The following is a 52,827-nucleotide window of genomic DNA, read 5'->3' on the forward strand; positions in this document are numbered from 1 at the left end:
CCCCCCAACACAAGACAACTGCGACACCATCGGCGTCATTGGCCCCATGCTGGGCATCGCAGGCAGCATGATGGCTCTGGAGGCCCTGAAAATCCTGACTGGACTGGGGACACCCTTGGTCGGGAAGCTCTGGACGTTTGATGCTCTGGAGGGGACGGCACGGGTTATTAAATTGCCTTGAGGCCGAGAGCCGAGAGCCGAGAGCCGAGAGCCGAGAGCCGAGAGCCGAGAGCCGAGAGCCGAGAGCATCTTGCAATACGTATAAAAACGAGTCAAGGGGATTTGTTTTTCCGAAAAGCTTTAGCCAAAGCTTTTTTGCCCTCGGCGGGGCAAAGCCCCTTCCGTTAAAATACCCCGAGATGGAATACGTATACGCTGTCCCCACTGTCCTGTTGCCCGCCCCTTCCAGCCAACTCCAGCCGGTCACCCCAGAGCTGTATACCCTGCTGTCCACCCGTGGGGTCTTTCTGCCCAGAGAGGAGGCTGAGCAGGACGAAACCCACCGTCAGGTGATTCCTTATGTGATCACAGAGCATGACGGTCAAATGCTGGTGATGCACCGCACCAAAGCAGGAGGAGACCAGAGGCTTCACCTGAAGTCCACCCTCGGGGTGGGAGGGCACATCAACCCCATTGATGGGGCCGAAGATCCCATTCAGGCAGGCTTGCAAAGGGAGCTTGAAGAGGAAATTGAGGCCAACATCACCCATCTGGAGTTGCTGGGCATGATCCTGATGGACGACACCCCGGTCTCTCGGGTGCACGTGGGTTTGTTGTACCGCGCCCAATCCGAAAATGCCCCTCTGGTGCGCGAAACCGAGAAGCTGCATGGAGAAATGCGTTCCAGACAGCAGATTCGCGATTTATTCGATGCACTCGAAAGTTGGAGCCAGTTGGCTTTTGAGGCGATGTAACGAAAAACGTCGTTTTTGCACCCGCCCGAGGCTCCGAAATTGATGTACCCAACGGCAAAAATGTGCTATATTCCAATGTGAGCCAACCACAAAGCTCAAAAATTCAGTTTCTTAGGAGTCGACATGGCAGAAAAAATTGCTAAGACCCAGCTCGTTGATTTGGTGGCTTCCAAAACCAACCTCAACAAGAAACAAGCAGGGGAAGCAATCAGCGCCCTGCTGGACAGTGTTGTTGAAGCCCTCAGAACCGGCAAAAGCGTCGGCCTCCCCGGCTTGGGCACCTTCAGTGTGACCCAGACCGCCGAGCGTCAGGGCGTGCGTCCCGGCACCAACGAGCGCATCACCATTCCCGCAGGGAAAAAAGTGCGCTTCAAAGTCGCCAGCACCCTCAAAACCGACCTCTAAGCCCGGGCGATTCACAATGAGAGAACCACAGCACATGCTGTGGTTCTCATTTTTTTGGTTTCTTGGATGGGTTTGCTGAGATTCTCTGTTTCCTTAAACGAACACCCCATCCCGCTGAAACACTTCCCCATCCAGCAGAATTTCTCCGCCAGAGCGCAAATCACAAATCATGTCCCAGTGGATGCTGCTCTGGTTGAGGCCACCCGTCTCGGGGTAACTGCTGCCCACCGCAAGGTGCACCGTTCCGCCGATTTTTTCATCGAAAAGGATGTTTTTGCTGGGGGTCTGGATGCCGTAATTGGTGCCAATCCCAATCTCCCCGAGGTAACGTGACCCTGCATCCACCTCAAGGGCGGCCTGCAGCACGTCGTTGCCCACATCGGCTCTGGCCTCCACCACTTTGCCATTTTCGAAGGTCAGGTGAATGCCTTGCACTTCCCTGCCCTGATACAGGGTGGGCAAGTCGTAATAGATGTGTCCATTGGCACTGGTTTCCAGAGGCCCGGTGAACACTTCGCCGCTGGGCATGTTGCGTTTCCCATCGCTGTTGGCCCAGACGCGGTCTTTGACGTTCAGGGTCAGGTCGGTGTTGGCATTCACAATGCGGATTTCTGAAGCCACTTTCAGACGTTCAATCAGTTGCGCCTGTCTTTCGCGCACCTCTGCCCACTTCTGCACGGGATCCTCATGGTCCAGAAACATGGCTTGCAGCACGAAACGCTGGTAATCATCGAAAGACATTCCTGCGGATTCTGCGGCATATTCTGTGGGAAACAAGGAAATGCACCATTTTTTCTGTCTGCGCAGTTCAGCCAGAGGGTTGAGGGTCTGGCTCCAGCGCTGCATCCGCTCTGGACGTCCGGATTTTCTGGGGGGCAACGGAGCGTCAATCCGCACAGATCCAGCAATGCCTTGCATCTCTTCCATGGCGCCCGGAGCCAGACTGGCCAGCACAGCATCGCTGGCATGTTCTGCAAATTCTGCAATCTGGTAAGGGAATTCCAGCTTCAGAACAGGTCGGGCACCCCTTTTCAGGATTTCACGGTGAAGGGCCTCCAGCACTGGCAAAGCATGGGTGTTTCCCTGAATCAGGATGGCTTCGTTTTCCTGCGCATTCATGCAGTATTCGGCCAGCAAACGGGCCTGTTTTTGAGCGAGTTCAAGGAGCATGGTCCAGAATCTAACATTTTTGCCTCGGGTCGGGCAAACCGATCAAGAGTTCACAGTTTGCAGTTCACAGTCAACAGCAAGAGGGTTGCAGATGATGCAACCCCTTCTGCTGCCCTCAACCTCACTGCGCGTTGCCAAACCGTCCCAGAAAGTTCTGAATGGGCTTGACCAGATCCGCCGAGATGGTGTTCAGCAGGTCTGCATCTGGCTGAATTTTCCAGACCCCTTGCACTTTCTTGAGGTTCATTTTTCCGGTGTAATCGAAACGCTCCAGTTTGGTGTCCTTGCTGGCATCGTTGATGATGTCCTGCAACACCTGCTCTGGGGTGGTTTGTCCAGAGAGCACTGCAGGCAAATTGCGGGTCACTGCAGAGGTCCACTTCTGGGCCAACCCCTTGGCAAGGTGCACATTGGACAGTTTGAGGTTCACCACAGCGGTGTCCCCCTGCACTTGCGTGCTGCCCACTGTGAAGGCCAGTTTGCCGTATAAGGCTTCTGAAAGGCTGTTGTTGTCCAGCAAGGCACTGTAAATGGCATTCTGTGCCGTGTTCCATTCGCTCATGCGGTCCACGGCCTGAGACAGGTTGCCTGACTGGAGGGACTTCAGGAACTCACCAGAGACTTTCGCAGGACCAGAGAGCTTGCTCACATCGGTGCTCTGGGGCACAGGGTTGAGGGGTTGGTTTGCGTTGGGTTGGGTTGCGTTGTTGCTCTGGTTTTCTTCGGCACGCTTGCACGCCACCAGGGTGGACACACACAACAGGACCAGACATAAGTTTTTCATGTTCATGGTTTCAGGGTAGAGGGTTTCTGGATGGGTTCGATGAATTTGCAGTGGGGGATACAAAGGGTCGGGCAGTTGTAGAGTGCAATGCGTGCCTCGCCCGAGAGCCGAGCGGCCCAGCGCGAAACTGGCCGTCCAGTGAGCGCGTAGTGGGGCCAAGACAGAGCCGAGAGCCGAGAGCCGAGAGCCGAGAGCCGAGAGCCGAGAGCATCATGCTGTACGTCCAGAAAATCGTCAAGGGGAACTGTAGGGGCGAGGCATGCCTCGCCCCTCTATGCATCAGCCAAAGCTTTTTTAGCCCTCGGCCCTTACCCCCCCATTGGTCTGGAGAGCGCCTGAATGTCTCCCAGAATCGCTGCTGCTGCCTGCTCTCCGCTTTCCATGGCCCCCTGAATGCTGCTCAGGCGGGTGGCCTCTGAAGCAATCCAGACCCTTTCCAGAGGGGATTTCATGGGGGTCAAGTGGTCCATGAAGCCGACATCCTGTGCAAACTGGCCGTAAGCAATGTGCTGGATTTTGACCACGTTCAGTTCTCCGGTCTGAACCCCATACCAGTGCTCCAGTTCTTGCAGGACGCTGGAGAGCATCAGGTTGTCGTTGTCAAAGTTGGCCCTGAGCACCGACACACTCAGCAAATGTTTGCCATTGGGAGCGTAAGGTCCCACATTGGACAGCCAGAGGGCATTGTTGATGACCCCCTCATCAGAAGCGAGGATCAGTTTGCGGCTCTGGTCCAGCAAGGTCTCGCTGGAGAAATACACGTAAGAACTGCCCACATGCCCTTGAGGGGTTTTTGCACCCACGAGCCTGCGAAGCTCTGGTGGATCGGTGGCCACCACCACCTGATCGGCTTCCAGCGTTCCTTCAGGGGTGTAGACCTTCACACTGTGGCCGGAAGATTCCAGAGCCGTGACGGTGGTGTTCAGTTTGACGTTCAGTCCTCTGGCAAGTTGTTCGGGGATGGCCTGCATGCCTTCTCTGGGAATCGCCACCTGTCCAGAGAGCATCATGCGGTAGTAGTACTTGAAAAGCCTGCTGGATGTGGCCAGGTCACGCTTCAGGAAAATGCCCCCAAAGAAAGGCTTGAAGAAAGCTTCAATTGCACTTTCGCTGAAACCAAAATCCTGCAGGAAAGTCAGGGTGGAGGTTTCCGGTTCACGGAAAAAGCGGTGCACCTCTCCCTGTCCGATGTCCAGACTGAGTTTGAGCACCAGTGTTTTGTCTTTGAGGTTCAGGTGGGGGCTCTGGAGGCTTTTGAGGGCATCTGCTGGAAGCCGGAGGGGATCTCCAACCACACTCACCTGAGACTGTGAACGGATGACCGCTCCGGGTTCCAGATACCGCAAATCCAGCGCTTCCAGATTGAGGTTGCGTTTCACGGCAGGATATCCAGTGAACAGCACCTGAAATCCGTGGTCGATGGTGAAACCCTGTTCGACAGAAGTGCGAACCCGACCTCCAATTGCGCTGGATTTTTCCAGCACCGTGACCTGCTTTCCTGCCCTTTTCAGAATGCGTGCAGCAGTGAGTCCTGCCAGTCCTGCACCGATGACAATGACGTTCATGTGGCCTCCAAGATGGAACCATCATATGCAGTTTGGGGGGTGGATGGGGAGTGTTGGGGGTTACAGGGGAGGGTGTCGAAGGCAGAAAGCGGAAGGTAGAAGGTCAAAAAAGCCTTTGCTGCTGACCCAATCCTTCTCCTCTACTTCTGTCTGTCAACTGTCGACGGGAACCTGTGAACGGTCCAGAGTGGCTTCTCCAGTTTCCACGTCATGCTCGGGGTAACTGACCCAGTCAGAGTACGATCCAGCATACAGACGGTGAGGAATCCCAAGTTCATGGAACACCAATGCATTGTGGGCTGCAGAGACCCCAGAGCCGCAGTACAGGATTTTTTCCTCTGGTCCTGTCAGGTCCTGATACTGTTCCTTTAAGGCTTCAAGGCTTTTGAATTTGCCGTTGTCGAGGTTTTTTCCAAAGGGACGGTTGATGGCTCCGGGGATGTGGCCAGGAATGCGGTCGATGGGTTCGATGTCGCCACGGTAGCGCTCAGGGGCTCTGGCATCAATCAGGAGGACATCCGAACGGTCTTTGACGGTACGGACCTCCTCCACACTGGCCAGCAATTCTGAACGGGGGGTGCCTGTCAGCTTGCCTTTGGCAAAACTGGGAACCTTGGTTTCCAGAGAAAACCCGGCTTCCAGCCACGCCTGAATGCCTCCATCCAGCAGTTGCACATTTTCATGGCCGATGTACTTGAGCAGCCACCAGACACGGGCTGCAAACATGCCTCCAGCATCGTCATAGGCAACCACACGGGTTCCGTCACTGACCCCAATGTGCTCAAACACCTGTTTGATGTGCTGCACACTCGGGTAAGGATGGCGGCCCCCATGCTTGCTTTTGGGGCCCGAGAGATCGTGTTCCAGATCAAGGCGCACCGCGTTGGGCAGGTGCCCCTCTGCATATTTGGTGGCCCCGTAATGGTGGTCCATCAGGTTGGACCGCACATCAATGATGCGCAGTTTTGGCTCGAACACCTTGGCGAACAGCTCTTTGGCGGACACCCAGTTCTTTGGCATAGGGTCATTGTACTTGGCTGAAGGCAGAAGGCTGAAGGCGGTTTGAGGGCTTGACCAGCATTGCCCAGTTGCCGAGGGCCGAGGGCCCAGAGCCGAGAGCATCGTGATCTTCCGTAAAAAAAAGTGGTCAAGGGGAATTGTAGGGGCGAGCGTGCAGAGGGACCAAATTGCGCTCCCTCATTTTGCAAAAGAAGGCATGCCTCGCACTGCAATGCTTTTGCCGAAGTTCTTTTGCCCTCGGCCCTCGGCTCTGGGCCCTCGGCATCTACCCTTCTGCCTTCTGCCTTCTGCCTTCTGCCTTCTGCCTTGGCCATTGTTTGCCCTCGGCATCAGACCCTCGGCTTATACAACCCTTGCGAAAAACCTCTCAGGTCAGGTAACCTTGAAGCCAAGATGTTAAGCCATACTGCGAAAGCCAACTGGTGGTGGACTCCCTGAACTCGGGAGGACGTCAGGCTTTTGCTCTTACCCCCGAGGAAACAGACCTCGGGGGTTTCGTTTGAAGGTGTTCTGGGAGGAAGAAGATGCAAGTGTATTACCGGGAAATCCATGCCGATCTTGAAACACCCGTCAGTGCTTACCTGAAAGTGGCCTCGGGCAGCACCCACAGCTTCCTTCTGGAAAGCGTTGAAGGCGGCGAACGCAGCGCCCGTTATTCCTTTCTGGGTGTGGGTGCACAGGGAAAATTCATTGCCCGTGGGCACAACGTCACCTTGGAGGGGGCTTTTGGGAATGAAACCCTGTTTGTGCAGGACCCTCTGGCCTTGCTCTATGAAAAAACCATCCACCCTGAGATTCAGGTTCCAAATGGCCTGCCTGCTTTCGTGGGCGGAGCGGTGGGTTACGCTTCCTACGATGTGATCCGCCTGTACGAAAAACTCCCAGAGACCAATCCCGACGAACTGAACCTGCCCGATGTGGAGTTCATGGTGCCGGATGCCGTGGTGGTGTTTGACCACGTCAAGCACCGGCTTTTTGTGGTGACGGTGCGGGAAAACGAAGAAGAAGCGCAGGGCGTGCTGGATGATCTGGTCAAGAAACTCCGCGCGCCCTTGTCTTTTGTGCCCGGCAGTGAACCCGCTCCAGAGCATGCCGTGTGGGAAAGCAATTTCACCAAAGAAGATTACATGAAAGCCGTGGAGAAGTGCGTCGAGTACATCCACGCCGGAGACGCTTTTCAGGTGGTGCCTTCTCAGCGGTTCTCTGCAAAACTGACCACCCATCCTTTTGCCATTTACCGTGCCCTGCGGTCTGTGAATCCCAGCCCTTACCTCGGATTCATTCAGTTCCCCAATGTAACCCTGGTGGCCTCCAGTCCAGAGAGCCTCTGCAAGAGTGATGGGGTCTCCATCGCCACCATGCCCATTGCAGGAACCCGCAAACGCGGCGTCACCCCAGAGGAAGACCTCGCTCTGGAACAGGAACTGCTGGCCGATGAGAAAGAACGCGCCGAGCACCTGATGCTGGTGGACCTCGGGCGCAACGATCTGGGACGGGTCGCCAGATACGGCTCGGTGAAAGTGAAAGACGCCTTCCGCGTGGAGCGTTACAGCCATGTGATGCACATCGTTTCCACTGTCGAAGCCGAACTGGCTGAAGGCAAAACCCCACTGCATGCTCTGGCCTCCACCCTGCCCATGGGAACGCTCTCTGGAGCACCCAAAATCCGGGCCATGGAGATCATTGAAGAGGTGGAACCTGTGCGCAGAGGCCCTTATGGGGGTTCTTTCGGATACATTGCCCTGAACGGCAGCATGGACATGGCCCTCACCCTCAGGACCGCAGTGATTGCCAACGGCAAAGTGCACATTCAAGCTGGAGGTGGCGTGGTGGCAGACTCCGACCCCGAGTTTGAGTATCTCGAAACCATGAACAAATCTGCAGCCCTCAAACGCGCCGTGGAAATGGCAGAAAAAGGGCTCTGATGGCCAACATCAAGATCTATGGACACCAAGCTTTTCTGATGGCCAACAAAGAGGTCCTCTCTGAAGCCATCCATAAAGCCGTGGTGAAAGCCCTGCAATATCCTCTGGACAAGAAATTCCAGCGTTTCTTTCCCCTCGAAGAAGGCTTTTTCATCCATCCCGAGGACAGAAGCGAGAAATACCTTGATCTTGAAATCCACATGTTTGAGGGGCGCAGCGAAAGCACCAAACGCCTGCTCATCGAACAGCTTTTCATCGAACTGGAAGAGGTCGGGGTCACACGGCAAGATGTGGAAGTGATCCTGATTGAAACGCCCAGAGTCAACTGGGGCATCCGGGGCAAAAACGGCGCAGACCTGATGCTCAACTACAAGGTAGAGGTGTAAACCATGAAAGTGCTGGTCATCGACAATTACGACAGTTTCACCTACAACATCGTGCAATACCTCGGGGAATTTGGCATTGAAGCAGACGTCTGGAGAAACGACCAGTTCGAGCTTTCCGACATCGAAAAACTGGCACCCGACCGCATCATCATCTCCCCCGGTCCCTGCACCCCCAGCGAAGCCGGACTCAGCATCCCGGTCATTGAGACCTACGCTTCCAGAATCCCGATCCTCGGGGTATGCCTCGGACACCAGAGCATGGGACAGGCCTTTGGTGGGCGTGTGGTGCGCGCCAAACACATCATGCACGGCAAAATGTCACGCATCGAGCACAACCAGAAGGGTCTTTTTGACGGCATCCCGGACAACATTCAGGTGACCCGCTACCACTCTCTGGTCGTCGAAGACCTCCCCGAGGTCCTTGAAGCCACCGCATGGACCACCGAGGTGGACGGCAGCAAAACCCTGATGGCCCTGCGCCACAAAACCTACCCCATGCATGGGGTGCAGTTTCACCCGGAGTCCATTGCCAGTGAGCATGGGCACCAGATGCTGAAGAATTTTCTGGATGATCCGTATTGAGGGGAGTAGGGGCGAGGCATGCCTCGCCCCTTGCCGAGGGCCCAGAGCCGAGGGCATCGTGCTGTGCGTCCAGAAAATGGTCAAGGGAATTCAATGTATGGGCGCAGCGTGCTGCGCCCGAAAAGCCAGAGCAAAGGCTTTATGTTTGCCCTCGGCTCTCGGCTTTCCTTTTTGCGCAGCCCCAAACCCACCATCTAGCCCTCACCTTCCCACCCCCCACCCCGAGCCCTAAAATCAATTGAGGTCTTTCATGCTTCAGAAACTGTTGTCCGGTCAGGTCCTGACTTTCGATGAAGCCGCACAGTTCATGCGGCAGGTGATGAGCGATCAGGTGAGCCCGGTGCGCCTGTCCGCCGCTCTGGCAGCGCTCAGGGTGCGCGGCGAGGCCCCCGAGGAAATCGCAGGTTTTGCCTCCACCATGCGCGAACTCGCCATCCCCGTGAAGGTGAAAGCCCCGCTGGTGATGGACATTGTGGGCACTGGTGGAGACAGCGAAAACCCCTTCAACATTTCCACCACCACCATTTTTGTGGTCTCCACAGCAGGGGTCACCGTGGCAAAGCACGGGAACCGCGCAGCTTCCAGCAAATCTGGCAGTGCCGATCTGCTTGAGGCGTGCGGCGTGAACCTGAACGCTTCCCCGGAGACCATTGAGAAAGCCATCAACACGGTGGGTGTGGGTTTCCTGTTCGCCCGAAGTTACCATCCAGCCATGCGTTTTGCTGCCCCTGTGCGTGCAGAACTGGGGGTCAGGACGGTATTCAATTTGCTGGGTCCCCTCACCAACCCGGCCCGGCCCACCCATCAGGTGGTCGGGGTGTCCAGCCCTCATCTGGTGCCAGTGTTTGCTCAGGTCTTGCAAAAACTCGGGCTCAAACGGGGCATCGTGGTGTATGGGGATGGCCTCGATGAGTTCACCACCTGCGGTCCCAACCTTGTGGCCGAACTCAAAGACGGTGAAATCCACGAATACACCCTCGAACCCGAGAGTGTGGGCCTGCGTTGCGCAGGCAAAACCGAAATTCAGGGCGGAGACGCCCAGCACAATGCAGAAATCACCAGAGCTGTGCTCGGAGGTCAGGGCACACAGGCGCAGCGGGACATTGTGGCTTTAAACGCCGGAATTGCCCTTTATGTCTCTGGTCAGCAGGACTCCATTCAGGCTGGTATTCAGAAAGCTTTTGAAGTGCTGGACTCTGGTGAGGCCCTGCAAAAACTGCAGGCTTACGCAGCTTTGACCCAGCAGTAACCTTTACCCCCTGCTTCTCGCAAGCTCGAAGCTGTCCCCCTGATCAAGGGGGACAGTTGCAAGTGAAACGCGCAACAGGGGGATTAAACCACTCGGGTCAGGTAAAACATGGTCACTGCGTGGCTCGCCGTTCCACCCAGCACGAACAGGTGCCAGATTTCGTGGAAACCAAAGACTCCGGGAATGGGATTCAGGCGCTTGGTGGCGTAAATCACCGCTCCAATCGAGTAAAACACCCCACCAATGGCCAGCCAGACCAGAGGGGGCCAGGAAAACTGGGCCAGCAACTGGGGCATCAGGAACACGCTCATCCAGCCCATGGCCAGATACAGCACCGTGGACACCCAGCGGGGCAGTTTCATGGTGATCAGCTTGAGGGTCACTCCGGCCAGAGCCACCCCCCACACAATGACCATGGTCCAGAGCCTCCAGGGGCCATCCAGAGCCAGCATCGCAATGGGGGTATAACTGCCTGCAATCAGCACAAAAATGGCACTGTGGTCCAGTTTCCTGAGCCAGAGCAGCACTTTTTCTTTGACATGAAAGGTGTGGTACGAAGCGCTGGCCAGATACAGCAAGAACATGCTGAGCCCGAAAATCAGGAACGGCCACCAGTGAACCCCTCCCTTGTAGGCAAAGATGCACAACAGGACCGTCAGGATGACAGCTTTACCCGCCCCCACCCAGTGGGTGATGGCATTGATGGGTTCACGAAGGTACTTCAACATACATTCATGATAACCTTAAACCCGGTTTAAATTGTGTGTCAGACATGTGGATGGGTAGACCACTTGCATGATGGGTAAACCATTTTGACAGAAGATTTTAGAGGGCGTGCCTTGCCTTTTGCCGAGAGCATATTGCAATACGTACCAGAGAGGGTCAAGGAAAAATGTAGCGGCGAGGCGTGCCTCGCCTTCTGTGCTTTAGCCAAAGCTTTATAAGCCCTCGGTCCTATGCTCTTGGCCCTCAGCATTCACCATGCCCGACCATACTGCTTGGGCACATCGGGCTTCAGACCAAGCGCTTTGGCAGCCCTCTGGGGCCAGTGTGGATCCCTCAGGAAAGCCCGAGCCAGCAAGACCACATCGGCCTGACCTGTCACCAAAATTTGCTCGGCTTGCTCGGGTTCAGAAATCATGCCAACAGCACCTGTGGGGATGCCTACCTCGCGCTTGATCTGTTCGGCAAAACGCACCTGATAACCAGGACCCACCGGGATTTTTGCACCCATCACGTTGCCGCCTGTAGAGCAGTCCACAAGGTCCACTCCAGCTTCTTTAAGATGACGGGAAAGTTCCACGCTCTCCTCTGCCGTCCAGCCTCCTTCCACCCAATCGGTGGCACTGATGCGCACCCAGAGCGAAAGCTCTTGTGGAATGGCTGCTTTGATGGCCTGAGTGATTTCCAGCAGCAAACGCATACGGTTTTCCAGAGGCCCGCCGTACAGGTCGGTCCTGTGGTTGCTGATGGGAGACAGGAACTCGTGCAGGAGGTAACCGTGTGCAGCATGGATTTCCAGCACCTCGAACCCAGCTTTGACTGCACGCAGCGCTGCCTCCACCCATTTGTCTTTGAGGTCCTGAATCTCTGGGATGGTCAATTCATGGGGCACCAACCAGCCATCCGTAAACGGCAACGCACTTGGGCCAACCACCTCCCAGCCGCCTTCCTCTGGAGTGAGCACCCCTTTCCCAGAGTCCCATGGGGAACGTGTACCGGCTTTGCGCCCGGCGTGGGCCAACTGAATTCCGGCCACCGAGCCCTGTCCTTTGATGAACTGCACAATCCGGCTCAGGGCTTCTGCCTGTCCGTCTTCCCAGATGCCCATGTCCAGCGGACTGATGCGGCCCTCTGGCACCACCGCGGTGGCTTCCATGATCACCAGACCTGCTCCGCCAGAAGCGTAAGACCCGAGGTGCACCAGATGCCAGTCGGTGGGATAACCGTTTTCTGAGCTGTACTGGCACATCGGGCTGACGGCAATGCGGTTTTTCAATGTGACGCCTTGAAAGGTGATGGGAGAAAAAAGCTGGCTCATGGGGTATGTCATAACCCGGATGGGGGGAGGGGAAAAAGGATCTGGGTTACCAATGGGCAAGTGTAGGGCTTGGCGTGCCTCGCCCTTTTGCCGAGAGCCGAGAGCCGAGAGCCGAGAGCCGAGAGCCGAGAGCATCCTGCTGTACCCGTCAGAAAAGGTCAAGGGAAGCTGTAGGGGCGTAGCGTGCTACGCCCAATGGGAGGCATCTCGAACAACATCCTGTAGGGGCGAGGCATGCCTCGCCCTCTATGCTTTAGCCAAAGCTTTTTTGCCCTCGGCCCTTGGCACTCAGCAAAGAAACAGCCGGGCTTCGCCCGGCTGTTTCTTTTACTTGCTGTAATTCGGCGACTCTTTGGTGATCGTCACATCGTGGGGGTGGGATTCGATCAGACCGGCCATGGTGATGCGGACAAACTGGGCATCCCGTTTGAGGGCCTCGATGTCAGGCGCACCACAGTACCCCATGGCTGCACGCAGACCGCCGACCACCTGATAGATCACTTCTCCAGCAGAGCCTTTGTAGGCCACAATGCCTTCGATGCCTTCTGGAACGAATTTTTTGGTTCCAGATTGGAAGTAGCGGTCGCTGGAACCTTTGTTCATGGCCCCTTCAGAGCCCATGCCCCGGTAGGTTTTGAAGCGGCGGCCTTCACGCAGGATCAGTTCGCCGGGAGCTTCGTCGGTTCCGGCGAGCATGCTGCCCATCATGACCACGCTGGCTCCGGCCACGATGGCTTTGGGCACATCTCCGGTTTGCTTGATGCCACCGTCTGCAATGATCGGAACCCCATGCTCCAGAGCAGCCTGTGCAGCTTCAAACACGGCACTGACCTGAGGCACCCCCACACCAGTCACCACCCGGGTGGTGCAGATGCTGCCGGGTCCAATCCCAACTTTCACACCGTCTGCACCGGCCTTGATCAGGTCCAGCGTGCCTTCTGCGGTGGCCACGTTGCCTGCAATCACATCCACCTGAAAGCGGGCCTTGATCATTTTCAGCACGTCAATGATGCCTTTAGAGTGCCCGTGGGCACTGTCCAGCACCAGCACGTCTGCACCTGCAGCCACCAGAGCGGCAGCACGCTCTTCAACATCTGGACTGACCCCGATGGCGGCAGCCACCAGCAAGCGACCATATTTGTCTTTGGCCGCATGGGGGTACTTGATCTTTTTCATGATGTCTTTGATGGTGATGAGGCCGGTCAGTTTGAAGCTTTCATCCACCACCAACAGTTTTTCGATGCGGTGCTGCTTGAAGATTTGCTCGGCCTGTTCGAGGGTGGTGCCCACGGGAACGGTCACGAGGTTCTCTTTGGTCATCACATCCGAAACCGACAGGCTGTAATCGGTGACGAACCGCATGTCACGGTTGGTGATGATCCCGATCAGTTTGCCATTGTCTTCCACAATGGGCACACCAGAGATGCGGTATTCACCCATCAGTTTTTCTGCGTCTCCGACGGTGGCGGTGATGGGCAGGGTGATGGGATCGGTGATCATGCCCGCTTCAGAGCGTTTGACCTTGCGAACCATCTCGGCCTGATCGTGGATGGGCATGTTTTTGTGGATCACCCCGATGCCACCCTCTCTGGCCATGGTGACGGCCATCTGGGTTTCGGTCACGGTGTCCATCGCGGCGCTGATCAAGGGAATGTTCAGCGTGATGTTTTTGGTGAGGCGTGTTTTCACGCTCACCTGATTGGGAAGCACTTCGGAGTACCTGGGGACAAGCAGGACGTCGTCGTAGGTGATGCCTTCTTTGCCGAATTTGTACTGGAACGCGTCACTCATATTGCAGGCAAGTATAACGCTTTTGGCTCAGGTGAGATCAGGGATGCCGCCCATACACCTAGCCCAATTCGGGAAATCGTTTGTGGTGTTAACATCCTATCCGAAGAATTTCGGAAATGCTATTGGAAATTGTGAATCCAGTCTGCAGACTTCATGACTGAAAACTTTGGAATCACTCAAAATGTCCGACGGGTCAACCCAATCGGTCTTCCAGAGGTCGGATCAGCCCTTCATGGCCTGCCAGCCTCTGGTCATGACGGTATCCCTCGATGGGCACCACATCCCAATTGCGATCAAATTTGTGTTTGAGGGCCAGAACCACCTGATCAAACGTCCAGCCATCTCTGGCATTGCCGTCCAGATGGTACACCCCGCCCTGATCCATCTGGATGAGCTTCCAGAGGCTTTCTGCGGTGTCTTCCATGAAAGAGCAGGCAGGCTTCCAGAGGGTGCTGGCTTCAATTTTTCCTTCACGTTCCTGCCACTGGTCCAGATGGGCCAGCATGTTGTTTCCCTGTCCTGAAGGGTCAATTTGCCAGCCAATCCGGGCGATGTTGGCTTGGGGGTTCGCCTGCAAAATGGCATCCTCACAACGCACCTTATACGTACCATAGCCATCTTTTTCAGTTCTGGGATCCTGCGGATGGTGGGGACCGTCGGGCACATCATCAAACACCATCACAGTGCTGGTGAAAACAAAAGGAATCTGCTGCTGTGCAGCATGCCCAGCCAGCAAAGCCGCCCAGTTTTCACTGCCCATTGCCAGATGGACAATGGCCTGTGGGTTCAAAGATTGCAGGTGGATTTCAGAAGCCGTCAGGTCCTCTGGACTCACACTCTGGCGGTCCCAACCCAGAATTTCTGCTCCCTGAGATTCAAAAAACCGGGCCACCACAGGGCCCAGTGTGCCATTCCGTCCGGTGATCAATACGCGCATGGGAACTCCTCGGGAAAACATTTGCTGAAACTATAGCACGGTGAAGCAGGGCAACAGCCTTCAACTTTTTCCCCATCTGGACAGTGCCTCTCTGGCCTCCCTGAAATTGGGACGGTACTTCAGGGCATTTTGCAGATCGGTGCGGGCCTGCGCACCCTGCCCGAGTTGGCCTCTGGCACGGCCTCGCCAGTAATAGGCTTCTTCATGGTCCGGAGCATTTCTCAGGACATCCGAACTGAGCTTGACCACATCGCTGTAACGTCCAACCTGATAATAGGCTTCCAGAGGCTCAAACTGGTACCAGAACATCCGCCAGGGCAACCCCAGCTTGCGGGCCTGATCGAAAGCTTTGACTGCCGCTCTGGGGCTGTTCAAACGGGTCAGGGTGGTCCCAAGGTTGAACCATCCATAAGCATTTTTGGGAGCCTGCTGGGTTTCTTGCTGGGCCACCTGCAATGATTTTTTCAACATCCATGGGGTGCTGGTGCGGGGTCCCAGCAGGCTTTCCACTTCGCTGGATTTGTTTTCTGGATAGACCACCAGATAGGTGCGGTTGAACACCTGCCAGTCCCGATCAAATCGGGCATAGCTGTGGGCCAGTTTGGTGCCCAGATAAGAGTCGTAAGCCCGGAAAACTCCAGCTTTATCGTCAAAACCAAGCACCAGACGGTAATGGCCCATTCCGCCTTCCTCTGGGAGGTCCATCCAGGTTTGCACCATCACCGGATATCCTGCAGCCAGCAGGTTCTTCAGGGTGCCAGCGTTCCCAGCCACCCCTTCATGGATTTTGAAACCCTGCTTGCGCACGTAATTTTTGATTTCTGCTGGAGAAACGTTCTTGTCGGCTTTGTTGGGCTTGATGCTCGGGGCAATCTGGTACTGGGTGAGGCCACTTCCAAAGTAACTCAGGGCCATCCCAAGGGTGGCTGGGCCGCAGTTGTTGAGCCTCTGGTACTCGTGCCGCACCCCATCAAGGAAAACTTGCTCGGGGGCAGCCAGAGCCGTGCTGCCCATCAGAAGTCCCATCCAAAGCCTTTTCATGGATGCAGTGTAAGGTCTCAGGGCAAAAGAAAAAGTAGAGGATCGTGCACCTGAAGTGCAACTTTGTGATCTGCTGCGTTTATCCGTGAAATAGGAGGTTGCAGGAGAATCCTCCTATTTCAAGAAACCCTTTGAGACATCCTTTTATTCTTCTGTCAAATGCCATAAAACACAAAAACCGCTGCACAAGGCAGCGGCTTCGGTTCTCAGGAAAACTTAAGAGATGCTCTCTCTCCAGCGCCATTCGCTGGCTTTTTTCATCATGTGGGCCAGACCGCCAGAGAGTTTGAGTTTCTGGTTCCAGGGGAGTTTCATCCAGCCCACAGCCATCAGGCCGCCGAGGGACACAAATTCACCGAGGGTGGTGGGTTCGTATTCAACCAGTTCGCGGCCTTTGGCCAGACGCATCAGGTTGCGACCGGTGGTGCGGCCTTGCTGACCGGCGTGCTGGGCAGTGGTGGGAACGGGTTTGCCTTCCTGGTTTTTGCCCAGAGCCATGTCGCCAACCACGAAGACTTCGGGGTACTCAGCGATGCGCAGGGTGGCGTCCACGACGATGCGGTTGGCAGGACCACGTTGCAGTTTTTCACCTTTGACGATGTCCTGAGCCTGAATGCCACCGGTCCAGATGGTTTTGCCAGAGCTGATCACCTGAGGCTCTTGACCTTCGGCCTGAATGGTCACGGTGTCTTCGGTGGCCTTCATGACGCGGTGTCCGGTCAGCACTTTGATGTCGTAGTCCAGCAGGGTTTTCATGGCTTTGTTGCGCAGGTCGTCTTCCAGTACGGGCAGGATTTTGGGACCGGCTTCCACCAGGTAAATGGTGAGTTTTTCGGTGCCCAGTTGCTTGGAAAGGTAATCAGTGCGCTGGGCCACTTCGGTGGCAAGCTCCACCCCGGTCAGACCTGCTCCACCAATGACGATGTTGCGGCTTCCCGTGTAGGTGGGAAGGTGGGCCTTGTTGATCCAGGCGTAGATCTCTTCGGCGTCTTCGAGGCGCTTGAGTTCGCTGGCATATTCAGCAAGACCGGGAATGCGGTAGAAGTTGGTGACGCTTCCGAGACCGATCACGAGGGCATCGTAAGACAGGGTCTGGCCTTTGTCGGTGGTCACTTCTTTTTTGTCGAGGTCCACAGAGAGGACCTTGGCAAGCTCCAGTTCGACTCCGGTTCCACGCAGCAGGGGTGCGATGGGGAGGGTCACCTGGGTATTGTGTGCCGCTGCTTCGTGCAGACGGGTTTCGAAGGTGTGGAAGGGGTTTTGCTCGATGAGCGTAACGTCGAGGCCCTCGGTGGGCTTCAGTTTGGTGGCAGCTGCGAGACCCGCATAGCCGGCACCCAAGATCAGTGTCTTCATTGTCACTCCTGTGAAACCGTTCACAAGGGGAGGCACGGCATATGCCCCCCTCGGGGATGTACAGCCAGGGACGTCTGTCCCCGCTTCAAGTGTCGAGTTTACACCATCCCGAGGGGGCTTGGAAACACTTTTCGCACAGTCTTGTTTAGTTTTCTTTGGCTATCTTTCAGCAATTGCCACGTACTTGGCTGGTAACACCTCACCCAGCGTGGAATCGCGCTCCACAAGGTGGGGGGTGAACCGGGCTTTTCTGGGCGGTCCATCGTATCCCGAAAGCCTTTCCAAAAGCATCTCTGCAGCACGGCGGCCCATCACTTCAATGGGTTGGTGTACCGTGGTGAGTTTCATGTCCTGAGACCAAGGCTGGTCGTCAAAGCCGATCACTTTGATGTCCCGACCCACCACCAAGCCACGCCTGCCAGCCTCTTCAATGAGGGAGCCGGCCAGCACGTCTGCAGCTGCAAAGACTGTGCAGGGGAAAACCGCTTCATTGAGCAAGCGCTGGGAAGCCTGAGCCCCACCCTGATGGTGCAACCCGCAAGGGAAGTCACCCATCATCTGGATGTTGCTGGAAGCCAGACCATCGTCAAAGCCGCGTTTGCGGTCCACGAACACCTGATTGACGAAAACCCCCTCTGGGTCCTCTTCCAGAGACATGGTGTAGGCAGGCAAACCCAGACGGGCTGCATATTCACCGACCAGATAGCCCCCGTAATAGTTGTCGAGGAACACCGAGTCGTAATGCTCAGATTCGTTGTCCACCAGCACCACTGGATGTTCGGTGGGCAGGTACCCCTCGGGGAAAAGCCGCCCGAGGTCGTAAGTGCACATGATGATGCCGTCCGCCTGATATGCAATGCGGTTGCTGTTCAGGTAGCGTTCGATGCGGGCACGGCCAAGCAAAGGAAAAATGGCCATGTCAAAACGGTTTTCATCCAGACATTCTTCAATGGCATTGACCAGACGCACGTAAAATTCCACGCTGACCATGGGCAGCATCACACTGACCGTGTAAGAACGACCTCCAGCAATGCGTCTTGCGTGCGGGTTGGGTGCATATCCCAGTTCTTCAATGGCCTCGAGCACTTTGTCCCGGGTGCTTTTGCGGACCGATGGGTGGTTGTTCAAGACACGGCTGACAGTGCCAACGCCAACTCTGGCTTTCCGTGCGACATCCTGAATGGTGTGTTTGCTCATCAAGCACCAGCCTCTTCTGACACTGTTCTTTTTCTGGTTTATGGAACGTTCCAACAGTGTGCTTCTTCACATGATATCGTTTTCAGCACACAAATTCGTGACTTTTCTGGCAAGCTTTCAGACATTTGAAAACGGCAGTCTGGTTTTTTGCTTTCCAGACTTTGTTTTTTCAGAGGATGAATTTCTTGCAGCTGCACAAAAAGACCCGGTTCAATGATTTATTTGGGCCTTTTCAATCAGATTTATGAAAGCTCAGAGCTCTTTTTCAGCCTCCAGAAACCCAGAGACAAAAGCCTTCAGAAAAAATTCCCTGGACCGAATCAGGTCCGTGACCCCGGCCTCCCCTGTTCGGTACAACCGCCCGAGTTGGTACAGGGCCGCCAAATGCCCATGGTCCGCTGCACGCTCAAACCAGTACATCGCTCTGGAAGGATGCCGATTCACCGAAACCCCATTCAGGTAAGCCATCCCCATCTGAAATTCAGCCTCTGGGTGCTCTTTCAAGGCTGCCTGTTTGATGAGCTTGAACCCCTGATCCTCATCCAGAAGAACACCTCGACCCATCAAATGCAGTTTGCCCAGCCAGCACAACCCTTCAGGATGCCCCTGATCGGCAGCTTTGCCAAACCACGCCACAGCCTGCTTGATGCTCCTGAAAGTTCCACAGCCATAAAAACACAGCCAGCCCATGTGGGCCTGTGCAGCTGGATGCCCTGCAGAGGCCGCTGTCGAGCTCCAGTGAAAACCCTCATAGAAGTCCTGAGGCACCCCTTGACCATGATGGTGAAGCTGACCCAGACGGTAGGCCGCTTCAAGGTGGCCTTTTCGGGCTGCTGTCTCAAAACGTCTGGCGGCTTCCTTGAAGTCTCTGGCTTCCTCGGCCTGCACCCCCAGATGGAAATGCTGGCTTTCTTTGCTCTGGCTTTCAGCGGAGGGCTTGGGAGCTGTTTGCAATTTGCTTTGCACCCCAAACACCTGCAGCAGTTCAGACGCGGTGGAAGGCCTTTGTGGAATGGCCAGAGCCATGCACCTGCCCACCACCTGTTTCAGTTCCTCAGGCGTGTCCTGCGGCAACTGGCGCACCAGTTCTTCGCTGTCCTGATCCTCTCCAGACATCCTGACCAGTGCAGACGGAGGAACCCTGCCTGTCAGCAGGTAAAAAACCACCCCTCCCAGAGCATAAAAATCGGTGTGGCTGCCCAAAGTGAGCCCTTTGCTGTACTGCTCTGGAGCAGAATAACCATGGGTCACGATTCTGGAGCTCTGGGAACCGTGCAACACAGCCGAACCGAAATCAATCAGGACCGGACGCCCCTCAGAGAGCAGGATGTTCTCGGGTTTGAGGTCGAGGTGCAAAAACCCCTGACTGTGCACATAATCCAGAGCATGCAGCAAATCAATCAGGATGCTCTTGACCAGTCCCGGCGTCAGGATGCCCGAGTGGTACACCGAAGTCAGGTCCTTGCCTTCAATGAACTCCAAGAACAGATAAGCCGTGCCATTCAGACGCTCGGCGGTGTAACACATGTTGATGGATTCGTGCTTGAAACGGGCGAGGACTCTGGCCTCCTGCAACACTTCATCAAGGTTGTAACCCTGCGGAAGTTCCACAGAGCCATCCCTTTTGCGCATGGAACCAGAGGGAAAAAACTCTTTGAGCACCCCTTTTCGGCCAGTGTTCAAATCGGTGGCCAAATAGGTGATGCCAAACCCACCGCTGCCCAGCACCTTCTGCAAATCGTATTTTTCAATTCTGGGAAGTGGATTTTCCAGTTGTGCACCACAACTGATGCAATGCACCGCATGGGGATCATTGGGGGTACCACAGACAGGGCAAATGTTCATAAATGGTCTACGTATACAGTAACGGATTGGGAGGCAGAAGGCAGAAGGCAGAAGGCACGGTGGTGCATTGGACAGGACTTGTCAAGCTTCGCCTTTTGCCGAGAAGCCTTGTAGCATGCGTCGCCCTGTTGCCGAGAGCCGAGAGCCGAGAGCCGAGAGCCGAGAGCCGAGAGCCGAGAGCCGAGAGCCGAGAGCATCTTGCAGTACGTGGCAGAGATGGTCAAGGGGAATTTTTCACCCCTCAGGCCACTCCAGCTCTGGATACGCCTGTTTCAAAGACTCAAGGTATTTTTCATTGAGTCTGGTCGCCAAATTTTTGCGCTCCTCTCGGGTCAATCTGCCCAGAACTGGGATGCGTCTGATGTGCTCATTGAGCAACCATTCGTGGAGTTCCCAGAGCCCTTTGAGCTTTCGAGCGAGGTTTGAGCCCAGAGCCTCCTGCTCCGTTTTGCTGACCGGGAGAATCTGAGGGTCAAAATCCTCCAGAAATTCCCGAATCTGGCGTTCCCGTTTGCGGGCACGGGTCTGGCGGGCTTTTTCAGAGCGCTCACTGGCAGCAATGGCCCTGTCCAGCAACTCTGCATAGGCCCCTGTGGATTCGGCCTCCTGCACTCTGGATTCCCAGTACAGTTTGACCCGACCATATTTCTTGTTCAGGCGGTTCTCGCGGGTGTCGTCGTGCTCGGGCAGCAATTTCTGGATCATCGAGGCAGTCCAGCCGCGCTGTTTCAGGTCAAAAGTGGCCAGCAAACGGTCTTCCACAAACGCGTCTTCTTGCTCATGGTCATTTTCACTGTAATTTTCGTCGTCAAGGTCCTTGGACATACACTCCAATCAACTTCTTCTCTGGTCAGTTTAAAGACCTCCTCTTCTGATGTCTGTTGGATCGTTCCCAAAGCAAAGCCCCCAACAATGTTGGGGACTCTGGGGTTTTGGGTTGAGAGCCTTGTAGGGGCTACGCGTGCGTCGCCCTTTAAAGAGCCGAGAGCCGACAGCCGAAAGCACTGTGCGATACGTGGTAGAGATGCTCAAGGGGATCTGTAGGGGCGTGCCTCGCCCTGAAAACATCAGCCAAAGCTCTTTTCACTTTCTGCCTTCGTCCTTCTGCCATTTTTGCCCTCGGCTCTCGGCCCTATGCCCTCGGCCTTCAGTCACTCAAACTGCCCGATCACATCCGTCAAACGGTCCCTCTGGGCAGAAAATTCAGCCACCCGGCGACGCTCTTCTTCGATGACCTCCTGAGGGGCGTTGGCCACGAAGCCAGCGTTGTTCAGCTTGCCCTGCGCCTGTTTGATTTGTTTCTCGGTTTCCTGCAGGCGTTTCTTCTGGCGCACAATCCACTCGCTGATTTCCACGGTGCCTTCCAGAGGGGCATTCACGATCACACCGGGGGCCACTTGACTGAGCACCTTGCCAGAGATGTCCTCGACCAGTTCCACTCTGGCGATGCCTTCCACCACGTAAGCGTTCGCCTTGATGGTGTCCAGACCTTCGCCGGAGATGCTGACTTGCAGGCGGTCCTGAGGGGCAAGCCCGAGTTCGCTTTTCAGGCTTCGGGCACTGGACACTGCACTTCTGAGGTAATCGAAAGCCTGTGTGGCTTCTGCATCGAAGCGGGCAGGGTCGTATTTGGGCCACGAGTGCACGGCAATCTGGCGTTTGTGGTCCAGCGCTTCGTAAATCTCGGAGGTGATGAAAGGCATGAAAGGGTGCAGCAGTTTCAGAATGCCTTCCAGCACAAAGGTGATGGTTTCTCTGGTCTTCAGGTTGCCGTTTCTGAGGGCAGGTTTGGAGGCCTCAATGTACCAGTCGCAGAATTCATCCCACGTGAAGCTGTAAGCAATGCGCACGGCAGCGGCAATGTCCATGTCTTCGAGGGCCTGTGTGACCTCTTTCACCGTTTCGTTGTAGCGAGACAAAATCCAGCGGTCTGCAAGGGTGAGCCCTGTGTCGGTGGTTTCCACTTCGCTGCTGAGGTTCATCATCACGAAACGGGATGCATTCCAGAGCTTGTTGGCAAACACTTTGCCCTGTTCGAAACGGCGGTCGTCGTGCTTGATGTCCTGTCCACCTGTGGCGAGATAAGAGAAGGCGAAGCGGCAGGCATCCACGCCGTACTTGCTGAACAGTTCCAGAGGGTCAATGCCGTTGCCTTTGGATTTGGACATCTTCTGGCCTTTGGAATCGAGGTACAGGCCGTGCAGCAGCACCTTGCTGAAGGGTGCTTTGCCGGTGAATTTGTATCCGGCCATTTGCATGCGGGCCACCCAGAAGAACAGGATGTCGTAACCGGTCACGAGGACCTGGGTGGGGTAGAACTTCTGGAAGTCCTCGTCTGCGGTGTCCGGCCACCCGAGGGTCGAGAAGGGCCACAGGTTGCTGCTGAACCACGTGTCAAACACGTCAGGATCGCGTTTCAGGTTGAGGTGGCTGTAACGGGGGTCCTGATCGCAGTCAAGGTCGGGGTTTTCAGCATCAGGAACATAGATGTTTCCCTGATCGTCGTACCAGACGGGAATCTGGTGGCCCCACCAGAGTTGACGGGAAATGCACCAGTCGCGGATGTTTTCCAGCCAGTCGCGGTTCACTTTGGTGTAGCGCTCAGGGTAAAGGGTGATTTCTCCCTTATCGAGGCCCTCCAGCACAGACTGGGCCATGCTTTCCATGCGCACAAACCACTGCTTGGAGATCATCGGCTCAACGGCCACACCTGTGCGCTCTGCAATGCCCAGAGCGGTTTCATGGTCTTTCTCTTCGAGGAGGTCGCCATTTTCGGTGAGGTCTTTGACCACGGCTTTGCGGGCTGCGAAGCGCTCCATATTCCGGTAAGCCTCTGGGACAAGGTCACTGGTCAGGTTGCCGTTCCAGTCGATCACGCTGGGACGGGCAAGGTTGTGACGCTCGCCAATTTCAAAGTCGGTGGGGTCGTGGGCTGGGGTGATTTTCAGGGCTCCCACCCCGAAATCCCGCTCCACGGCTTCATCGGCAATGATGGGGATGTAGCGGTCGGTCAGGGGAATGCGGGCTTTCTGACCGATCAGGTGCTGGAAGCGCTCGTCTTCAGGGTGCACGGCGATGGCCTGATCCGCAAAGATGGTCTCGGGACGCACCGTAGCGATACGGATTTCTCCGGCTTCCCCGTTGCTGGGGGCCAGAGTGCTGTCCTGAAGCTTGTAGGACAGGGTGTACATCTTGCCTTTTTTGACTTCGCGTTTCACTTCGAGGTCAGAAAGGGTGGTTTGCCCAACGGGATCCCAGTTGACAATCCGTTCGCCCCTGTAAGCCAGACCTTCGTGGAAAAGCTGAATGAACTGCTGGCGCACGGCTCTGGAAAGGCCTTCATCCATGGTGAAACGCTCTCGGGTCCAATCACAGGACACCCCGAGGGTTTTGAGCTGGTTGACGATTTGCCCACCAGACTGTGCCTTCCAGTCCCAGACTTTTTCAAGGAACTTCTCACGTCCGAGGTCAAAACGGTTGATGCCTTCAGCAGCCAGTTGCTTGGTGACCACCCACTGGGTGGAAATGCCTGCGTGATCGGTTCCGGGAAGGAACAGGGCTTCATAACCTGCCATGCGCTTGTAACGGATCAGGGTGTCAATCAGGGTGTTGTCCAGCGCATGCCCGAGGTGCAGGTTTCCGGTGACGTTGGGTGGAGGAATCACAATGGTGAACGGGGGTTTTCCGCTGGTGGCATCGGCGCGGAAGGGTTCGTCGCCCCATTTCTTGACCCATCTGGGCTCGATGGCCTGGGGTTCGTAAGCTTTGGACAGTTCCTTCATAAGACCTCCTTGATGTGAAACCACAACATCTGAAACCAAAAAAAACGCCTCATCCGACAAGCGGACGAGACGTGAAAAGACACATTCCCGCGGTACCACCGCAATTCCCTGCCAACGGCAAGGCACTTGAACAAAGCTGTCTCGGGCTGACCCGTGCAGGTCTACTGGTGCCATTTCAAACCGCAAACTGGCACGTTCTTCTGCATGCTCCGGGGCGACCTTCCCCGAGTGGCCTCCCAACCCCTTTTCAGCTTCCGGGGTCTCTCTGTTGAGCGCCACCTCTCGGGTACTCTTCCCCATCAAGGCGTTTTTGAGTATAGCAAAAAGGGGTGCAGGGCACATCAAGAGGTTGGCTTATTCAGGCAAACCTTTCAGAACAAACTTTGCTTGCCTCTGGAAAGCAGCCAGCCTTTCTTGTTTTTGTTCACGCACTTCAAACCCGAGGTCAGGGACGTACAGGTGAATCCAGCCTTTTTCCAGACCTGTCCGTATTGCAACACCGGATAATTGGGGTTCAGAGCAGTGTCTCCATGGCAAATCCGCATGGACTTTCCAACAGAAGCCATGGCAAAAGCGTTTCCCCAATCCAGATCGCAATTCTGAGGTCTGGGCGGAATGGGAGCTGTGTTTTGCAAAAGATCACAACGCAACTCGTTTTCATACAGCATGCAGTGGATGTTTTTGGATGGGGTCTGGAACCCTTCAAAGCTCTGGGCCAGAGCCAGTCCACCTGTGCCGATCAACAATGCCATCAGGAATTTCATGGGTCACCTCAAGAAGGGTTGTAGTTCTTCCAGAGCATACAGTTCATGAAGCCCACGCACCTGACGCACGTCACTGACAGGGGCAACGTGACCAAAACGGTTGAGCCAGACGGCTGCAATCCCAGCTTTTTGGGCAGCTTCGACATCCTTGGCATGGTCATCCCCGATCATCAGGGCCTGATGGGGCAAACAGTTGGCCCGTTCCAGCGCAATCTGGTAGATCCTCGGGTCGGGTTTGCCAAAACCAAATTCATCGGAGAGCACCCACACATCAATGAAGTGGTGGATGCCAAGGGTTTGCAGTTTCTCGGTTTGTTCTTCCAGCGAGTTGTTGGAAATCACCCCGATTTGCACCTTGCCATGCAGCTTGGTCAGCAAGTCATGGGTGCCTTCCAGCAGCATCCGAGACTCCAAAAAAGCCTGCCGATATTCGTCTTTCAGGCGTTCCGCCACTGTGTCATTGACTGTTCCACATTCTTCCAGAAGCAATTCAAAACGCTTCTTGCGGGCCTCATGCAAATTGAGGAGGTTGGGAACCACATAACGGTCATGGACCTCCTCCAGAATGGATTTGTGGCGTTTCTTCAGGTGATCCATGGGGACTCCATGAAACTCTGGTGTGCGGTGGTACACATGGGCAAAAGCAGCTTCCATGCTGTTGAAGTGGTCGAAAAGGGTGTCATCAATGTCAAAGAAAACAGTGTGCAACATGCCTCACTTCATCACAGTTGAAGACCCTTCCTGTGGGTTTGTTGAGACATCCTGATGGTCAGGTCTGCAACAATTTGCTCAAGGCATCCACAGCAGGGTTTAAGCTGTGGCCTTTAACCTGAAATCATGGATTCTCTTCTCTTGATTGTTGGTGGTGCATTTGCAGGTCCCCTGCTGGTGATTCTCGTTTCTTCCGTCCTGAGCATCATCAAAGAACGACAGATGCTGCACAAAGAAGACTGAAAGTCACCTGATCATCCGTCCAATGCTGAAAACCCTTTGAGTGGTGTGTTGTGAAGCATCACATGTACAATTCCAGCAACTTCTGGTCGATCTCATCAATGTACCCGATGTCTTCACCAGACCAGAGGTGGATTTTCAGGGCTTCGGTGTTGGGTTCAAAAGGGCGGATTTCTTTCAGGCCTGCCACATACAAAGCACCGTATTCCATGCGCCCATCAGGCTGAAGTTGAAATTTCATGATGCCTCGAAAACGCAGGTCCGCCACCTGCCCGGTTTCTTCCATCAATTCTCTGGCTGCAGTCTGGCGTGGGGTTTCTCCAGCATCAATGAAGCCACCCGGCACTTCCCACTTGTGGCGGTACGCATTGAGCATCAACAGGAAACCCTGCTCGGCACGGGCCACCACCAGAGCGTGGGTCAGGGGTTCAAATCGGTTGGCTTCTGATTCCAACACCTCAAAAAAATCCAGAAAAACATCACCTTTTTGATTGATGCAGATGGGACTGTTTTGCATGATTCACTTTAAAGGGGTTTGCTGAGGTTCAGCAAAGGCCTCTGCACCTCTGGTGATGACTGCCCCTCAAAACCAGTAAAGTGGTACCGTGCTGACTTTAGCCCTTGACACTGCCACCCCGGATCTCAGCCTTGCTCTGGTCACCCCACAGGGAACTTTTTCCTTTTGTGAGCGTCTGGAGCGCCTGCATGCCCAGAGAATCGCCCCTGAAGTTCAAGCCCTGTTTCAGCAGGCAGGTCTCCCCTTTCGGGCGGACCGTCTGGTGGTGGGGGTGGGTCCCGGTTCCTACACCGGGGTTCGCGTTGCGGCCAGTTATGCGTTGGGACTGGCCCGTGCCTGGGGTGCGGAAGTGTTTGGCGTCAGTTCCTTGATGGCCATGGCTGCCCCACATGAGGGGGTGGTCGGGGTCACGCTCGATGCCCGCAGAGGCAACGTTTATGCAGGTCTATATGAAGTCCAGAGGGGTCAGATCATCAAAGTGTTGCTGCCAGACAGCAAGCTTCCTCTTTCAGAATTTCAAACCCATGTGGAAAAAGCACAGGGCACACTGGTTCCAGAAGCGAGGGTGTCTGGAGTGGCTCTGGCGCAATTGGCTGAAACCCAGGGCAGCAAAGACTGGAAATTGCATTATTTATAAGTGTGAATGAGAAAAAAGGGGACGCTTCCGCATCCCCTTTTGCTCTGTCTTTTGCTCTGTCTTTTGCTCTGTGTTTTTTCAAATCCAGCGAACGTTTCCCGAGCTTTCTGCGGGTTTGCTGGGACGGGATGCTCTGGGCACAAAGTCCAGTTGCACATGCTGGTGTTTTTTGAGGAGGCCCAGCAGGTACTCCACCTGAGAGGTGCGCACTTCATCCAGAGCAAAGTGACCACGGTGACCTTCCAGACTCAGCAAAATGGTTTCGGTGAGGCTTGGGCACAGGGTTTTGGTGTGACCGGGGGTGCTCTGGATGCGGATGGCCGGATTGAAGATGCTGGGATCGGTGAGAATCACATCCGAGCGCTCACGAACGATTCTGGGGTCCAGAGCCCGGCTGCGAGATGCATTCAGCACAATGGCGTTGTGCTTGAGGTGCTCGCTGCGCAGTTGCAAAGCGCCCAGATCTCCAAGAACCACCAGCAAGTCGGCTTCACGCAGGCGTGCAGGAACGGGGTCCGCATCGGTGGTCAACTGGTGAATGCCTGAAATCTTTTCCAGCACAGGCATCAGGGCAGAGATCAGCTTGAAATCCGAGCCAATCAGGGTGACTTTCGGGTTTCTGGGGAGGTGTTTGAGCAGACGCTCAATCTCCATGACCACACTGGCAGCCCGGTACACCGTACCACTGGTGATGCTGATGTCCTTGCGGTAGCCAAAAGCCTGCCCAGCCTGACTGACTTCTGCCGTCAGGGAACCCAATCCCACCACACTGGCCCCGAGGTCGTGGGCATGCGTGATGGCATCGTTGATTCTTTCTTGTACCATTTCTGCAGGCAGCACCCGGAATTGGTGGGCCGTCAGGGGCACGCTGATCACATGTCCCTGAATGGAATGCTGGTTGGACTGTAAGTGTCCGGTCAGCATGGGTTTGAGGGGCAGTTTGCGCATGGCATACTCGTAAGCAGCCTCTGGAATCAGTTTGAGTGCAGGCACATGGGTGAGTCGGGCCAGATCCTGAGCAATCTCTCTGGGGTAGGCCAGAAAAGCGAACGTGTTCATTGAAAATCCTCCTGCAACATGCAGAACCCTGTCTTTTGGACAGGAGTGTGGGGCAGGGTTGATGTGTGGATGAAAAGAGGCCCTGTTTGGCTGATGTCTTCAGCATACGTGCTGTCATGCACTGACGATGTGACGGCAGTCGTTGGTGAATCCCAATCCTCCGTATTATAATGTTTTTTTTACAAAAATCTGCAATCTGTGCAGATGGATGGGAGTACAAGCTTTCCCGTATCAGACAATACGAAATTTGTCCTCAGGAAAACCCCGAGGACAAATATTCCAGATTTCAACCCAATTCAACACGGACAAGTCACATGGCACCCTTGCCACACAAAGTGTTGAGTGCGGCAATGCCTGTCATGGCTTTCCAGAGCACCGGAAACACCGATGCAGCGATCATGCCCACACTGAAAGGCCCCCATCCGTTCTCCATCATTTTGCGGTTGGTGGCCAGTCCAATGCTGAGCGGACCCAACACCAGAGGCACCACCAGAAAGCCCAGCGTGCGGAGTTTGCATGGATCAGGATTGACCACCTCGAACAGCCACATCAGGCCCAGACCCACCCCTGCACACAGGGCAAAACCCAGCAAAAACCGCACGAAAGGTTTCATCAGCGCTCCTCAAGGGCCAGTTCCACCAGTTGGGTCACCAGTTCACTGTAGCCAATGCCACTGGCCTCCCAGAGTTTGGGGTACATGCTGGTGCGGGTGAATCCGGGCATGGTGTTGAGCTCGTTGAGGTACAGTTCGCCACTCTGGGGCAAATAGAAAAAGTCCACGCGGGCCAGTCCAGCACAATCCAGTGCTTTGAACGCTTTGAGGGCGTATTCCTGAATGCGGGTTTGCACTTCTGCAGGGATGTGGGCCGGAATGTGCATCTGGGCCAGACCATCGGTGTACTTGGTTTCGTAATCGTAGAAGTCGCTGTCAAAAGACAGTTCACCCACCACACTGGCTTTGGGGTCATCGTTGCCCAGAATCCCCACTTCCACCTCTCTGGGTTTTTCTCTGGTCATGGCTTCCAGAATCACCCGGCGATCGTAGTGGAAAGCCAATCCCAGAGCCTGCTCCAGTTCATCAGCATGCTTGGCCTTGGAGATGCCCACACTGGAGCCCATGTTGGCCGGTTTCACAAAAATGGGGTACCCGAGATCCCCGGCGATGTCCATGACCTGCTCGGGGTTCTTCTTCCAGTCGCTTCTTGAAATGGCAGCCCACGGCACCTGCGGAATGCCTGCAGCTGCAAGCGCCTGCTTGGTCATGATTTTGTCCATGCACACAGCGCTGCCCAGCACCCCACTGCCTACAAAAGGAATGCCTGCGAGGGTCAAGAAACCTTGCACAGTGCCGTCTTCCCCCATTGGACCGTGCAGAACCGGAAAAACCACATGGTGTTCTCCGGCCATGCCTGCTGCAGACAGCAACATCTCTCCTCCACTTTCTGCCTGACCTGCGGTGAGGGCCTGCTGGCTCTCGGGCAAAGACAGCCATTTGCCGTGCTTGGTGATCACCACCGGGGTCACTTCAAACCGGTCCTCGGGCAGGTTGGAGAGAATGCTTTTTGCACTGTTGAGGCTCACTTCATGCTCGCCTGACTGTCCACCTGCGAGCAACAAAATCCGAATCTTCATGCCCATCAGTATATGGGGTTCCACTTGCAGGACCACGGCAAGTTGTCCTTTTTGGAGGGGCAAAGCACAAAGGTTTTCCCTGAGGGTCCAGTCCTCCAGAGGGGTTCTCATTGTTGTATCTTCTTGCATTTGACGGTTGTTGGTCTGACTGCCCAAAGGCAGAATCAGGAGATTACCGTTATAAAGACACAAAAGCATGAATCTTTAGTCTTGGTCTATTTTTGGCAAGCTGGATCCTGCATCCATTGCCATATACAATTCCAGGTGTTAAACTTTGTCCAAATTTGCCTAGCTTTACAAGGAAAGGTTGGTACGTACATGCTCAAACGTGCGTTTCTGCTCAGCGCAGTCATGCTTGCCAGCGTGGCAAGCGCCCAAGTCAAGAACCCCGGCACCCTCATCGATGTGGCTTTCGGGGATTGGAGAACTTTCGACCCCGCCGACTGCTATGAACAATCCTGTGGCGAAGTGATCCAGAACGTTCTGGAAACCCTCTACTTCCCCGAGGGCAACAACGCCAGCAAGTTCGTTCCCCTCCTCGCTGAAGGCATGCCCGAAGTGAGCAACGGTGGCAAAACCTACACCGTCAAAATCCGCAAAAATGCCAAATTCTCCAACGGCAAAGACCTGACCGCTGAAGATGTGGTGTACAGCATCCAGCGCACCCTGCTGGCCTCCGTGGACTCTGGTCCTGCCCAACTGCTGATCGAGCCCCTGCTCGGCACCACCGACTTCGTCCGCAAAGGTGGAAAAGTCGGCTACGATCAGGTTGCTGCTGCTGTGCAGGCCAAAGGCTCTGACACTGTGGTGTTCAACCTTGCCCGTCCTTTCGCAGCATTCATTGCTGTGCTGGCCACCCCTTACGCTTCCATCTACAACAAAGCAGATGCTGTGGCTGCAGGCGAGTGGAGCGGCTCCGAAAAAGACTGGGAAAAATTCAACAACCCTGCTGCAGGCACCACTGCGTTCGCACGCAAAATTCCCCTCGGCACCGGTCCCTTTGTGCTGGAGCGTTACGACGTCAACCAGAACGTGATCCTCAAGCGCAACGACAACTACTGGCGCGCACCTGCCAAACTGCAGCGCGTGATCATCCAGAACGTGGAAGACGAGAACACCCGCATCCGCATGCTGGAAGCCGGAGATGCTGACATCGCCAGCATCAACCGTCCTGCCATTCCCCGCGTGCAAAAACTCGATGGCGTCAAAGTCACCGAATCCAACCAGTTGACCCTGATTGCCCTGTTCATGAACCAGAAAATCAATGCTCAGGGAACCAACTACCTGGGCAGCGGCAAACTGGACGGCAAAGGCATTCCTGCCAACTTCTTCAGCGACCTGAACCTGCGCAAAGCCTTCGCAGCTTCTTTTGACTACAACTCCCTGATCAAAGACGTGCTGCTTGGTGCTGCCACCCAGCAAAGCACCGTGGTGGTCAAAGGCCTGCTGGGCTACAGCAACACCCTGCCCAAGTACAAGTACGACAAAAACCAAGCCACCCGCTTCTTCAAAGCCGCCTGGAAAGGTGAAGTCTGGAAGAATGGCTTCGTGCTGCCCGTGTTCTACAACTCCGGCAACAACATCCGCAAGAGCGCTCTGGAAATCATGAAGAAAAACGTCGAGAGCCTCAACCCCAAATTCAAGGTGGATGTGCGCGAACTGCCCTTCAGCCAGGTGATTGCTCAGGCAGGCAACAACCAGATGACCATGTGGGCTCTGGGTTGGGGTGCTGACTACGCCGATCCCCACAACTTCGCCTTCCCCTTCCTGCACTCTGATGGCAACTACCCCGCCCAGATTGGCTACAAAAACACCAAACTGGATGCCCTCATCTCCGAGGCTGTGGCCACCCCTGACACCAAGAAGCGCAATGAGCTGTACCGCCAGATCCAGACCATTGGCTACAACGACACCCCCTTCATCCCCCTGTACCAACCCCTGTTCCCCTTCGTAAACCGTGACTGGGTCAAGGGCCGCATCAACAACCCTGTGTTTGCCGACGACTACTACTACACCATGTCCAAGTAAGCATGACCTCAATGCAGTAGCGACCCCATGGGGCGCTGCTGCATTTCTTTGTGGATTTCTGGTGTCTGTTTTTGGATCTTTCTTTTGAAGGGTTTGATGCCTTCAAATCCCCAAAAAATGAGCGTTCTGCATGGCTTTGATCGGTTCAAACGGCCTTCAGCCGATTTTCACTGAAATCACTGGCATGGCATGGGCGCAATGTGGTAGAACAAAGCACGATCTGTACGGCCTGTCTAGCCCTGCATGTTTCAGACGTTGCAGACAGACCGACAGCAAAGCGTTAAGCATCAGAGGTGACCCGTGTTCACATTCATTCTTCGGCGCGTTTTGCAGCTGCCGCTGATTTTGTTCGGGATTTCGCTGTTGATCTTCGGACTCACACAGCTGCTCAGCCCGGACATTCGCGCCGCTTCTTTCGCCACCAACGAGAAACAGGCCTCGCAGGAATTCATCCAGTCGATCATTGAAAAATACCGTCTGGACGCTGACCTGTTCACCCAATACGGCATTTGGCTGCAAAGCCTGATGAAAGGCAACCTCGGGTTTTCCCGCAGTGACCGCCGACCCGTGCTGGATTCTCTGGCCAGTTATGTGCCTGCCACCATGGAACTGGCGTTCATCGCCATTCTGTTCATTGCCCTGTTTGGGATTGGCATTGGCATTCTGACTGCAGTCAAACGCAACACCTGGTTTGACCACACCGTGCGTGTGCTTTCCATCATCGCTTACGGGTTTCCCAGCTTTGTGGTGGGCATTTTCATCCTGACCCTGTTCTACGGAATTCTGGACTGGCTGAAACCCGGACGTTACGACACCATCCTCAGCTTGACCGCCGGGGTCACCAAAACCGAAGGCTTCATGCTCTTTCCCATGATGCTGGCCGGAAAATGGGAAGTGGTCTGGGACCTCATCAAACACCTGATCATGCCTGTTTTGACCCTGACGTTTGTGATCTCACCTCAACTGATTCAGGTGGTGCGGGGCAACGTGATCGACACCCTGCGTCAAGACTACGTCCGAACCGCCCGAGCCAAAGGCCTGCAAGACCGCGTGGTGGTGGTCAAACACGCCCTGCGAAATGCCCTGATTCCAGTGGTGACGGTGCTGGGCAGCATCCTGATTGGCCTGCTCAGCGGATCCATCATCACGGAAACGGTGTTTGACTTCCAGGGGGTGGGTCTGTGGGCTTCCAAAGCTGCCCAGCAACTGGATGTGCCTTCTGTGGTGGGCTTTGCCCTGTTTGCTGCCACGGCAGTGACCGTGATCAACCTGCTCGTGGACCTGCTCTACGGCATCATTGACCCGAGGATTCGCTACGAATGAACATCTGGAAGAAACTCCGCAAAAACCCTCTGGGGATCATTGGGCTGGTTTTGATCCTGATCTTTGCTGTGATTGCCATTCTGGCTCCAGTGATTGCTCCCCCCAGCGAAGACATGCGCAACATCGCACGCACCTTCACCATCCCCAACTCGATGTTGCGTGAAGGCTTCTCATCGCAACCCACTCCTCCCTCCAGCAACCACGTTTTTGGTCTTGCTGCAGGTGGATATGACATCTTCTGGGGCCTGATCTGGGGAACCCGGGCCGCCTTCCTGGTGGGCATCGTGGTGACCCTGATGACCGCTCTGGTGGGCATGCTGGTCGGCACCCTCGCAGGTTATTTCGGTGGCTGGATCGACAACATCTTCATGCGCTTCACCGACATCATCTTCGCCTTTCCCAGCATCGTGCTCCTGATGATTCTGGTGATCGTGCTGCGCGGTGGTCTGCCTGTGATCATGCTGGCCCTCATTCTGGTGGGCTGGGCCCAGTATGCCCGTGTGGTGCGTGGCGACGTGCTGAAGGTCAAACGCCTTGAGTTTGTGGATGCTGCCCGTTCTCTGGGCAACACCGACCGTCAGGTGATCCTCAAACACGCCCTGCCCAACAGCCTCAACTCCATGCTGGCTCTGGTCAGTCTGGACATTGGAGCCACGGTGGTGTCTTTTGCTGCCCTCTCCTTCATCGGGGTGGGGGTGCCAGAGGGCTTCCCTGACTGGGGCTACCTGATCAACATTTCCCGTCCTTACTTCGGCCAGATCGAATACTGGTACACCTACATCTATCCTGCCACGTTCATCTTGCTGTTCGTGCTGGGCTGGACCTTGCTGGGTGAAGCCATCCGCGAAGCCATCGACCCTCGCAGCCGGTAACCCAACCCTCTCCACAAGCTGTGCTCGAACCTCTCCCTGCTGGGGAGAGGTTCTTTTTTGCCTGTGCTGAAGAAAAGAAAAATCCTCTCCCTTGCAGGGAGAGGATCGCGGGTGCAACGAGCGCGGAGAGGTCAGACCTCTTTTTTCTTTTCCTCGACATGGGGCTGGTTGGGGTCATCGGTCTGGGTCTTCTTGAATTCTTTCATGCCCTGCCCGAGGCCTTTCATCAACTCGGGGATTTTGCGGCCTCCGAACAACAAAAGCACCAGAACAAGGATCAGGATGATTTCCAAAGGTCCTAACGACATGCTTTATAGTGACACACTTTCATCAGGGGAAAGCAAGAGGGGTGTGAGGGAAAGCAGGCAAAGTCCAGCCAACCCTGAAGATTGCAGGATCAAACACCATGAAAAACCTCTCCCTTTTGGGAGAGGTGAATGAGGTAGAGTCGGTTTATTTCACGAACAGCATTTCGCGGTAGCTGGGGAGGGGCCAATGCTTGGCGCTCACCAGTTTTTCCAGCTTGTCGGCGGCCTTGCGGACACCCAGCATGGCAGGCAACACGTGGTCGCGCATGTGGTGGGATTTCTCGTGAACGGCTTCGCCACCTTCAGCTTCGTTCTGGCTGCGCAGTGCGCCGAGGGCTTCGTACAGCTCATCGGTAACCTGGTTCAGTTCGGCAGCGAGGCCCTGAGCGGCTTTGCTTCCAGACACAGCAGACACTTCAGAGAGGTAGCTGAGGGCAGCAGGCAGAATCTGGGTCTGTGCGATCCACTCGGTGGTCTCCCCTTCAATGTTGACGGTCTTGAAGTAGATGTCATACATGATTTCCTGACGGGCTTCCACTTCACGCTCAGACAGCACGTTCAGTTTGCTGAACAGCTCAATGTTTTTCTTGTCGGTCAGCAGGGGGATGGCATCAATGGCGGTGGGCAGGTTGAGGAGGCCACGTTTGGCGGCTTCTTCGTGCCACTCTTGGCTGTAACCGTTGCCGTTGAAGATGATGCGTTTGTGCTGGCCGTACACTTCTTTGACCACTTCGAGGAGGGCCACATCCACATCGGTGCCACCAGAGATTTTGCTCTGGAGCAAGTCTGCCAGGTCGCTGACAGATTCGGCGACGATGGAGTTCAGCACGGTGATGGGCATGGAGATGCTCTGGCTGGAACCGGCAGCGCGGAACTCAAACTTGTTGCCAGTGAAGGCAAAGGGAGAGGTGCGGTTGCGGTCGCCAGCGTGGCGGGGCAGGTTGGGCAGGACAGGGGTGCCCAGTCCGAGGAAGCCAGCAGAGTGACCGGCTCCACCTTCACCGCTGAGGATGCGGTCGAGGATGTCGCTGAGTTCATCGCCAAGGAAGATGGAGATGATCGCAGGTGGGGCTTCGTTGGCACCCAGACGGTGGTCGTTGCTGGCGCTGGACACGCTGATGCGCAGCAGGTCCTGGTGCAGGTCCACAGCGCGGATCACAGCAGCGCAGAAGAACAGGAACTGCAGGTTTTCGTGGGGGGTGTCACCGGGTTCCAGCAGGTTGAGACCGGTGTCGGTGCCCATGGACCAGTTGCAGTGCTTGCCGCTGCCGTTCACGCCAGCGAAGGGTTTCTCGTGCATCAGGCACACCAGACCGTACTTGCGGGCGGTGTTTTTCAGCACCTGCATGATCAGTTGCTGGTGGTCGGCAGCCACGTTGCTCTGTTCGAAGATGGGAGCAATTTCGAACTGGCCGGGGGCCACTTCGTTGTGGCGGGTTTTCACAGGAATACCCAGAGCGTAGAGCTGGGTTTCCACATCGGTCATGTAGGACAGCACGCGGTTGGGGATGCTGCCGAAGTAGTGGTCTTCCAGTTCCTGACCGCGGGGAGGCTTGGCCCCGAAGAGGGTGCGGCCACTCATGACCAGATCGGCACGGCGGTAGAAGAACTCTTCGTCGATGAGGAAGTATTCTTGCTCGGCGCCGAGGGTGCTTCCCACTTTGGTCACGTCGCTGAGACCGAGCAGGGGCAGCACTTTCAGAACAGCCTTGTTGAGGGCCTCGGTGGAGCGCAGCAGGGGGGTTTTCAAGTCGAGGGCTTCACCGGTCCAGGACACGAAAGCAGTGGGGATGCACAGGGTTGCGCCGTTGGTGTGACGGAGGATGAACGCAGGGGAGGTGGGGTCCCATGCGGTGTAACCACGGGCTTCGAAGGTGGCACGCAGACCGCCAGAGGGGAAGCTGGAGGCGTCAGGCTCGGCCTGAATCAGCTCTTTGCCGGTGAACTGGGCAATGGCGCTTCCGTCGCTGGTGGGGGTCACGAAGCTGTCGTGCTTCTCTGCTGTGCTGCCCGTGAGGGGGTGGAACCAGTGGGTGTAGTGGCTGGCACCTTTTTCCATGGCCCAGGTTTTCATGGCCAGAGCCACGGTGTCAGCAATGGCAGGATCCAGAGCCACACCACGCTCGATGGTGGCTTGCAGGGACTTCCACACGGGTTTGCTGAGACGCTGGCGCAGTTCTTCGGTGGTGAGAACGTCACTGGCAAATTCACTGACCACAAGGCTGGGGTTTGCCTGAGTGAGTTCTTCCATACGCCAGTTCCGTGCAGCCGAGACAACATCAAAGTCGTGGTTCATACTTCCTCCGTCAAGGTGATCTTAAGGCCAAACAAGATGATGCTAGACGGTTGCACACCACTGGTTATGCAACCTCTATTCCAGTAGGAAGCATACCACGCATCCCCTCATTTTTGGCAAGGCTTGCTTAGATGCGTTCGTGCAGAAGTAACAGAATGTACATGAATCTTTGCGCACTTTGACAGAAAAAGGGCAGCAAACTGACCATTTTTAAAACTCTGGTGCAAAACATGCATGGGTTTTTGCACGCCCCTTTTCTCAGAAATCAGGTTTTTTCTGACCTTTGTCACTCAAAAACCAGCACACCGTTCCAAAAAACCGCATAGATCTGGCAACTTTATACAAAGAATCGGTCAAAGGAGCACGTTCCAGAGGTTCAAGGCTGTACCTCTGGCTGCCCTCGGTGCAGGGTTTCATGCACTTTCAGCCAAGAAAAACCCCTCCTCTGTTCGAGGAGGGGCAAAACATGCACTGTGTTCTGGTTTTGCTTTACTTGGCGAATTCCACAGCTCTGGACTCTCGGACCACAGTGACCTGCACCTGACCAGGATATTCCATGTCTTGCTCGATGCGACCAGCGATTTCACGGGCCAGCAAGGTGGCTTTGGAATCGGTGATTTTCTCGGGCTGCACGATCACGCGCACTTCGCGACCTGCCTGAATGGCAAAAGCGTTGCTGACCCCGGGGAAAGACAGGGCAATGCTTTCCAGTTGTTCCAGACGCTTGATGTACACCTCAAGGCTCTCACGGCGGGCACCGGGACGGGCAGCAGATATGGCATCTGCGGCAGCGACCAGCACACCGTACAGGGTTTCGGCGTTCTCGGGGTCGTGGTGGTGGGCAATGGCATCGATGACTTCGGAAGGCTCACCAAAACGCTTGGCAAGGCTGATCCCGATGTCCACGTGGGTGCCTTCGATCTCACGGTCAATGGATTTGCCCACATCGTGCAGCAAACCCGCACGACGGGCCAGAGCAGGATCCAGTCCCAGCTCGGCAGCCAGAATTCCAGTGACGTGGGCCACCTGAATGCTGTGCTTGAGCACGTTCTGTCCGTAACTGGTGCGGAAGTACATGCGGCCCAGAAGCTGCATCAGGCCGGGCTTGATACCCACCACTCCGGCTTCCAGAGCCCCTTCTTCCCCCTGGTTGTGGATGAAGGTTTTCATGTCTTCCTGGGCTTTGTGCACCACTTCCTCAATGCGGGTGGGGTGGATGCGTCCGTCTGCGACCAGTTGCTCCAGGGCACTCTTGGCCACTTCACGGCGGATGGGGTTGAAACTGCTGAGGATGACGGCCTCGGGGGTGTCATCAATGATCAGGTCCACGCCGGTCAGGGCTTCAAAAGCCCGGATGTTGCGGCCTTCACGTCCGATGATGCGGCCTTTCATGGCTTCGCTGGGGATGGGCACCACCGACACCGCCATGGCAGCACTGGTCTCCGAAGCGCTGCGCTGGATGGCCTGCGCAATGATGTGCTGGGCTTTCTTGCTGGCTTCGATGTTGGCTTTTTCGGTGGCCTGACGGATGCGAACCGCCTTGTCCTCTTCCAGCTCCTCATCGAGTTTGCCCAGAATGATGTCTCTGGCCTGCTCTGGAGAAAGCTGGGCAATCTCAAAGAGCTTGAGGTTCACATCGTGCAGCTTGGTGTCTGCCTCTTGGTGTTTGACCTGCAACTCCCGGTATTCTGCTTCCAGTTTCTCTTCCAGCTGGTCCAGCTTCATGCCACGGGTGTCCAGTTGCTCGGCACGACGGTTCAGGCGCTCAATTTCACGCTTGAGTTCGTCGCGTTCGCGGCGCTGTTCGTCCCGCTCCAGTTTGAGGGTGTCACGCTCCCTCTGGATGTCCCGCTCCAATTCCTGGCGGCGCTCGGCCACCCTTTCCTTGGCAGTGGTTTCCGCGTCTCTCAGGGTCCGTTCAGCTTCACTTTTCAGTCGTTCGGCTTCCGCACGGATGCGCTCAGCTTCGGTTTGTGCACGTTCACGCAGGGCAGCAGCTTCTTGCTCCGCCTGTTCTTTCAGTGCAACGTCCAGCCCAGACCGCTTACTGAAGCCGATCTGATAGGCCCTGTTGTAGGCCACAAAACCGAAAATTATCGCACCGAGCAGGAAGCCAAGTAGGATCGAGGTGATATCCATGCTTCTCCTTTCGGTGTAAGACCCTTGTTGTCAAAGTTCTGCGTTGAAACAAAACTTGTTTAATACTTTAACATTAAAAATTGAAGCAGATTATGAGGTGTGTAGAGACCGTGTGATACACCGTTTCCAGAGCCTCCTGCTCTGGCTTGCTCGGCCACAAAAAAAGGACGCCACCATGGCGTCCTTTTGAGGTTCAAACTGGAATCACTCGTCGGCAGACAGGGCGATTTCAGGGTTCTGCTGGATGGGATTGCGGCCAGCGCGGATTTCATTCATCACGCGGTTGCGGATTTCTTCTTCCATCTCGGGGTGCTCAGAGATGTAGGCGATGGCTTTCTCTTTGCCCTGCCCGATGCGGGTGTCGCCGTAAGAGTAGAAAGAGCCCGCTTTCTTGATGATTTCCAGATCGGTGGCCAGAGACACCAGATCCCCGAGTTGGTCAAAGCCTTTGCCGAATTGCAGGGTCAGTTCGACCTCTTTGAAAGGAGGGGCCACTTTGTTTTTGACCACTTTGATCTTGACGTTGTTGGCAATGGCCACATCTCCCTGCTTGACGGGTTGACCGATTTTGCGCACATCCAGACGGGTGGTGGCGTAGAACTTGAGGGCACGTCCGCCGGTGGTGGTCTCGGGGTTGCCGTACATCACACCGATTTTTTCACGGACCTGGTTGATGAAGATGGCAGCGGTGCCGGTTTTGTTGAGGATGGCGGTCAGTTTGCGCAGGGCCTGACTCATGAGACGGGCCTGCAGACCGGGGAGGGCGTCGCCCATCTCCCCTTCAATTTCGGCTCTGGGGGTGAGGGCAGCCACAGAATCCACGACCACGATGTCGATGGCTCCAGAGCGCACCAGCAGTTCCATGATCTCAAGGGCCTGTTCACCCGAGTCAGGTTGGGACACGAGCAGGTCATCCACGTTCACACCCAACTGGCGGGCATACTGGGGGTCCAGAGCGTGTTCTGCGTCGATGAAGGCAGCCACCCCTCCCAGTTTTTGGGCTTGTGCCACCACGCTGAGGGCCAGTGTGGTTTTACCACCGGACTCAGGACCGTAAATTTCGGTGACGCGTCCACGGGGAATGCCGCCCACACCCAGAGCAACGTCCAGACTGAGGGAACCGGTGGGAATCACCTGAACGTCCATGCTGGTGTTGTTGCCGAGTTTCATGATCGAACCTTTACCGAATTGTTTTTCAATCTGGTGGACGGTTTGTTCGAGGGCTTTCAGTCGTTCTTTGTTCTCCATAAGTCTCCTTGGCACGTGGGGGCACGTGGTGGTGCAGTTGTCATTCCACTGTGGTGGAAGGGGATGGGCTTGACTGTCCGAAGTCTCTGAATCTGAAGGTTTTGAGGATTTTGTAGGTGGGACCTGAAGGTTGCAGGGTGCTGTGGACCAGCACGAAACTGCTGGCTTTCCAGCTCAGGTCAAACACCACGGGAGGAACCCGAGGCGCAGGTCCTTTTTTGCGGGCAAGGGTGATGTGCGGCTTGAACGCCTGCTCCTCAAAAGGGTAATCGATCTGCGAGGTGAGCGCTTCAGAAATTTCCTGTAGCTCAGGGGCCTCGGTTTTCACAAACCAGACCCTGGGGCTTCCCTCATTGGGGAAATACCCGGTTCCGCGCACTTGAATCAGGAAACTGTCGTGCCCTTTGCTGATTTTCTCACCGAGTTCCAAGAGGGGTTTGCTTTTCCCCTCTGGGTATTGGGGCATGAAGGCCAGCGTGATGTGCATGTGGTCCGGTCGAACCGCACGCCAGTTGCCCCGCAGTTTTTTCTGGGCTGGGGCAATCTGTTCTTGAATGTGTTTGGGCACCATCACCGCATAAAAAAGCCTCATGCTTCACCCCTGAGGGTCTTGAAGAGCAGCATCAGGGCACCGTTGCTGGTGCGTTCGATGAGCTGGTCCGGTGTGCCCACCCAGTTGAGGGTGGCGGTCTGGTGTCCCTGATCGGAAACCAGAGCCACATGGGTTTCATGGGTGTCCAGATTTCCCACTGTGGCAAGGCCGTAAGTGGCAGCAAAACGTTCTTTGACGCCTCTGGCCAGTTCGATGGCGGCGTTGACGCTGTCTGCCCCTTCTTCCGAAAGGGTGTGTGGAGTCAGGCCGAAATCCACCTGAATGCCATGGTCTGCACTGCTGATCACGCCCCGCAAAGCAGGGTGCTGACCCAGTTTGCTGGAGAGGGATCCAGAGGTGAACCCTTCAAAAACGGCAAGGGTTTCTTTGCGGGCTTGAAGTTGGTCCAGAGAAACGCTTTGCAGGGTGTCCTTGTCCTGACCGTAAATGAACTTGCCCAGTTTCTCCCGCACGAGGGCTTCGGTGGCAGCAGCTTGTTGTTTGGCTTCTTCGAGGGTGTTTGCCATGTGGGCAACGCGCACATCCACACCATGTTTTCTGGCGTAGGTGGCCACACTGGGAGAAGCCTGCAGGGTGATGTCACCAAGGATGTCTGCAATGTTGCTTTCACCAATGCCAGAGGTGTGCAGGGTCACGTGGTACAGGGCACGCTCTGGAAGGTTGAGGCGTGGAAGCACCTGCTCTTTCCACATTTTCTTCATTTCCTGAGGAGGTCCAGGCATGGCGACAATCACTTTGCCGTCTTTTTGGGCCATCCAGCCGGGGGCAGTCCCGATGGGATTGTCCAGTGCGATGGCACTGGGAATGAGCCAGGTCTGCTTGGTGTTGCTGAGGGGCATTTCCCTGCCACGGGCAGCGTACATGCCTTTGAGGTGTTCCAGCAGGCTGGGCTCCACCTCGGGGGTTTCTCCGAGCACCAGAGCAATGCCTTCGCGGGTGAGGTCATCGTCGGTGGGGCCAAGGCCACCCCCGAGGATCACCAGATCGGCCCGTTCAAGGGCTTTGCGGATGGTGTCGGCAATTCTCTGGAGGTTGTCTCCCACCGTGTTTTTGTGGTGGAGGACGACCCCTCTGGCCTTCAGTTCATTGGCAAGGTACACAGCATTGGTGTCGGTGATTTCACCGAGGAGAAGTTCCGTACCGACACTGATGATTTCTGCTATAAACATAACGACTCCTTATACTATACAGGAAAGAGGGCGACTTGTCACGTCCTTCAAATGATCTCGTTTTACACTGTTCACCATGAAGAAATTCATTCTGGCTGCGACTTTGCTCCTCCCTCTGGCACAGGCACAAGAGGCCCCTGCCCAAACCACCCAGACGGCTGTGTCTGGATTCAAAACTTTAGAGCCCCTCTCCAAAGACCGGATTCTCAAATTCACCGAGGCCCAGTGGGTCATCAACCCGAACAAAAAGTACCGGGCTGTGCTGAACACCAACAAGGGCAACATCACTGTAGAACTCTACCCAAAAATTGCCCCCAAGGCAGTCAACTCGTTCGTGTTCCTGTCCCTCAACCACTATTATGACGGCGTGGTTTTTCACCGTGTGCTGGACAACTTCATGGCCCAGACCGGAGATCCAACCGGCACAGGAACTGGTGGCCCTGGTTACAAGTATGGCCTTGAAATCGAAGAAGGGGTGCTGTTCAACTCCGCAGGTGTGCTCGGGGTGGCCAACAGTGGAGGCAGGTCCACCAACGGCAGTCAATTCTTCATCACATTTGCCCCGGCCACATGGCTGAACTACGGTTACACCATTTTTGGCAAAGTGCTTGAAGGCATGGATGTGGTGAAAAACATTCAAAAAATCGATCCCCAGAAACCCGACCCCAAAATCAAACCCGATTTCATCAACACAGTCACCATTCTGGAAAGTGAGTGATTGAAACACTTGCGACCAGCGTAAAAAACATCCGCCATTTCTTTTAGGCTTGTGGCACATTTCTGTTTTTCAGGGATGTGCCATACTTCTGGCATGAAATGGACTTTGTGGATGGCCATCCTCTTGGGCATGTTGGGCACCGTGCAGGCCCAGAGGTATCCCAGCAGCAATGCTGCACGCCTGTACAGTTCTTTTCAAACGGCAATGCTCAATTATTACGGAGAAGACATGGGCAAAGTGCCCGGCCTGTTGAAAAAATATGCATCTTTGACCGAACAGACCTGTGAAAAACAAAAACGTTGCCAGAGCAGCGATGCCGAAAAGCAAATCCGCGCTTTGCTCTCCGAACTGGGCGATGCCCACACCGACCTGTATGGTTACCGCTCTGCATGGGACGAAAGTCTGGGAAACAGCCTCCAGAGCCTGCTGGAAAATGAACTCGGGGTGTATCTGACCCGCAAAGAAGGCCACTGGTACGTCAAATTTGTGATGTATGGTGGCGAAGGAGATGTGAATGGCCTGCGTCAAGGAGATGAAATCCTTGCTGCCGGAGGCTTGGACCTTGAACGGCAAGATTTCGTCTGGAAACTGGATCTGCAAGAACGTCCACAGGTGCTGGTTGACCGTCAGGGCAAGCGCCTGAAAATCACCCTGAGCAAAAAAGCCCAAAAAGAATACTGGCAAAAAGCCACCTACAAAATCCAGCAGGATGTGGCCATTTTGCAAATCCCCACCTTTTACAGTGAACCCGGTCGTTTTGAAAAGCAAAAGGCCCAACTGCCCATCAGTGAAAGTGTGCATCAAGCGGTGCGTGAACTTCAGGAAAAAGGGGTGGATCAATTGGTGCTGGATTTGCGTTACAACGGCGGAGGATGGATGGATGAATGTGCAGCATCCTCTTCGGCTTTCGTGAAAACCTTCAAAGTCTATCAGGACACCAAATTCACCTCTGGGTTCATGCGGGTGCAAAAAGGGCAGGTGCTGACCTACGACCGTTCCAAAGTGCTCAAAGGAATCCCTTTCCCCATCCGGCGCACTGCTGTTCAGAAACCGGCCTTTTGGAACCCGGAGGTGGTGGTTCTGGTCAACGAAGACACCGCTTCTTGCGGAGAGTGGTTCACTTACCAGTTGCAGCGGAATGGACGGGCCAGAGTGATTGGCACGCCCACCTTCGGCATCATGAACACCAGCACCCAGAGCCAGTCCCTCGGGGCGTTTTACACCTTGCAAATCACCATGCTGCGTTCTTTACACGAGGATTTCTCACTGTATCCCAAACGCATCACCCCCGATCAGGTGGTGCAAAACACCCTGATCGAAGACCTGCAATTGCAAAGCGCTCTGGCTTCTTTTGAGCAGCAGCAAAAACCTTCCTTGCCCCTTCAAAACCCCCTGAGCGCCCAGAGCCCCTGAATACGCCAAAGTGCCAACTTGCATTTTCATGCCCCCGGGTTAAGATGGCCCATGCTTGTTGATCTGCGTTCCGACACCGTCACCCGTCCCACCCCCGAGATGCTGCAAGCCATGCTGGAAGCCCCTGTGGGCGATGACGTGTATGGCGAAGACCCCACCGTCAACCTCCTGCAAGAAGAAGCAGCACGTCTGCTGGGTTTTGAAGCGGCCCTGTTCATGCCCTCTGGCACCATGACCAATCAGGTGGCGATTGCCACCCACACCAAACGCGGTCAGGAAGTGATCACCCAGCAAGGGGCGCACATCTACGAATACGAACTGGGCATGATGGCCACTTTCTCAGGTGTGGTTCCCAGATTTGTGGCTGCCCCTCTGGGGATTCCAGACCCTGCAGACATCCGCAAAGCCATTGGACGCAGCATCCACAAAAGCCCCACCGGCCTGATCTCTCTGGAAAACACCCACAACGTGGCCGGAGGAACGGTGGTCCCTCTGGATGTACTCAAAGGGGTCCGGGAAGTGAGCCTCTCGGAAGGCCTGCCCATGCACGTGGATGGTGCCCGTCTGATGAACGCTGCCGTGGCTCTGGGAGTGGATGTCAAAGAGATCACCCAGCACTTTGACTCGGTCAGTCTGTGTCTGAGCAAAGGGCTCGGGGCACCTGTAGGCAGCGTGCTGGCCGGATCCAGAGCCTTCATCAAAGAAGCCCACCGTTACCGCAAGATGATGGGAGGTGGCATGCGTCAGGCCGGAATTCTGGCTGCCGCTGCACGCCTTGCCCTGTCTCAGGGACCTGCCCGTCTGGCCGAAGACCACCGCAAAACCAGAGTCCTTGCGGAAGCTCTGGTGGCAGCAGGTTATGGGGTGAACATGGAAGCTGTGCAGACCAACATCATTTACGCTCAGGTTCCAGATGCTTTCCAGAAGGTGGAAGAGCTGAAGAGCAAAGGGATTCTGGCCAATGCCCTGTATGCAGACAGCCTGCGCGTGGTGCTGCACCACCAGATCACACAGGAAATGCTGGACCACACCATCGCCAACCTTTGAGACCCCATCAAAGCCCTTCAAAAAGCTCAGGCTGTCCTGAGCTTTTTCACTTGGGATAACACCTGGCAGAGCCAGAGTCCAGCACTTTGCCTTTGATTCTTGGATGGGCCGCCAGAAATTGCCACGTGTACTGGTCGTCTTGCAGGTTCAGTTTCAAAACCCCAAATTGACCATTCACCCGCTTTTCACTGCCTGCTTTGACAAAGAGGGTGCGGTATAGCACGGCCCCTCCTGTGCCCACGATGAATTGACGGATGCCCTCTGGGTCAGGGGCTCCCGAACTGTTCAGCGGAGCAAACCGCTCATAGTGGTGGTCGTGGCCCACCAGCACCAGATCGGCATGTTTTTCTTGCAGGATGTTCCACGCCTCCTGCATCACGCTGTTGTTGCCGTGGTATCCAGAGGACACCAGAGGATGGTGCCAGAAGGCCAGTGTGCACTTGCTGGAAGAAGATTCCAGATCTGAACGCAACCAGTTCAGTTGGGCCTGCATGGCCTCCCCTTTGAGGTTGGAATTGAGGGAGATCACCTTCCAGTTGTTGAAAGCCATGCTGTAATACCCTCTGGCTGCCTTTTCCCGAAAATATTGAAAGTAAGGTGCAGCATTTGCTGTTCCGTATTCGTGGTTTCCGGGTGCAGGATGGGTGCGGTCTTTGAAACTGCCCCATGCAGGATCGTAGCAATTCTGGAAATCGCTGCTGGAGCCTACAGGATAGGCCAGATCCCCAAGCGCAAGCACCACCGCCAGAGGGTCTTTCTGCAACTGGTCCCGCATCAGGTCACCTGTCCAGAAGGGGGCTTTGAGGTTGCACATCCCGATGTCCCCAGCCGCCAGCACCGTGCTTGTTGAAGAGGCACTCTGGGCCATTCCAGAGGAGCAAAAGAGCAGAAATCCCAGCATCCACATCTTTGAATTCATGGCTTTATGGTGGCACAGGTCCATGAAAACTGCCGTCATTCCTCCAGTAAACGCTGGATTTCCTCTGCGTATTTTTCGGCCCGTTTGCCTCCAAAGCCTTTGATGCCAGAGAGGCTTGCAAAGGAGAGGTCTTTCAATTGTGCCATCTCAAAAAGCTGGCGGTTGTGGGCAACCGTGTATTGCGGAGTGTTCTGCTTGCGGGCCTGTTCGGTGCGCCATGCACGGAGTTTTTCAAAACGCTCTTGCTCCTCTCCAGAGAGTTCGGAGAGGTTCAGCTCTGGAGGGGCAGGCTTCTCTGGTGCGGTTTTGCTGGCTGGTGCCTCAGGGGCAGTTGCGGTTTTTTCCAGCACTTTCAGGGCGTGAAACAGGGCACGCACCACCTGAGGATGCTGATAAGGGCTGCTGTTTTCAAAAACCTCTCCAGAGTGGGGGTCCACCCCATCGGCGAGCAATTGCAAAATGCGAAGGGTTTCAGGTCTGTCCATGACGGTCAGCGTATCTCAAAGGTGTTCCTGTCGGTATACCTGGAATCCCCGTGAGAGATAATTCTGAAGGGCACCCGGATGATCCCAGTCACAGGTGTTCAGGAAAACCCTTGTCGCCCCGAGGTCCCATGCCGTCTGGATGACCCCGGTCAGGAAAGGCCCCCCCAATCCCATGCCGATGTAACGGTCTGCCAGTCCAAACATGCTGATTTCATATTCGGTGCCGTAAGGTTTCAGTTCGGCGTACCCGATGGGAGTGTTTTTCAGTTCGGCGATGATGAGTTGTAGACCGGGCTCCTCAGCGAAAGCCTGCCACTGTTCGTCGGTCCAAGGGAGGCGATCGGTCCAGCGGTAATCTTTGCCCACCCACTGGTAAAAAAAGCGGTTCAACCGGTAATCCTGAACCTCTGGAATGCGAACCTGAAAAGCTGGCTCGGGGCTGAATTTGGGGTTCAATTGCTCTGGATGGGTCATTTCCAGATGGGTGATGGTCTTGTGCATGTCCAATTCTATCCATCACCCTGCGTCGCATCAAAAAAATCCTCCCCAGATCGGGGAGGATGAGCAGACAACTTCAGGGTTTCAGCGCATCACCACTTCTTTGCCAAACAGGGTTTTGGGCCCAGTGACTTTCAGACGCACCTGCAAGCCTCTGGAGTACTCCGCCAGTTGCCCGAGCAGGTCTGACATGCTGTAACGCACGTAGAATTCATGTTTGGGCAGGGCATTGAGGGCAAGGAAAGGTTGACGGGTGAGGGTCATCAGGATTTCCAGCAACTCGTCGTGGTCCACGACCCCTTCCAGTTGGGGCATCAGTTCTTCCAGTTTGAAGGTGCTGTGGGCTGGGTATTGGGCCAGAGACAGCATCACCTGAGAGAACACCCCACGTTCACCAAGCTGACGGCTGGTCACTTCGGTGATCGAACGGACGCTTTCTGCAGTCAGGTGGTCGGTGTTCCAGTAACCGCGCAACTCCACAGGGGTGATGTTGCCCATCCGGTTGCTGCTGAGCAGGGTTTCTGCAGCACCACGGGTGATCTGGGTGACTTTGACATCGCTGGGAGGCAGCACTTCACCCAGTTCAGTGACCAGGAGGGCACGGTAAGTGGAGGTGCTCTGACGGAACAGGTCCCAGTCCGGACGGGTGCTCAGGAGCACCGAGTAGGCATGGGCACCCAGTTGGGCCTCCAGCACCACAGCAGAGGCATTGATGGGGCGCAGGTGGTAACCCATGTCTCTGGCGAAACGCTCCACCAGAGGATCGATGGTGGGGGCTTGATACACAGGTTGTGCAGGGGCGACCTGAGGTTCACGGGCAGGGGCTGCGCTCTGGGCCTGCATCTGAGGCTGGCTCTGACGGGCTGCAGGTGCAGAACGCGCTTCTCTGGCCTGTTTTTCTTGACGCTCATGGCGGTCCAGAATCCGCTCAGACTGGGCTGAACGGGTTTCAGGGCGGGTTTCACGCTCAGCTCGAGGAGCAGGCTCTTGTGTTTTGGGAGCAGGTTTTTCTGCGGCAGGATTTTTGCGTTCAAGACGGACTTCACGCAGGTAAGCGCTCTCTTCCACCACCACACGCTGAGGGGGTGGAGGGGCAACAGGACGGGGGTAATTGCTCTGGTAGTTGCCCTGAGGCTGGCTCTGGCGGTTCTGGGCCTTGACTTCCACACTGACCTGCACGACACCGTTGCCTGCATGTTCAAGGCTCAGGACATCGTTGGGGCTGAGTTGGTAAGCATCGTAGTAAGGCTTCAAGCCAAAAAGGCGGCGTTGTTTGGCGTTGAGGGTGACCTGAAACTCGTCTCCCTTGTCGGTTTTCAAAACGCTGATGCCTTCGGCGACCAGCGGTTCAAGAGATTTCTGGATGGTGAGACTGCCTTCGGTGAGACAGAGGCGGGTCAGGATGTAGCGGTACTGGCCTTTCACTTTTACGATCCTCCCAGAGGGTGCAGAAACCCGATCACAGCGAAGTTTCTGGCGGAGACGATAAGAATGTTTTCAGAATAACACAATTATCACAATTTAAAGTGCACTTCATCTTCCCAAATTTCAATGTTCAACGGCATTTGATGAAAATCTGGACTGTATTGTTTTAAAACAGAATTTGATGTGTTTTTTCTGCATAATTTCAAACAAAAGACCAAATTCCTTGCAGCGAATCTGTTTGGAACAGAACACTGAAGACAACCTGAATTCTGTTGCATTGTTCTCAAACTGTTCTGGTTAGAATGGGATGGAAAATGTTCAGCTGGCTGACAGGCGCTAAAGATTTGCTCGACATCCTGCTGGTCGCCACCCTGATTTACCAAGGCTACCTGCTGCTGGAAAACACCCGCGCACTCAATGTGCTGCGGGGCATCATGGTTTTCGTGGTGGTATGGTTGCTCGCCAGCTATTTCAAACTGGCCAGTGTCGATTACCTGCTGTCCAAAGCCGCCACCGTGGGCCTTTTTGCTCTGGTGGTGGTGTTCCAACCCGAACTGCGCCAGCTCTTTGAGCGTCTGGGCCGTCCCAGAAACCGCGAAGACCAGCAGGCCGGAGCAGTGGTCAATGAAATCGCCCGGGCTGTCGAACACATGGCAGAACGCAGCATCGGTGCCCTGATTGCGCTGGAAAGACGCACCCCTCTGGGTGAATACGCTGCATCCGGGGTCAAACTGGATGCCATGATCAGCGCCCCTTTTCTGGAAGCCATTTTTGCCCGCAATGCCCCCCTCCACGATGGAGGGGTCATCATCAAAGAAGGTCGTGTGGTTGCTGCTGGGTGTGTTTTCCCACTGCAAAACCAGCAAGACGGGGTGTACAAGCGGTACGGCACCCGCCACCGCAGTGCTCTGGGCCTTTCCGAAGGCACCGACGCGGTCGTGATTGTGGTCTCTGAAGAGAGAGGCAGCATCCGACTGGCCCAGAACGGTCGCCTGTCACAGGACCTGAATGCCAACGAACTGCGTGACAAACTGCGCGCCTTGCTCTACGAGGTCAAATCGTGATGCGCATCATCACCCACAAACTGCCCCAGAAACTCATCTCTCTGGCCCTGGCCCTGATCATTTACTTCATTGCCACCGCAGACCAGAGGGCCACCAGTGAACGCAGTTACGAGGTGCCTGTGCAGGTGGTGGACGCCTCTCCCAACGCTTCCCAGCGGGATGTATCAGACATTCCCAAAACCGTCAGGGTCACCCTGAGCGGTCCTCTGAACAGGCTGGAAACCCTCGAAGCAGACCGCATTGAGGTGATGCTGGATGTCAGCAACCAGCCCACCGGGCGCTTCCAGAGCAAACTGGAGGTGCTGGAACCCTCGGGCACCCGTCTGGTCGGGTTCACCCCTCAGGTGGTGACAGGACTGATCGATCAGGTGGTCACGGTGCGTTTTCCAGTGCGGGTCACCCACCTGAACAGCTCAGATGACACTTTGCTGCGTTTCACCAGCAACCCGAATCAGGTGCAAATCACCGGTCCACAGAACCGGGTGGAAAGCATCGTCAATGTGATCACCCAACCCGTCACATACGAAGAGAACAACGTGCGTCAGGTCAGCCTGATTCCCATCGACAACCAGGGCCACGAAGTGCTGGATGTGCGCCTGATGCCCCGCAGTGTGCAGGTGTCGCGCATCGATCTGGGCCAACTTCCGGTCAAAACCGTTCCACTCAAACTGGCGGTGTCCAACGACAATTTTGAAGTGCTGAGTGCCACCTTCAACCCCAGAGAAGTTCGTGTGATGGGAACACCTGAAAATCTCAGTAAAATAGACTCTGTGGAGGCCACCGTGCCCCTCAAAGCAGGCACCTACGCCACTCAGGCACGCCTGAATTTGCCTGAAGGGTACACCGCTCTGGACCGTGTGTCCGTGACCCTCAGTGTCAAAGCCAAATCAACCCAACAGTAAGGATGTTCCATGATCTATCCCATTCGACTCTACGGAGATCCGGTTTTGCGCCAGAAAGCACGGGCAATCACCGACTTCACCCAGACCGTGCAGGTGCCAGGCTTTGAACCGGTCAACCTTCCCAAACTTGCCGAAAACATGCTGGAAACCATGTACAACGCCCATGGCGTGGGCATTGCCGCACCCCAAATTGGCCTGTCGGTCCGCATGTTCGTGATGGCCGAATACGCCGACGATGAGGAAGAAGTTCCCGAGGAGAACACCAACCCCCGTTCCAAAGTGCTCCGTGAACTGGTGGTCATCAACCCAGTGCTTGAACCCCTCAACAAAAAGAAAAACAAGAACTCTCAGGAAGGCTGCCTGTCGGTTCCCGGCATTTACGAAGAAGGCATTGCCCGCTTCTCTGAAATGCGCCTCACCTACCAGGATGCCGAAGGCAACACCCACACCGAAGAAAACGAAGATTTCATTGCACGGGTCTGGCAACACGAAACCGATCACCTGAACGGCAAATTCTTTCTGGACCACCTGCCCAAACACATCACCGATGACCACCGCACCGAACTGGCCATCATGCAAAGAAAAGCCAAAGCCTTCCTGAAAGAACTCAAAGACAAAGGCTGGTGACCCCATGACCCTGCGCAGAAAAGTGGCCTTTTTTGGCTCTCCTGCTTTTGCCCTGCCCGTCATGGAAGCCATTGGCCAGCACCATGACATCGTGCTGGTGGTCTCACAACCAGACAAACCTGTGGGTCGGGGCAACAAAATCACCCCGCCTCCAGTGGCCGCCAGAGCCAGAGCGCTCGGTCTCCCTCTGGCCCAACCTGCCAAACTGCGCAAAAACGAAGACTTTCTGGAGGTGCTTCGTTCCTCTGGTGCAGAGGTGGCCGTGACTTGTGCTTACGGCAAAATCCTGCCCCAGAGTGTGCTGGATGTTCCCCGTTTTGGCTTCCTGAACACCCACACCAGCCTGCTGCCCAAATACCGTGGGGCAGCTCCCATCCAGTGGGCCCTGATCGATGGCGAGGAAGTCACCGGAACCACCATCATGCAAACCGATGCAGGCATGGACACTGGAGACATCCTGCTTCAGGAAACCCTGACCATCCAGCCTGAGTGGACCCTGACCGATCTGGCCCAGAATCTGAGCACCCAGGCCAGCAGGTTGATTGTCGAAGCCCTCGATGGGCTGGAAACACTGGTTCACACACCACAGAACCATGACCTCGCCACGCACGCCAGAATGCTCGAAAAAGAAGACGGAGAGATCCGCTGGAACGACAGCCTCCAGAACATCATCAACCGGTATCGGGGCACTTATGGCTGGCCCGGAAGCCACACTTACATCTCAGGCAAACGCCTGAAAGTGCTGGAACTCAAAGCAAGCAGTTTGGCCAGAGCAGCAGAAGCCGGTCAGTTGCAAGGCACCAGCGAACTGGGGGCTCTGGTGGCCTGCTCAGACGGTGTGATCGAACTTTTGCAAGTCCAACCCGAGTCCAAAGCTGCGTTAAGTGGTGCAGACTGGGTGAAAAACCACCAGATCAAAACAGGTGCCCTGCTCGGGAAATGACCTGCTTGTGCATTAAAGGGCATCTGACTGCATGTCAGATGCCCTTTTTGTTGTGATGGTGAAGGGTGATGCAACCAGACGCCCTTGAAATTCTGCAGATCACCAGACAAAACATCTGGAATACCTGAGCCAGTCCAGTTCTTCCAATTGGGCTGTGATTTGCGGATCAGGCAACCCAAAAGCACTTTGAAACCAGATCACTTTCAGGGCTGAGTAATCCGCCTCGCTGCCCGAATGGGCTTCCCCCACCCATCTGGAAACACACAACACCTCTGGCATGGTTGCAATTTCACCAAAAATCTCCGCAAACTCCGAGTCCAAGATGGCCTGCTCAGGTTCCAGAAGCAACACAGGCAAGTCGTCTGTGGGCTGCCTGAGCGATTGCAGCGTCTGCAAATTGTCTTCATGGGTCAGCAAACCTGAAAGGCGTTCCTGATCGGTCAAATGCTGATGGTATGAAGAAAGCTCGATCTGATGTCCTGATTTCAGGCGGATTGTGTAACCCATGCTGTCAGTATAAAGAAAAGCATCAAAATGCAAAAAAAGACCCGATCTTTCGATCAGGCCTTTTGATTCTGGAGCGGGTAACGAGACTCGAACTCGTGACCTCAACCTTGGCAAGGTCGCGCTCTACCAACTGAGCTACACCCGCATACCTTCAGCGCTAGATATATTAGCAAAGCTTTCTGAAAAGGTCAAGCCCTGCTGCGCCATAAAAAACCCCTCGCGCCTTTCTACTCTCCCGGGCGATCACTCGCCAAGTACCATCGACGATGCAACGTTTCACGATCCAGTTCGGAATGGGATGGAGTGGGACCATTGCGCTATGGGCACGAGGGAATCTGCTGTTGTCCGGATCTCTGCACTGCAAACACAGGCTTTGATCAAAAACGTGCTCTTCCCAGTCTGCTTTTGCAGACAATAAAAAACCCCCCGCGTCGCTCTACTCTCCCAAGCAATCACTCACTCAGTACCATCGACGAAACAGCGTTTCACGACCCAGTTCGGAATGGGATGGGGTGGGACCACTGCTCTATGAACACGGGGGAATCTACTCTTTTTAAGACTCCCAAAAGAATGCGAACCAGGACAGTATCATTGCAACTTAAAGGTCAAGACCTCGACTCATTAGTATCAGTCCGCTCAACGCCTCTCAACGCTTACACGCCTGACCTATCAACCAAGTGGTCTACTTGGAGTCTTACCAGCTTTCGCTGTGGGAAATCTCATCTTGAGGCTG

General features: G+C 55.3%; 49 protein-coding genes, 1 tRNA gene, 3 rRNA genes and 1 other annotated feature. Of the genes, 18 read left to right on the top strand and 35 right to left on the bottom strand.

Annotated elements, in window-relative coordinates; genetic code table 11:
* The 3 genes from Q371_RS16065 to Q371_RS16075 all read left to right on the top strand — a co-directional run.
* Positions 1 to 181: ThiF family adenylyltransferase (locus Q371_RS16065; protein ID WP_034342086.1), on the top strand; the 181-nt coding region annotated here is incomplete at its 5' end.
* Positions 182 to 359: 178 nt separating this feature from the next.
* Complete coding sequence (locus tag Q371_RS16070) at positions 360 to 914, top strand: NUDIX domain-containing protein (protein WP_034342088.1); 555 nt, start codon at positions 360 to 362, stop codon at positions 912 to 914.
* A gap of 123 nt (positions 915 to 1,037) precedes the next feature.
* Positions 1,038 to 1,319, top strand: a complete 282-nt coding sequence (locus Q371_RS16075) for an HU family DNA-binding protein (protein ID WP_084571478.1) — start codon at positions 1,038 to 1,040, stop codon at positions 1,317 to 1,319.
* Positions 1,320 to 1,412: 93 nt separating this feature from the next.
* Here the strand turns inward: Q371_RS16075 and Q371_RS16080 are convergent, their stop codons facing one another.
* The 4 genes from Q371_RS16080 to Q371_RS16095 all read right to left on the bottom strand — a co-directional run bounded on the left by Q371_RS16080 (position 1,413) and on the right by Q371_RS16095 (position 5,858).
* Positions 1,413 to 2,489, bottom strand: a complete 1,077-nt coding sequence (locus tag Q371_RS16080) for an aminopeptidase (RefSeq protein WP_034342089.1) — start codon at positions 2,487 to 2,489, stop codon at positions 1,413 to 1,415.
* A gap of 121 nt (positions 2,490 to 2,610) precedes the next feature.
* Complete coding sequence (locus Q371_RS16085) at positions 2,611 to 3,273, bottom strand: hypothetical protein (protein WP_157442759.1); 663 nt, start codon at positions 3,271 to 3,273, stop codon at positions 2,611 to 2,613.
* 308 nt (positions 3,274 to 3,581) lie between these two features.
* The gene (locus Q371_RS16090; protein ID WP_034342091.1) at positions 3,582 to 4,838 is read right to left on the bottom strand and encodes an NAD(P)/FAD-dependent oxidoreductase; all 1,257 of its coding nucleotides are present in this window, start codon (positions 4,836 to 4,838) and stop codon (positions 3,582 to 3,584) included.
* A 153-nt stretch (positions 4,839 to 4,991) separates the two neighbouring features.
* Positions 4,992 to 5,858, bottom strand: a complete 867-nt coding sequence (locus Q371_RS16095; RefSeq protein WP_051964598.1) for a sulfurtransferase — start codon at positions 5,856 to 5,858, stop codon at positions 4,992 to 4,994.
* Between the two features lie 524 nt (positions 5,859 to 6,382).
* On the opposite strand from Q371_RS16095, the gene trpE reads away from it, so the two are divergent.
* The 4 genes from trpE to trpD all read left to right on the top strand — a co-directional run bounded on the left by trpE (position 6,383) and on the right by trpD (position 10,000).
* Entirely contained in the window at positions 6,383 to 7,783 is a 1,401-nt protein-coding gene (gene trpE, locus Q371_RS16100; RefSeq protein ID WP_034342092.1) for an anthranilate synthase component I, read from the top strand.
* A complete protein-coding gene (locus tag Q371_RS16105) occupies positions 7,783 to 8,169 on the top strand; it encodes a tautomerase family protein (protein WP_034342095.1) in 387 nt (128 codons plus the stop codon). The genes trpE and Q371_RS16105 overlap by 1 nt, the downstream gene beginning before the upstream one ends.
* A gap of 3 nt (positions 8,170 to 8,172) precedes the next feature.
* On the top strand, positions 8,173 to 8,751 hold the full coding sequence (locus Q371_RS16110; RefSeq protein WP_034342097.1) for an anthranilate synthase component II: 579 nt from the start codon (positions 8,173 to 8,175) through the stop codon (positions 8,749 to 8,751).
* 250 nt (positions 8,752 to 9,001) lie between these two features.
* Positions 9,002 to 10,000 carry an anthranilate phosphoribosyltransferase gene (gene trpD, locus Q371_RS16115; RefSeq protein WP_034342100.1) on the top strand — a complete coding sequence of 333 codons (999 nt, stop codon included), beginning with the start codon at positions 9,002 to 9,004 and terminating at the stop codon, positions 9,998 to 10,000.
* Between the two features lie 83 nt (positions 10,001 to 10,083).
* On the opposite strand, the gene trhA is transcribed toward trpD, so the two are convergent.
* The 13 genes from trhA to Q371_RS28095 form a co-directional block, all read right to left on the bottom strand.
* A complete protein-coding gene (trhA, locus tag Q371_RS16120; protein ID WP_034342101.1) occupies positions 10,084 to 10,728 on the bottom strand; it encodes a PAQR family membrane homeostasis protein TrhA in 645 nt (214 codons plus the stop codon).
* A gap of 248 nt (positions 10,729 to 10,976) precedes the next feature.
* A complete protein-coding gene (locus tag Q371_RS16125; protein ID WP_034342102.1) occupies positions 10,977 to 12,041 on the bottom strand; it encodes an NADH:flavin oxidoreductase/NADH oxidase in 1,065 nt (354 codons plus the stop codon).
* Positions 12,042 to 12,368: 327 nt separating this feature from the next.
* Positions 12,369 to 13,832, bottom strand: a complete 1,464-nt coding sequence (gene guaB, locus Q371_RS16130) for an IMP dehydrogenase (RefSeq protein ID WP_034342103.1) — start codon at positions 13,830 to 13,832, stop codon at positions 12,369 to 12,371.
* 193 nt (positions 13,833 to 14,025) lie between these two features.
* Positions 14,026 to 14,769 carry a sugar nucleotide-binding protein gene (locus Q371_RS16135; RefSeq protein WP_051964600.1) on the bottom strand — a complete coding sequence of 248 codons (744 nt, stop codon included), beginning with the start codon at positions 14,767 to 14,769 and terminating at the stop codon, positions 14,026 to 14,028.
* Between the two features lie 60 nt (positions 14,770 to 14,829).
* Positions 14,830 to 15,810: a C39 family peptidase gene (locus Q371_RS16140; RefSeq protein ID WP_034342104.1), complete on the bottom strand. Its 981-nt coding sequence runs from the start codon at positions 15,808 to 15,810 to the stop codon at positions 14,830 to 14,832.
* A 216-nt stretch (positions 15,811 to 16,026) separates the two neighbouring features.
* Positions 16,027 to 17,166: an NAD(P)/FAD-dependent oxidoreductase gene (locus Q371_RS16145; RefSeq protein ID WP_034342106.1), complete on the bottom strand. Its 1,140-nt coding sequence runs from the start codon at positions 17,164 to 17,166 to the stop codon at positions 16,027 to 16,029.
* A gap of 159 nt (positions 17,167 to 17,325) precedes the next feature.
* Entirely contained in the window at positions 17,326 to 18,363 is a 1,038-nt protein-coding gene (locus Q371_RS16150; RefSeq protein WP_051964602.1) for a LacI family DNA-binding transcriptional regulator, read from the bottom strand.
* 252 nt (positions 18,364 to 18,615) lie between these two features.
* On the bottom strand, positions 18,616 to 20,208 hold the full coding sequence (locus Q371_RS25885; protein WP_051964604.1) for a protein kinase domain-containing protein: 1,593 nt from the start codon (positions 20,206 to 20,208) through the stop codon (positions 18,616 to 18,618).
* 234 nt (positions 20,209 to 20,442) lie between these two features.
* Positions 20,443 to 21,033, bottom strand: a complete 591-nt coding sequence (locus Q371_RS25890; RefSeq protein ID WP_051964606.1) for a hypothetical protein — start codon at positions 21,031 to 21,033, stop codon at positions 20,443 to 20,445.
* 326 nt (positions 21,034 to 21,359) lie between these two features.
* A complete protein-coding gene (locus Q371_RS16170) occupies positions 21,360 to 23,990 on the bottom strand; it encodes a valine--tRNA ligase (RefSeq protein ID WP_034342110.1) in 2,631 nt (876 codons plus the stop codon).
* Between the two features lie 57 nt (positions 23,991 to 24,047).
* Positions 24,048 to 24,302 (bottom strand) — a binding site (T-box leader).
* 59 nt (positions 24,303 to 24,361) lie between these two features.
* A complete protein-coding gene (locus Q371_RS16175) occupies positions 24,362 to 24,754 on the bottom strand; it encodes a DUF6636 domain-containing protein (RefSeq protein WP_034342112.1) in 393 nt (130 codons plus the stop codon).
* A 3-nt stretch (positions 24,755 to 24,757) separates the two neighbouring features.
* Positions 24,758 to 25,465 carry an HAD family hydrolase gene (locus Q371_RS16180; protein ID WP_034342114.1) on the bottom strand — a complete coding sequence of 236 codons (708 nt, stop codon included), beginning with the start codon at positions 25,463 to 25,465 and terminating at the stop codon, positions 24,758 to 24,760.
* 301 nt (positions 25,466 to 25,766) lie between these two features.
* Positions 25,767 to 26,222, bottom strand: a complete 456-nt coding sequence (locus Q371_RS28095) for an NUDIX hydrolase (RefSeq protein WP_051964608.1) — start codon at positions 26,220 to 26,222, stop codon at positions 25,767 to 25,769.
* Between the two features lie 88 nt (positions 26,223 to 26,310).
* Between Q371_RS28095 and tsaB the strand changes: the two genes are divergently transcribed.
* Entirely contained in the window at positions 26,311 to 26,859 is a 549-nt protein-coding gene (tsaB, locus tag Q371_RS16190; RefSeq protein ID WP_034342116.1) for a tRNA (adenosine(37)-N6)-threonylcarbamoyltransferase complex dimerization subunit type 1 TsaB, read from the top strand.
* Positions 26,860 to 26,937: 78 nt separating this feature from the next.
* On the opposite strand, the gene Q371_RS16195 is transcribed toward tsaB, so the two are convergent.
* The 3 genes from Q371_RS16195 to Q371_RS16205 form a co-directional block, all read right to left on the bottom strand.
* Entirely contained in the window at positions 26,938 to 27,918 is a 981-nt protein-coding gene (locus Q371_RS16195; RefSeq protein WP_034342118.1) for a hypothetical protein, read from the bottom strand.
* A 310-nt stretch (positions 27,919 to 28,228) separates the two neighbouring features.
* Complete coding sequence (locus tag Q371_RS16200) at positions 28,229 to 28,531, bottom strand: hypothetical protein (RefSeq protein WP_051964611.1); 303 nt, start codon at positions 28,529 to 28,531, stop codon at positions 28,229 to 28,231.
* Positions 28,531 to 29,550, bottom strand: coding sequence for a D-alanine--D-alanine ligase family protein (locus Q371_RS16205; RefSeq protein ID WP_034342165.1), 1,020 nt, complete (start codon positions 29,548 to 29,550; stop codon positions 28,531 to 28,533). The genes Q371_RS16200 and Q371_RS16205 overlap by 1 nt, the downstream gene beginning before the upstream one ends.
* 318 nt (positions 29,551 to 29,868) lie before the next feature.
* Between Q371_RS16205 and Q371_RS16210 the strand changes: the two genes are divergently transcribed.
* The 3 genes from Q371_RS16210 to Q371_RS16220 all read left to right on the top strand — a co-directional run bounded on the left by Q371_RS16210 (position 29,869) and on the right by Q371_RS16220 (position 33,773).
* A complete protein-coding gene (locus tag Q371_RS16210; protein ID WP_034342120.1) occupies positions 29,869 to 31,578 on the top strand; it encodes an ABC transporter substrate-binding protein in 1,710 nt (569 codons plus the stop codon).
* A gap of 300 nt (positions 31,579 to 31,878) precedes the next feature.
* Positions 31,879 to 32,901 (top strand): ABC transporter permease, encoded by a 1,023-nt coding sequence (locus Q371_RS16215; RefSeq protein ID WP_034342122.1) that lies wholly within the window; start codon positions 31,879 to 31,881, stop codon positions 32,899 to 32,901.
* Positions 32,898 to 33,773, top strand: coding sequence for an ABC transporter permease (locus Q371_RS16220; protein WP_034342123.1), 876 nt, complete (start codon positions 32,898 to 32,900; stop codon positions 33,771 to 33,773). The genes Q371_RS16215 and Q371_RS16220 overlap by 4 nt, the downstream gene beginning before the upstream one ends.
* Positions 33,774 to 33,904: 131 nt before the next feature.
* Here Q371_RS16220 and tatA read toward each other — a convergent pair whose 3' ends face one another.
* The 6 genes from tatA to Q371_RS16245 form a co-directional block, all read right to left on the bottom strand.
* On the bottom strand, positions 33,905 to 34,081 hold the full coding sequence (gene tatA, locus Q371_RS26515; RefSeq protein WP_084571480.1) for a twin-arginine translocase TatA/TatE family subunit: 177 nt from the start codon (positions 34,079 to 34,081) through the stop codon (positions 33,905 to 33,907).
* A gap of 145 nt (positions 34,082 to 34,226) precedes the next feature.
* Positions 34,227 to 36,377: a glutamine synthetase III family protein gene (locus tag Q371_RS16225; protein ID WP_034342129.1), complete on the bottom strand. Its 2,151-nt coding sequence runs from the start codon at positions 36,375 to 36,377 to the stop codon at positions 34,227 to 34,229.
* 489 nt (positions 36,378 to 36,866) lie between these two features.
* Positions 36,867 to 38,516 (bottom strand): ribonuclease Y, encoded by a 1,650-nt coding sequence (gene rny / locus Q371_RS16230; RefSeq protein WP_034342130.1) that lies wholly within the window; start codon positions 38,514 to 38,516, stop codon positions 36,867 to 36,869.
* A 204-nt stretch (positions 38,517 to 38,720) separates the two neighbouring features.
* Complete coding sequence (recA, locus tag Q371_RS16235) at positions 38,721 to 39,764, bottom strand: recombinase RecA (RefSeq protein ID WP_051964613.1); 1,044 nt, start codon at positions 39,762 to 39,764, stop codon at positions 38,721 to 38,723.
* Positions 39,765 to 39,804: 40 nt separating this feature from the next.
* Positions 39,805 to 40,356, bottom strand: coding sequence for an RNA 2',3'-cyclic phosphodiesterase (thpR, locus tag Q371_RS16240; RefSeq protein WP_034342133.1), 552 nt, complete (start codon positions 40,354 to 40,356; stop codon positions 39,805 to 39,807).
* Positions 40,353 to 41,546 carry a CinA family nicotinamide mononucleotide deamidase-related protein gene (locus Q371_RS16245; RefSeq protein ID WP_034342134.1) on the bottom strand — a complete coding sequence of 398 codons (1,194 nt, stop codon included), beginning with the start codon at positions 41,544 to 41,546 and terminating at the stop codon, positions 40,353 to 40,355. The genes thpR and Q371_RS16245 overlap by 4 nt, the downstream gene beginning before the upstream one ends.
* A gap of 76 nt (positions 41,547 to 41,622) precedes the next feature.
* On the opposite strand from Q371_RS16245, the gene Q371_RS16250 reads away from it, so the two are divergent.
* The 3 genes from Q371_RS16250 to ltaE all read left to right on the top strand — a co-directional run bounded on the left by Q371_RS16250 (position 41,623) and on the right by ltaE (position 44,724).
* A complete protein-coding gene (locus Q371_RS16250) occupies positions 41,623 to 42,264 on the top strand; it encodes a peptidylprolyl isomerase (RefSeq protein WP_034342135.1) in 642 nt (213 codons plus the stop codon).
* Positions 42,265 to 42,357: 93 nt separating this feature from the next.
* Positions 42,358 to 43,677 (top strand): S41 family peptidase, encoded by a 1,320-nt coding sequence (locus tag Q371_RS16255; protein WP_169743872.1) that lies wholly within the window; start codon positions 42,358 to 42,360, stop codon positions 43,675 to 43,677.
* 51 nt (positions 43,678 to 43,728) lie between these two features.
* Entirely contained in the window at positions 43,729 to 44,724 is a 996-nt protein-coding gene (gene ltaE / locus Q371_RS16260; RefSeq protein ID WP_034342141.1) for a low-specificity L-threonine aldolase, read from the top strand.
* Between the two features lie 46 nt (positions 44,725 to 44,770).
* Here the strand turns inward: ltaE and Q371_RS16265 are convergent, their stop codons facing one another.
* The 4 genes from Q371_RS16265 to Q371_RS16280 form a co-directional block, all read right to left on the bottom strand.
* Positions 44,771 to 45,643, bottom strand: a complete 873-nt coding sequence (locus Q371_RS16265) for a metallophosphoesterase family protein (protein WP_169743873.1) — start codon at positions 45,641 to 45,643, stop codon at positions 44,771 to 44,773.
* Between the two features lie 35 nt (positions 45,644 to 45,678).
* Positions 45,679 to 46,128, bottom strand: a complete 450-nt coding sequence (locus Q371_RS25895) for an HRDC domain-containing protein (protein WP_051964617.1) — start codon at positions 46,126 to 46,128, stop codon at positions 45,679 to 45,681.
* 15 nt (positions 46,129 to 46,143) lie between these two features.
* Positions 46,144 to 46,629 (bottom strand): GNAT family N-acetyltransferase, encoded by a 486-nt coding sequence (locus Q371_RS16275; protein WP_034342142.1) that lies wholly within the window; start codon positions 46,627 to 46,629, stop codon positions 46,144 to 46,146.
* Between the two features lie 81 nt (positions 46,630 to 46,710).
* The gene (locus Q371_RS16280) at positions 46,711 to 48,051 is read right to left on the bottom strand and encodes a hypothetical protein (RefSeq protein WP_034342143.1); all 1,341 of its coding nucleotides are present in this window, start codon (positions 48,049 to 48,051) and stop codon (positions 46,711 to 46,713) included.
* A 314-nt stretch (positions 48,052 to 48,365) separates the two neighbouring features.
* Here Q371_RS16280 and cdaA point away from each other — a divergent pair, with 314 nt between their 5' ends.
* The 4 genes from cdaA to fmt are packed head-to-tail and all read left to right on the top strand — an operon-like array spanning position 48,366 to position 51,587.
* Positions 48,366 to 49,115, top strand: coding sequence for a diadenylate cyclase CdaA (gene cdaA / locus Q371_RS16285; RefSeq protein ID WP_034342144.1), 750 nt, complete (start codon positions 48,366 to 48,368; stop codon positions 49,113 to 49,115).
* Positions 49,115 to 50,017: a CdaR family protein gene (locus Q371_RS16290; RefSeq protein WP_034342145.1), complete on the top strand. Its 903-nt coding sequence runs from the start codon at positions 49,115 to 49,117 to the stop codon at positions 50,015 to 50,017. Before cdaA ends, Q371_RS16290 begins: the two co-directional genes overlap by 1 nt.
* A gap of 9 nt (positions 50,018 to 50,026) precedes the next feature.
* Entirely contained in the window at positions 50,027 to 50,644 is a 618-nt protein-coding gene (gene def, locus Q371_RS16295) for a peptide deformylase (protein WP_034342146.1), read from the top strand.
* A 4-nt stretch (positions 50,645 to 50,648) separates the two neighbouring features.
* Positions 50,649 to 51,587 (top strand): methionyl-tRNA formyltransferase, encoded by a 939-nt coding sequence (fmt, locus tag Q371_RS16300; protein ID WP_051964621.1) that lies wholly within the window; start codon positions 50,649 to 50,651, stop codon positions 51,585 to 51,587.
* Between the two features lie 99 nt (positions 51,588 to 51,686).
* Here fmt and Q371_RS26520 read toward each other — a convergent pair whose 3' ends face one another.
* From Q371_RS26520 to Q371_RS16325, 5 genes are all read right to left on the bottom strand, one after another.
* Entirely contained in the window at positions 51,687 to 52,094 is a 408-nt protein-coding gene (locus Q371_RS26520) for a hypothetical protein (protein WP_157442761.1), read from the bottom strand.
* 69 nt (positions 52,095 to 52,163) lie between these two features.
* A tRNA-Gly gene (locus Q371_RS16310) sits at positions 52,164 to 52,239 on the bottom strand.
* Between the two features lie 69 nt (positions 52,240 to 52,308).
* Positions 52,309 to 52,425 (bottom strand): 5S ribosomal RNA (rrf, locus tag Q371_RS16315).
* Between the two features lie 92 nt (positions 52,426 to 52,517).
* Positions 52,518 to 52,634: ribosomal RNA gene (gene rrf, locus Q371_RS16320) — 5S ribosomal RNA — on the bottom strand.
* 61 nt (positions 52,635 to 52,695) lie between these two features.
* Positions 52,696 to 52,827 (bottom strand): 23S ribosomal RNA (locus Q371_RS16325); the annotation flags it as partial.

The sequence above is a fragment of the Deinococcus misasensis DSM 22328 genome (assembly GCF_000745915.1).
Classification (GTDB): domain Bacteria; phylum Deinococcota; class Deinococci; order Deinococcales; family Deinococcaceae; genus Deinococcus_C; species Deinococcus_C misasensis.

Coding starts and splice junctions, on each gene's coding strand:
- Q371_RS16070 (WP_034342088.1), top strand. CDS start 360: ATGGAATACGTATACGCTGTCCCCACTGTCCTGTTGCCCGCCCCTTCC.
- Q371_RS16075 (WP_084571478.1), top strand. CDS start 1,038: ATGGCAGAAAAAATTGCTAAGACCCAGCTCGTTGATTTGGTGGCTTCC.
- Q371_RS16080 (WP_034342089.1), bottom strand. CDS start 2,489: ATGCTCCTTGAACTCGCTCAAAAACAGGCCCGTTTGCTGGCCGAATAC.
- Q371_RS16085 (WP_157442759.1), bottom strand. CDS start 3,273: ATGAAAAACTTATGTCTGGTCCTGTTGTGTGTGTCCACCCTGGTGGCG.
- Q371_RS16090 (WP_034342091.1), bottom strand. CDS start 4,838: ATGAACGTCATTGTCATCGGTGCAGGACTGGCAGGACTCACTGCTGCA.
- Q371_RS16095 (WP_051964598.1), bottom strand. CDS start 5,858: ATGCCAAAGAACTGGGTGTCCGCCAAAGAGCTGTTCGCCAAGGTGTTC.
- trpE (WP_034342092.1), top strand. CDS start 6,383: ATGCAAGTGTATTACCGGGAAATCCATGCCGATCTTGAAACACCCGTC.
- Q371_RS16105 (WP_034342095.1), top strand. CDS start 7,783: ATGGCCAACATCAAGATCTATGGACACCAAGCTTTTCTGATGGCCAAC.
- Q371_RS16110 (WP_034342097.1), top strand. CDS start 8,173: ATGAAAGTGCTGGTCATCGACAATTACGACAGTTTCACCTACAACATC.
- trpD (WP_034342100.1), top strand. CDS start 9,002: ATGCTTCAGAAACTGTTGTCCGGTCAGGTCCTGACTTTCGATGAAGCC.
- trhA (WP_034342101.1), bottom strand. CDS start 10,728: ATGTTGAAGTACCTTCGTGAACCCATCAATGCCATCACCCACTGGGTG.
- Q371_RS16125 (WP_034342102.1), bottom strand. CDS start 12,041: ATGAGCCAGCTTTTTTCTCCCATCACCTTTCAAGGCGTCACATTGAAA.
- guaB (WP_034342103.1), bottom strand. CDS start 13,832: ATGAGTGACGCGTTCCAGTACAAATTCGGCAAAGAAGGCATCACCTAC.
- Q371_RS16135 (WP_051964600.1), bottom strand. CDS start 14,769: ATGCGCGTATTGATCACCGGACGGAATGGCACACTGGGCCCTGTGGTG.
- Q371_RS16140 (WP_034342104.1), bottom strand. CDS start 15,810: ATGAAAAGGCTTTGGATGGGACTTCTGATGGGCAGCACGGCTCTGGCT.
- Q371_RS16145 (WP_034342106.1), bottom strand. CDS start 17,166: ATGAAGACACTGATCTTGGGTGCCGGCTATGCGGGTCTCGCAGCTGCC.
- Q371_RS16150 (WP_051964602.1), bottom strand. CDS start 18,363: ATGAGCAAACACACCATTCAGGATGTCGCACGGAAAGCCAGAGTTGGC.
- Q371_RS25885 (WP_051964604.1), bottom strand. CDS start 20,208: ATGAACATTTGCCCTGTCTGTGGTACCCCCAATGATCCCCATGCGGTG.
- Q371_RS25890 (WP_051964606.1), bottom strand. CDS start 21,033: ATGTCCAAGGACCTTGACGACGAAAATTACAGTGAAAATGACCATGAG.
- Q371_RS16170 (WP_034342110.1), bottom strand. CDS start 23,990: ATGAAGGAACTGTCCAAAGCTTACGAACCCCAGGCCATCGAGCCCAGA.
- Q371_RS16175 (WP_034342112.1), bottom strand. CDS start 24,754: ATGAAATTCCTGATGGCATTGTTGATCGGCACAGGTGGACTGGCTCTG.
- Q371_RS16180 (WP_034342114.1), bottom strand. CDS start 25,465: ATGTTGCACACTGTTTTCTTTGACATTGATGACACCCTTTTCGACCAC.
- Q371_RS28095 (WP_051964608.1), bottom strand. CDS start 26,222: ATGCAAAACAGTCCCATCTGCATCAATCAAAAAGGTGATGTTTTTCTG.
- Q371_RS16195 (WP_034342118.1), bottom strand. CDS start 27,918: ATGAACACGTTCGCTTTTCTGGCCTACCCCAGAGAGATTGCTCAGGAT.
- Q371_RS16200 (WP_051964611.1), bottom strand. CDS start 28,531: ATGAAACCTTTCGTGCGGTTTTTGCTGGGTTTTGCCCTGTGTGCAGGG.
- Q371_RS16205 (WP_034342165.1), bottom strand. CDS start 29,550: ATGAAGATTCGGATTTTGTTGCTCGCAGGTGGACAGTCAGGCGAGCAT.
- Q371_RS16210 (WP_034342120.1), top strand. CDS start 29,869: ATGCTCAAACGTGCGTTTCTGCTCAGCGCAGTCATGCTTGCCAGCGTG.
- Q371_RS16220 (WP_034342123.1), top strand. CDS start 32,898: ATGAACATCTGGAAGAAACTCCGCAAAAACCCTCTGGGGATCATTGGG.
- tatA (WP_084571480.1), bottom strand. CDS start 34,081: ATGTCGTTAGGACCTTTGGAAATCATCCTGATCCTTGTTCTGGTGCTT.
- Q371_RS16225 (WP_034342129.1), bottom strand. CDS start 36,377: ATGAACCACGACTTTGATGTTGTCTCGGCTGCACGGAACTGGCGTATG.
- rny (WP_034342130.1), bottom strand. CDS start 38,516: ATGGATATCACCTCGATCCTACTTGGCTTCCTGCTCGGTGCGATAATT.
- recA (WP_051964613.1), bottom strand. CDS start 39,764: ATGGAGAACAAAGAACGACTGAAAGCCCTCGAACAAACCGTCCACCAG.
- thpR (WP_034342133.1), bottom strand. CDS start 40,356: ATGAGGCTTTTTTATGCGGTGATGGTGCCCAAACACATTCAAGAACAG.
- Q371_RS16245 (WP_034342134.1), bottom strand. CDS start 41,546: ATGTTTATAGCAGAAATCATCAGTGTCGGTACGGAACTTCTCCTCGGT.
- Q371_RS16250 (WP_034342135.1), top strand. CDS start 41,623: ATGAAGAAATTCATTCTGGCTGCGACTTTGCTCCTCCCTCTGGCACAG.
- Q371_RS16255 (WP_169743872.1), top strand. CDS start 42,358: ATGAAATGGACTTTGTGGATGGCCATCCTCTTGGGCATGTTGGGCACC.
- ltaE (WP_034342141.1), top strand. CDS start 43,729: ATGCTTGTTGATCTGCGTTCCGACACCGTCACCCGTCCCACCCCCGAG.
- Q371_RS16265 (WP_169743873.1), bottom strand. CDS start 45,643: ATGAATTCAAAGATGTGGATGCTGGGATTTCTGCTCTTTTGCTCCTCT.
- Q371_RS25895 (WP_051964617.1), bottom strand. CDS start 46,128: ATGGACAGACCTGAAACCCTTCGCATTTTGCAATTGCTCGCCGATGGG.
- Q371_RS16275 (WP_034342142.1), bottom strand. CDS start 46,629: ATGCACAAGACCATCACCCATCTGGAAATGACCCATCCAGAGCAATTG.
- cdaA (WP_034342144.1), top strand. CDS start 48,366: ATGTTCAGCTGGCTGACAGGCGCTAAAGATTTGCTCGACATCCTGCTG.
- Q371_RS16290 (WP_034342145.1), top strand. CDS start 49,115: ATGCGCATCATCACCCACAAACTGCCCCAGAAACTCATCTCTCTGGCC.
- def (WP_034342146.1), top strand. CDS start 50,027: ATGATCTATCCCATTCGACTCTACGGAGATCCGGTTTTGCGCCAGAAA.
- fmt (WP_051964621.1), top strand. CDS start 50,649: ATGACCCTGCGCAGAAAAGTGGCCTTTTTTGGCTCTCCTGCTTTTGCC.
- Q371_RS26520 (WP_157442761.1), bottom strand. CDS start 52,094: ATGGGTTACACAATCCGCCTGAAATCAGGACATCAGATCGAGCTTTCT.